A 42,753-nucleotide genomic window follows, 5' to 3' on the forward strand; every position below is an offset into this window, starting at 1 on the left:
ACGAGTTTCAAAAGCTCTTGGATTCTTAAGGCTGCTGGCCTTAGAACTTACAAAATTTGAATCTGGCGAATGAGTACTCAAAATAACATAAGCTCATATTACGAATTGAGGAATATCTTATATATTAGATTGCTTCTGTAAAGATAAAAAAATAAAATATTATAATATTCCTGAATGGTTTAAAGAAGGATTAACAGAATACAGCAGATTTTTAGTAACAAAGGAAAAAACAAATATAAAATCGCCGAAAAAAATAGATAGATGATTGCATTTACCTGCTTTTTCTGTACTCCGCTATGATGAGGTCGACCATCCTTCCATAACTGTATACTCCGTCGTTTTGCATGTTGCTTTTTAAATAAGCATCGTTTATCCTGTCAGATATTTTTTGCAGGCTGCCCTCATGCTTTTCCCAGTATAAATTGTTTTGCTTCAGGTCCCTTATCAATCCGGAACTATATTTTTTCGTAAGTTCCAAATAGGCTTTTTTATCATGCGTGTAGAGGGCATTCATGGAATTTATAAGCGCCAGCAAAACTCCTGAATATTGAAAGTCCGCATCGGGATTTTGCATGCAGACGAAATATGATATGTAATTAGCTTCATCTTCCCTGGCAAATCCCCTCTGATGAGCCATCTCGTGGCAGGCTGTCGACAGTATCATGGAGTCAGGCTGGTCGATATTCACATTTGCCTCGCCGGTGTAGGGAAAATATACGCCCGTTATTCCGGTATATGACATAAGCTTTGAGAGGAGCACTGGCTTTGGAAAGCCGTAAAGGCTAAAAAGCTTTGGATTTGTTTTTGAAGCATTATCAAATCCTGTATGAGCACGCTTGAATGCGCTTTTGTATCCGCCGTAAATGTACATGCATCCTTTCCCATCCTGATGTACTTTTTCCCTCAAAGTATTTGCCCTGTCGATTAAACTGCCGCACACCTGCCTGAGCTCGTTAACCGATGCCGGCCTTACGTCGAGTCCTGCAATTTTGGAATAAGGAAGTCTGTAATAATTAAGCCCCCAGAGGATGATGAACAGAAAATATATGACACTTATGGCAGAAAGGATATTAAGCAGAAGATCCCCAAACAGCCGAAAACTTTTTCTTTTTATGATACATACTAACTTTAAGGCGATATAAAATATCGCAGCTAAAGAAAAAACAATCAAAACCGTCTCCGCAAAAGAGAATGGAAGGCGGCCTAAAACAGCATTCATAGCCGCTATTATCGATCTGTATATCCTGCCTGTATATATTTTTTCGACAATATCCTGATGCATTGATGAAATATATACAAGCCCTATCGAAAAAGGCAAGAGCAAAATAAGTATAAACCTTATTGTATTTTTCTTACTGTTCACGATAATCAAATTCCCTTTCAATCTTTAGTATGCGATATTATTATAACATTAACGCAGGCAAAATATATATCCGCATAAAAATTATATGAAGAATATAAAATATGCCCCAAATATAAAATATATACAGAAACGGCTTATCCCCTTGAATTATTCGGGATTAATTGATAATATTAATGGCAATATAGACTATTGACAGGGACGGGATAAAAGTGAAGGATATAATTGTAGCAAAATTCGGAGGTACATCTCTTGCAGATGCCGGCAGGTTTAAAAGAGTCAAATCGATAGTGCAATCTGACGGGAGGCGCAGGTTTATAGTGCCGTCTGCGCCGGGCAAAAGGAGTAAGGATGATTTTAAGATAACGGATATGCTCTATGAATGCCGTGAGAAAGCAAAACTTGATATGCCTTTTGATGATATATTCGATATTATATCGAAAAGGTATACGGATATAATAAATGAACTTGGATTGAATCTGGACATAAATAAAAATCTTAAAGATATCAAAAACAATATAAAGCGCGGCGCATCAAGGGATTATACGGCCAGCAGGGGAGAATATTTAAATGCATTCATACTGTCTTGCTATCTTGGCATGGATTTTGTAGATGCGTCTGAAGTTATTTTATTTGATGAATGCGGAAATTTCGATGCGGATAGGACCAATGATGTTTTATCCGAATGCCTATCAAAAAAAGATTATGCCGTAATACCCGGCTTTTACGGCAGCATGCCTGATGGAAGAATCAAAACATTTACAAGAGGGGGCTCGGATGTGACCGGAGCCATTGTTGCGAGAGGGATTGATGCATGCCTGTATGAGAACTGGACGGATGTATCCGGATTTTTGGTGGCGGATCCGAGGATCGTGCCGGGTGCCCGGATAATTGAAAATGTCACATACCGTGAACTTCGGGAGCTTTCTTATATGGGTGCCACAGTATTGCATGAGGATGCCATATTCCCGGTAAGAAAGGCTAAAATACCTATTAATATTAAAAATACAAACCATCCTGAAGAAAAGGGAACCATTATAGCAGATGAATGCAGCTTCGGGGATAATGCGCCGGCTATTACCGGAATCGCAGGCAAGAAAGATTTCACCGCAATTACCATAGAAAAAACAATGATGAATGCTGAAATAGGTTTTGGAAGCAAACTCCTCTCCATAATTGAAAAACATAATGTATCCTTTGAACATCTGCCATCCGGGATAGATACTGTTTCCCTTGTTGTCGAAAGCTCTCAACTGCGGGGGAAAACGGGTATTATAATCGACGAGATAAAAAAGGAATGCAGGCCCGATTCGATATCTGTAAATCCTGATATGGCCTTGATTGCAATCGTAGGGCGCGGCATGGCAAATTCAAAGACGGCGGCAGCAAAGATATTTACAGCTCTTGCCGAAAACATGATCAGTATATTGATGATAGATCAGGGGTCAAGCGGTATAAATATTATCGTAGGGGTTAAAGACGGCGACTTCGAAAGGGCTATAAGGGCCATATACCATGCATTTCAGAATTGATGTCTTCAAAGGAGACCCAGGGAATCTGGCGAATGAGTGTTCAAAATAACATAAGCTCATATTACGAATTGAAGGTATATTTATGATGACAGTATATTATGCGGCATGATATAATAAAAATGCAGATTATGTATATGAAGGTGATGATATGGTTGTTGAGACGAAAGGACTCACGGTAAAATATAAGGACTTTGTCGCCGTTGACAATATCTCTTTCGATGTAGCCCCGGGTGAAATTTTTGGCATTGTCGGGCCAAACGGTGCCGGAAAAACTTCTACCATGGAATGCCTGGAAGGTCTGAAAAAACCATATAGTGGCAGGATCAATATTTTGGGTATCGATCCTGCAAACCGTAAAGAGCTCTACAATCATATCGGCGTGCAGCTCCAGGAAGCATCTTTTCCGGATCTCATTAAAGTAGAGGAACTCTGCCAATTGTTTTCGAGTTTTTATAAAAATCCGGCGGATTATCATATGCTTCTTGAACGCTTTGAGCTTACTGATAAAAAGAAATCATACGTGAAGAAATTGTCCGGAGGGCAGAAGCAAAAGATATCGATTATTGCGGCTTTGATTGCCAATCCGCAGGTCATTTTTTTAGATGAGCTCACCACCGGGCTTGACCCTCAGGCGCGTCTTGATATGTGGGAACTTATTAAATCCTTGCGCAGTGAAGGCAGAACAATTCTCATGACCACTCACTATATGGAAGAGGCGGAATATCTTTGCGACCGCGTCTGTATTATGATGAAAGGTAAAATCGTAGCGATAGGCACGGTCAAAGAGCTGATTGAGCAGACCGGCATCAGCCAAAAAATCACGTTTTCGTCTTCGAATGCGAAAAAGCAGGATCTATTGGCGATCGATCATGTGACGGATGTGAATATGCGAGATGGCATAGTCGAGATTTATGGTACCGGAAAAAATCTATTGCGTGACGTAACGATCTATCTGATCGAACATAATATTGCTTTTGAAGATTTATCGAGCAAGAATCCCGGACTGGAAGAGGTATTTTTGAAACTGACGGGATTCGGATTGGAGAAATTCTCATGAAGGCCTTTTTAGTTATGACGCTTACCGAATTGAAATTGTCCATGCGCACATACGTATATGTATTTTTTGCCTTTGTCTTTCCCCCCATGATGCTTTTATTGTTTGGAGGCATATACGGGAATACTCCCAGCGATTTCTATCACGGCTATGGAGCCGTCGATGTATTGACGCCTGCTTATATCGGAATGATTTTGGCTGTTTCCGGTATTATGGGGCTTCCCCTTGGCCTTGCCGAGTACCGTCAACGCAAAGTTCTTAAGAGATACAAGGCGACGCCTATTGGTACGGGAACCATCATGGTTCCTCAACTTCTGGTCAATGGATTCATGAGTATTGTCGGCCTTTTGATATTGATTATTATAGGGAAGATCGTGTTCAACCTGCATTTTTTGGGAAATGTATTTTATTTTATCGTTGCATTCTTATTATCCATGGCCAGCGTTTTTTCCGTTGGATTTTTAATCGCCGCCGTAGCGCCCAATAATCGGGCAGCCATGGGCATTGCCTATCTGGTCTATTTTCCAATGCTGTTTCTTTCGGGGGCGACGATTCCGCTTCAGATTATGCCAAAAGCCGTGCAGGTAATATCAAAGTTCCTCCCTTTGACCTATTGTGTTGAAATTCTGCAGGGCACATGGATGGGAAACCCCCTTGGTGATTTTTCAAGGCAAATCATCATTCTGCTGGCAATAGCTGCGGTTTGTACTGGATTATCGGTTAAATTTTTCCGGTGGGAGTAAATATCCTCTATAACGGCTGCTATGGGCGGTAGAGCCAGGATGTGCCTGCTGGAAGGCGAACAAAAGTAAAGGCAGGCAGCGATATTTGCTGCCTGCCTTTACTTAAACAACCGCGGCTTCAGTTTGCCAAAGTGAATGCGCTTGTTTTTTAATGTATATCGATTCTTCTTTTCGGCATGCCTTTTTTAAGTTTTGGAAGGGTTATTTTCAGTACTCCGTCTTTAAAGGAAGCATCGATTTTATTTTCATCTATATTGTCTACATAGAAACTTCTGCTGAATTGGCCAAAGTGCCTTTCCTGCCTTACATAGTTGTCGGTTTTGCTCTCGGTGGAATCGTTGCGCTTTGCAGATACGGTAAGGTAATTGTCCTCGTAATTCAATTCTATGTCTTCCTTTTTAACACCAGGTACATCTGCTTCAATTATATAGTCGTTATCAGTTTCTTTCATATCGACATTGAACGAATTGCCAAAGAAATCCATCGGTGACATATAGTTGTCATTGAAAAAGTTGTCTATAAATCGATTAAAACGATCGCCTTTCTTGAAAACACCTCTGTTGCCTCTCCAAAAAGGAACCATTTCAAACATTTAAATCAACCTCCATACAATTTATATTTCCAACCGGTGATACAAAATTTTATATTGCCGGTCGAAGCATTTATATATTTTATTATTTATTAAATGATGTAATTTATTCTTACAGTATTATAATAATATAAAGGTCAAAGAAAGTCAAGGTCAAATTAAAAAATTTCAATTCGTAATTTGAAATTATGATAAATAAGATTATGTTATTTTGAGCACTCATTCGCCGGATTCAAGTTTTGTAAGTTCTAAGGCCGGCAGCCTTGATAATCCAAGAGCTTTTGAAACTCGTTTCACTCAGACAATCAAAAGCTCTAAGGATTCTTTTGCGGCAGCAAAGCCAAGAACTTATCAAAACTTTCATAATGCTCATTCGTTGCTCAAAATAACACAATCTTATATTACGAATCGAAGCAGAAAAAAATTTAAAAATATCCGGCATGAATCGAAAAGCTTGAATCCAGAGGAAGAGTGCGTTTTTTTATTTGAATAATTCTATTTCAATCGCCAAGATCGGAGTTTTAAGAGTCTGTAAACTTGTTTAAGCATGATGAAAATGCGTGTATAATATAAATATGGAGTGAGTAATTGTTTGGGGGTGTTATTTTGAAAGGCTATGGTGTCGTGCTCGGCGGAGGAGGCGCACGGGGAGGCTATGAGATAGGCGTATGGAAAGCGTTAAGAGAACTCCAGATACCGATTGCGGCGGTAACCGGCACTTCCGTAGGGGCATTGAACGGCGCAATGATGGTGCAGGGTGATTATGATATTGCCGAAAAAATATGGATGAGCGTTACGGCAGACAGCATAATCAATATGGAAAATGAAATAGCCAGCGCAGTGCAGGATAAAAAGAAGTCTATGTCTTTTATAAATACCATAAAATTCATGATAACGTCAAAAGGGCTTGATATTACGCCCCTAAAAGAACTTCTTTTGAAAGTGATAGACGAGGGAAAAATAAGAAGATCGGAAACAGACCTGGGGATCGTAACATTTTCGCTTACGGATTTCAAGCCGGTGCAGCTTTTTAAAAGGAACATACCCGAGGGCAAACTGGTGGATTATTTGCTTGCAAGCGCATGTTTTCCGGCATTCAAGATACAGGAAATAGACAACAAAAAGTTTATTGACGGCGGAGTTTACGACAATATGCCGGTTTCACTTATAATTCGGAAAAATATAAAAAACATAATCGCGGTGGATATATCGACTATAGAATTAATAAGGAAAATAGATTCCAAGGGGTTAAATATAATAAATATAAAAAATTCCCAGGATTTAGGCGGAATATTAAGCTTTGACAGCGAAAGATCAAAGAGAAATATGGAAATCGGCTATTATGATGCCTTGAAAGCATTTCATAAATATGACGGTAAAAAATATTTTATAATACCATCGAAAGATTACGGCTTATACAGGCGGGTATATATAAACAGCATAAATTTGGAAGATTTAAAGAAAATGTACAGCTTTTTAGGGCTTAGTTTGTATAGAAAGCATTCTTCTGCGAACAAGCTTATAGTATATAAAATAATAAAGACCATAGAGGAGTATACCTGCGGAAAGTTAAACGGGACCACGATTGTTCCGGCGATGGCCGAAATAACTGCAGAGCAGATGGGCATCCCGAGGCTTAAGGCATATACGTTGAATGAGCTAATAGAGAAAATACTCGAGGGCTACAACAGCATCAAAAGCAGCGGTGATTTTGCGGCATATGTGAAAAACGTGAAGGAAATCGTTTTAAATAGAAATCAAAGGTACTATGAAAGCCAGCTTAAAAATATAATACTCGAGGGCAAGTTCTTGATTTTTTATAATCCGGATATAGATGAGAGGGATGTCAAGATAAAAAGGTTCAGAAGGCTTATAGCTTTAACATTCCCTAAGGTGTGCGTTGCGAACTTGTTTATATCGCTGATGCTTTCAAAGCGCTGCACGGGGGACGGCACTGCGCAAAATTGAATACAGCGCCGCACCGCCCTGTGCCGGATACATATATTTTATATTTGAAGAATATTATTCCAATCGCTAAGCTCACAGCCTTAAGAGTCTGTAAACTCGTTCAGGGCAGAATCAAAACTCACTTAAGTTCAAACATTGATTCTGCTAATCCTGAAGCTTCGTCAACAGACTCTAAAGACTTTCCGCTAATTGCGCTTTCCATAATATTCTTCAAATGATCTTTATACACCGCCCTGTGCCTGCTTAGTACAGTTTTGAAACTACGTACTCCAAGAGGCGGTCCGGCACGAAGCGCTTTGCAAAAACGATAAGTTTGTATGACCATCCCGCAGTAATGCGCACAGGTGGATTTTTGCTTTTTATGATCCTGTATATTTCCTTTACAACCGCTCGGGGTCCGGGCCCGTTTTGTTCAGATTTTGCCATCGCGTCGATGGACTTTATAAATCTTTCTTTGTATACCGAGCTTTCCGATGCGGAAACGAATTTCCTTTTGCCCGTAAAGCCTGTTTTGGTATCCCCAGGCTCAACCATCGATACCTTTATTCCGTATGGTTTTAATTCGATGCGCATGGCCTGAGTCACTGCTTCTACCGAGAATTTGCTGGCGCTGTACATCGATTGAAACGGTATGGAAATAATGCCTGCAACAGAGCTTATGTTTATTATAAGGCCTTTTCCCTGTTTTCTCATATGAGGGAGTACCGCCCTTGACATTCTCAGCATGCCGAAAAAATTGGTATCAAACTGGCTGTATGCCTCCTCTATCGATGTATCTTCCACGGATCCTGCTATGCCAAAGCCTGCATTGTTTATAAGTATGTCTATGTGACCCTCTTTCTTTATTACATAATCTACTGCTTTCTTTATGGACTCTTCCGAGCAGACGTCAAGCTGAACCATGTTGATATCGGTATCAGTGCCTGAAGGCTTCCTTGACGTTCCGTATACCGTAAAGCCATTGCTATTTAAGAATTCGGCCGTTTCTTTTCCGATGCCCGATGATGCGCCTGTTATCAAAACGACATTGCCATAATAATTATCCATTATGATTCCTCCACAATATTTTTAAATGATTATGTCCTATATGCATAAATATTTCGCCAAAAAATGGCATATCTCTTTATATTATACAGTAAAAAAAATGTACTTTACAGCCAAAAATATGGTAATATAGTACTATATCGCATTTATACTTTATTAATTGATGGTATGCCTTATAATCATAGGTGTGGATCAGGCAAATCGGTATCATTTTTTAATTCAGTCTGGTCGGATATTCCTCCTTAAAATAAAGGCATGCTAATTTTATTAAAATCGAAGGGAGAAAAAAAGTTATGACTGATATTTTTGAAAAATGCTATAAATTTACGGCTGCAAAGGAAGTAATGAAAAAGGGTGTATATCCGTATTTTCATGCTTTGGATTCGGGGCAGGACTCTGAAGTTGTTATGAGCGGCAAAAGGACTATTATGATAGGCTCAAACAATTATCTCGGTTTAACTTCCGATGAAAGAGTAAAAAATGCGGCTGAAAAGGCTGTAAGAGAGTTTGGATCCGGGTGCTCGGGCTCGAGGTTTTTGAACGGCACCCTTAATCTTCATTTGAAACTTGAAAAGGAGCTTGCTTCGTTTTTGCACAAGGAAGCGGCATTGACATGGAGCACAGGCTTTCAGACCAATTTAGGGATACTTTCCTCCATAGCCGGCCGAAACGATTACATATTAGGCGACAGGCAAAACCATGCCAGTATTGTAGACGGCTGCAGGCTCAGCTTTGCAAAATATTTAAAATATAAGCACAGCGACATGGATGATCTTGAGAGGCTCCTCAAAAATATACCAGACGAGCACGGAAAGCTCATCGTGACAGACGGCGTATTCAGCATGGAAGGGGACATATGCAAGCTTCCGGAAATCGTAGACCTTGCAAGGAAATATGGCGCAAGGGTCATGGTTGATGATGCCCATTCTCTCGGTGTGCTCGGTGAAAGAGGAAGAGGTACTGCCGAATATTTCCACCTTGAAAATGATGTGGATATAATAATGGGAACATTCAGCAAATCCCTGGCAAGTTTGGGCGGATTTATTGCATCCAAGGAAATCGTCATACATTATGTAAAGCATACATCAAGGCCGTTTATATTCAGCGCATCGATACCGCCTGCGAATGCCGCTGCCGCTCTTGAGTCTTTAAAAATATTGGAATCCGAGCCCCAGAGGATAAAGAGGCTGTGGGACAATGCAAATTACATGAAAGAGCATCTCCTTGAGTTGAATATTCCGGTAGGACCGACGCAAACGCCTATTATACCTATTATGACTTATGAAGACTACAGGACGTTTTTGATCGCGAGAAAGCTCCTGGACGAAGGTGTGTATGTAAATCCTGTCGTAACGCCTGCGGTAAATCCGGGTGAAGCGCTTTTAAGGACGAGTTACACGGCAACTCATACTCATGAGCAGCTGGATTATGCCTTGGAGGCATTTAAGAAGGTATTCAGCGAGTTCTAATTGATGTGAAATTGCTTACCATAAAGATTATGCTGATTTGAAGAATATTATTTCATGAATAAAAGAGCTGCTGAAATTATTGGCAGCTCTTTCCTCTTTTTTGTTTTGCCGGTGTAGAAAATCCATGCTACGTTAAAACAGCTTCGATGTGAGGGAAACTATGGTATCCAATCCGAATAGTACAAGCTCAACTGCGATAAGTACGATCACGGCAAGCTCAAGCTTTGTGCCCCTGCGTGAATGGGTAAGCCCCGTAAAAACCTCGGTAATGTCAAGCAGAACCTCTGTCTTGCCTTTTATGTTTTCGTATCTGTCTTTAAGCTCAAAGAGCACCGAAAGCTGTTCGAACAGGTCTTCAGCCTGTTCGTTCTGCCAGGTTACTGTAGGTTTGTCAAAAAGCATTATATAGGATAGGGTATTGTATTTAAACCTTAATATCTTTCCAGACATTTTGGCGAGCTGTTTGTCGTTGAGGTCAAATCGTCCCTTATCAAGAAACTCTATTAATTTTTCCACTTCATCCATGAGCGTATCTATATCGTGTTCTATTTTTTCAAGGGCTACCGATTTCGCGATAACCGTCGATATGATATCCGGTATATAATCATAAACCCTGTTGATAGTTACGGAGTTATAATTAATTTCGTAGGCAAGTTCTTTATCATCCTCGGGTTTAAGCTGATCGTCGATTTCAAGCTTGAAATTTTCCTGATATGTAAAGGGTACGGTATTTGAAATATTTTTATCGATTCTCTTTATATAATCCACTACATCCTGCATTTCATGGAACGTAAGGTTGACGAATACAATGCTCCCAAAGTGAAAGAGGTATACATACTTTTTCTCAGGCTGCAGGATGACGCCTTTTAAATTTTTTTCGTTCAAGAGAAGCGGCTCTTCCCATTTAAACTTTTTATTTATGCCAAAATGGGCGGCAATCTGGTTTAAATTTATCTCGTTCGAAACAACAGTGGATTTTAAATCAAGCAATTGCATTAAATCACTTCCAAAAACTAATTATACATTTATTATACCATATGAAAGCTCCTAAAACACTAACCTATATTAAACAGTTTCAATTCGCAATTTGAACTTACGTTATTTTGAACACTCATTCGGCGGATTCAAGTTTTGTAAGTTCTAAGGCCAGCAGCCGCAAAGCCAAGAGCTTTTGAAACTCGCCTTGCTCAGACATTCAAAAGTTCTAAGGATTCTTTCACGGCGGCAAAGCCAAGAACTTATCAAAACTCTTATAATGCGAATTTCGTTGCTCAAAATAACATAATCCTATTTATGCCTGATTTCATATTGCGAATCGAAGATTAAACAAGGTGCATATTTTATGCACTTCTAACTAAGTTAATATTGCGGGAAAATTTTGCATAATTTCGAGTTAATATTTTTTTGCAAAATTTTATGCAGGATTGAATAAAATAATGTAGAATAGATATGGGCATGACCCCGGAAACTGTTTAGGGGGTCATATCTTAGCATGCCAAAATAAAATCACGTACCCATGCTGTTATGGAGGGTTTTAAATGACGTTTAAGTTTATACATATGGCTGATGTACATATCGACACGGCTTTTAAGAGCAAGGATAAAAGGCTTCGCAGGATCCTCAGAGATGCTGTGTATGAATCGTTTAAAAGAGCGGCTGATGAGGCGATTGCAAGGAAAGCGGACGCTGTTTTGATAGCAGGAGATCTTTTTGACAGCGATACTTTGAGCTTCACTGCGGAAAAGATGATGATAAATGAAATGGAACGGCTTTGCAGAGCTGAAATAGATGTATATTATGCTCCCGGGAACCATGATCCCTGCGGGGGCGATTTTGCTTTAAGGGACATAAAGTGGCCCTCAAACGTCCATATATTCAATTCGCATAAAAGCACAAGCTATGAGATAAGGGATGACAAAGGGGAAATAAAGGCAGTAGTCGTTGGAGCAGGACATGAAAGCAAAAAGGAAGTCAGGGATATCGTAAAGAATTTTCCATATGCCAAAGGCGATGTACCATATGTGGGTCTTGTTCATACATATGTGGCAGGTGAAAAAAATTATTCCGGGCATGAGAAATACGCCCCATGTTCACTGGAGGATTTAAAGTCCAGGGGGTATACATACTGGGCCATAGGGCATATACATGCAAGGGAGAAATTATGTGAGGAACCATTGATCGTTTACCCGGGAAATATTGCAGGCAGAAACATAAAGGAAACCGGTTTGAAGGGGGTATATTATGTTGAAATAAGGAGCAGGCATGATGTAAAATGTGAATTTTTACCCGTCGCGCCGCTTCTTTGGGAAGAATTAGATATAAATAACCTCGATTTGTATAACAGCCTGTCTGATATTGAAAATAAGATATACATATCGATAAGGCAGTATATGGACAGCCTGGATTATTCGGGAAAGCTATTGCTTAGGGTGAACCTTGCAGGTCAGTGCAAACTGTATGGAGAGCTTCAGGATGAAGACAATGTTTCGGAGATGGAAGAGAGCCTGAAGGAGAGCCTCGGCATGGAATATATAGATATAAGCACGGGAAAACTTACAAAATACGTGGACATAAAGAGCTACTATAATGAGCCCCATGTTTTAGGAGAGACACTCCGCCTTATCGAGGGGCTGAAAAATGATGATAGCCTGCTTCTTCACATTTCGCCTGATCTTTCGCTGCCTGCGCCCGATGCGTCAAAAGATAAAAAAATAGAATATTTGAGGGAACTTTTATGCAATATGGAGTATGATGCGGCATCCCGCCTTATAAAGGAGGATGGAAAATGAGGATCAAGAAGATAATGGCCAAAAAATTCGGCTGCCTCAAGGATTTTGAAAGCCCTGATATAGAAAGCAATATGGTTGTAGTTTTTGGAAGTAATGAGGCAGGAAAGTCAACGTTTTTCAATCTGATATCCACCCTTTTTTATGGATGGTCCCCGGTATCGGACAATCCATATATACCATGGGAAGATGATTCCGCAGACTGTGAAGGAGTACTCGAGGGCGATGACGGAAACATGATAAAAGTATACAGAAGGCTTAGAAGCAGGGGAGACGGATACTACATACAAGATGAGAAGAGATATAATTTGGCGAACAGGCCAATACCCCAGGCGGAAAACCTTCCATATCAGATATTCAAGGAGGTCTATGCTGTAAACATCGACAACATGTGTTTCCCGTCTGATAACGTATGGCAGAAAATATTAAGCCAGCTTCTGGGGGGGCAATATGTATCATTCCTAAATCCCGTAAGGGAAGTTGCTGCATCCTTGGAGAAGGAAGCCCAAAGTCTGTGGCGCAGAGATAACTTAGGGAAGCCCGAGGATAAGCTTTTAAGGCAGAAATCAATAAATATCAAACAAAAAATAGAAACTGCACGTGAAAATGAAGAATACATGCATGGAGAAGAAAAAGAGATAGATTCCATACAGGAAAAAATCGATGCGCTTAATGAGAGAAAAATCGAACTCATAAAATATTTCGATCGCATGGACAGGCTCTATCCCGTTTTCCTTAAAATAAAGAGGATAGATAAACTTAATCGCGATGCAGGAAATATTGAAAGTATTAAAAAGCTGCCGGCCGATGCATGTGAAGTTTTATCCGGTATTAAAGATAATATGAGCGCCTTGGAAGAGCAGATAGAAGATTGCAGCAATCAAAGAAAAGCCCTGGAGGATAGAATAAACTCATTTACCGTAATTGACAAAAAGGTTTTGGGATTCAAGAATGAAATAGAAATGCTGCTATCGAGAGGCGCCGGGGAGATACAGGCTGATATAAGCTCCATAGATGAAATAAAAGACGATATATTGAGGTTTAAGGACAGGATAACAAATAAGTGCAGGGAATTTTTGCAGGGCGGATGGGATGAAAGATTGGCTTCTAAATTAGAAAAAATCGACGAGGCCGAGCTTAGATACAGCATACAGAACTTTAAAGCGCTGGATGAGAAGTGCAAGGAGCAGGAACTAAAATTCAGCGCCCTTAAATACAAGGCAGGCGGCATGCAGAATATAAAACATATGCCATATTTTTCATTGGTTTTATGGGCTGCCGGAATAATCGGCCTTTTGCTTAAGGGAAACGCACCGGTCAAGTTTATTTCATTGCTGCTTTTGGTGTCAGGGGCGTTTACATTGTTTTTATATTTTTATCTTAAGAGAGGACAAGATACGGTGGCCGAGCTTAAGGAGGGGGAAAAGGGGCTGAATGCTGCGAAAATCAACAGGGACGAAGCCTTGGAAAAAGTGAAGGCATCGCTTCTTGACCTGCCCGTGGCATCTTCCATATTGGAGAGACCTGATGAGAGCATCATACTCAACGTGATGAACATCAAGGAGCTCTTGTACAACATAAGGTGCGGAAGGGATAAAATAGATAAGAAAAATAAGGCTCTCGATGACAATGCTGATATAATAAAAAAAATAGCCGAGGGCACGGGAATGAAGATAAGCAAAGATATATTGAACGATATATCAGCTATAAGGAGGATATATAAACAGGCGGCAGGCCATATGGAAGATGCCACCGGGGCTCAAAAGGGCATGGAAGAGATATCAAAGAAGGCGACAGAGCTAAAATACAGGATGGATCTGGAGCAAAAAAAAGCGGAAACGATTGAGAAGGGATTAAACAGTTTTGAAGGCGATTCAATGGATGAAAAAACAGAGGATTACGCCAAGCGCCGGAAATGCATGGAGACGGCTGAAGCCCTTAAAAATGAACTGCTAAACGAGCATCCTGATATAGATGAAATAAAAAACGAAATACAAAAAACAGACGACTGGAACTTCGAGGAGGATTATACCGCGAGGGCAAAGGATGAAAGGGAGAACATAGAAAAAGAATTAAACGGATTAAATGAAAGGCTCGGGGCGCTCAAAAAGGATATAGACAACAGAAAACAGATGGAGAGGTTGGATGATTTAAAAGGCCAGGAGGCATATATAGAGGATGAAAGGCGAGAGTGCAGAAGGAAGAGGGATTATCTTATGCTCCTTAGAAATGTTTTGCTTGAAGCCGAAAGGAAATACAGGGATGAAAACCAGCCTGACGTACTGGCCAGGGCCGGGGAATATCTATCTATAATCACAGGGGGGCGGTATTTTAAATTATCTGCGGAAGAAGACGGCAGATCACTTGTCGTCAAAGGAAACTGCAGGGAGGAATATATGAATATCGAGAACATGCACCTTAGCAGGGGGACAAAGGAGCAGATATACCTTTCCCTTCGCCTTGCTCTTTCCGAGCACCTTAATTCGGGGAGTGCAAGCCTTCCTATCTTTCTGGACGAGGTTTTGGTGGACTGGGATGATATGAGGCTTGATAACGGGTTGAAGCTTTTAGCTGAAATAGCAAAGAGCCGTCAGGTATTTTTATTCACCTGTCGCAGACAGGTTTGCGATACAATATGTAAATCGGGCAGTATACAGCTGATTGAACTTTGCTGAAGGAAGGTTTATATATGCATATGACACGCACAATGCTTTTGATTTGTCCTTTGATTTTTGCGGCCGGACTCGTGGATTCCATTGCAGGAGGCGGAGGGCTTATATCATTACCTGCGTATGTATTCGCCGGGTTGCCCATGCATTTTGCATACGGCACCAATAAATTTTCTTCCATGTTTGGGACGCTGTTTTCGACGTTGAGATTTGTGAAAAGCAGGAAAGTTTATCTCAAGTCCGCAATAATATCCGCCATAGGTGCCCTTGCAGGATCGGCTCTCGGCGCAAAGGCTGCGTTATCGCTGAGCGATATTTACCTGAGGTATACCCTGATTATAATGCTTCCAGTTATCGCTGTATTTATACTGGCAAAGAGGAACTTTGGCGAAAACAACAGAGTCAAACATTTGTCCGGAAGGAAAATAATATTTCTATCAGCCATAACGGGAGTAGTAATAGGCGCCTATGACGGCTTTTTCGGGCCGGGGACCGGAACATTCCTCATACTTGTTTATACAGGAGCAATAGGGTTTGATATGACGACAGCCTCTGGAAATTCAAAGATAGTCAACCTTTCATCGAACATAGCCGCCCTTGTGACATTTTTGCTGAGTGGGAAGGTACTGTTCGGGATAGGAATACCTGCGGCATTGTTCGGAATAGCCGGAAACTGGATAGGTTCGGGTCTTGCCATAAAAAATGGTTCAAAAGTTATTAAACCTGTGTTTATAGGCGTATTTGCACTTTTATTTTTAAAAATAGTAACTGAATTCATATAGTATAGGGGACGGTTAATCAAATTTCCTGTTCTCATCGAAGCTGATTTGCCAGCTGGTTTAGGGACGGTTAATCAATGGTGCCAGTTTGTTGGGTACGGTTAATCAAATTTCCTGTTATTCTAAAAATTAGGAGGATATTTAAGATGATCGATAGCGAATATATGAAGCTTCAAAATGGCAGCGATGTAAGAGGAGTGGCATCGGAGGGAATTCCGGGGCAGCATGTGAATCTGACATCACAAAGAGTGGAAAGTATAGCGAAGGCATTTGCCGCATGGCTTAGCGACAAGACAAAAGGCAAAGACAAGCTCAAGATTTCAGTCGGCATGGATTCGAGGATATCCGGTCCGGCTTTGAAGGCTGCTGCAATAGACGGACTGTTATCGGCAGGCTGCAGCGTTTTGGACTGCGGTATGGCTTCGACTCCTGCTATGTTTATGTCCACTGTAATGGATGGGTTTGAATGTGACGGAGCCATAATGATAACAGCAAGCCATCTTCCATTTAACAGAAACGGAATGAAATTTTTTACCCGCGGCGGCGGCCTTGAAAAAGAAGAAATAACGGATATATTGAATAAAGCATCGCAAAATAAATTCAATGAGCCAAAGACGGCGGGCAGTGTAAAAACAGCCGAACTTATAAGAGCATATGCAAAGAGGCTGAGGGATAAGATAATGCAAGAAACAGGCGCGGAGAAGCCTCTTGATGGCTTTAAGATAATAGTCGATGCCGGAAACGGAGCGGGAGGATTTTTCAAAAACGAAGTTTTAGAACCCCTCGGAGCGGATACTTGCGGAAGTCAGTTTACAGAGCCTGACGGGCACTTCCCGAACCATATACCCAATCCTGAAAATAAGGATGCGATGGACTCCATATCAAGTGCTGTAGTCAAAAACGGCGCAGACCTTGGAATAATATTCGATGCCGATGTCGATAGAGCCGGCGCCGTTTTGAAGGGCGGGAAGGAAATAAACAGAAATGCATTGATTGCGCTTATGTCCGCCATAGTTTTGGATGAGCATCCACGGAGCATAATCGTTACGGACTCTGTAACATCGACGGGACTGAAAAAATTTATCGAGGCTCTGGGCGGCATACATCACAGATTTAAAAGGGGTTATAAAAATGTAATAGACGAAGCTATAAGGCTTAACAAGGAAGGAAAGGGATGTTACCTCGCTATGGAGACATCGGGCCATGGCGCCCTTTATGAAAATTATTTCCTGGACGACGGTGCATACCTTATGACGAAAATAATAATAAAGATGGCAAACCTGAAAAAAACGGGCAAAAGCATAGAAAGCCTTATAAGTATGCTACCGGAACCAAAAGAAGCCAAAGAATTCCGGATGAATCTAAACTGTGAGGATTTCAAGGAATACGGGATGAAAATTATCGATGATCTGCATGAATATGCAAAGAGAATGGATTGGGACATAGCACCTGACAATTACGAGGGGATACGGGTGTCGTTTGATAAGGAAAACGGTGACGGATGGTTCCTTCTAAGGATGTCGCTGCATGAGCCGCTTATGCCTTTAAACATAGAATCCGACTCAAAAGGCGGGGTGAATATAATCGCATCCAAAGTTTATGAATTTTTAAGAAGATACAGATATCTCGATACGAAAATACTGGCAGGGGACAGCTCCGCGTCAAGTCATGCTTAATACAGAGCCGTCCCGCCGGCTCAAAGTTTATGAATAGAAGGTAATGAATTTAATGGAGTAGATATCGCAGAGCATCTTGTCGTCGGTACCCTCGGGCCTTATGATTATATAGCTTATACCTACATCCGTAAGTACGCCCAGCCTATCCGTCAAAATGTTGGTGCCTATCAAAAATTCGATCCTGACGTTTTTGCCTATTTGTGTCTTAAGATACGCCTGCGTAAAACCGATGTCTGTTATAACACTCGGCGTCTGCCCTATTACACTATCCGGCGCCTGCGCTGTTGAAGGCGGTGGGGCGGCGGGAGTGACAGGCTGTCCTGATGTCGTTCCGGGAACAGGAAAGTCTTCATCTGAAAAATCATCCATCCGTTTGGTATCATCCGCATTTGGAATTTTAAAGCAATTTGGATAACAATAAGGATACATTAACCAACCTCCTTGAAAATTACTTATAAACTATAAAATCATGTTTCATAGTAAACGCTTGTAGGTATATAGAAGCAGTGCTGCCCGATCCTGTTTATAATCGAACCTGCGCCATTTTTGGGGAATATTAAAGGACAGGTCGGAATAAAAGGATTGAAATACCAGAGTGCAGTTCCTATTTCCCATAGTCTGTGGCCCGAAAGAGCCCAATCGGCGATATCATAATGTATCTGGTCGGGAGGGTTTGACCAGATAGTTTGGGTGTTAATCTGCCCGCCGATAATTGAACGGGCGCAATCAAACTGACCCGGCTGAAAAATTATTTTCCGCAAATCGCCCTGACCCATTCTTAAGTATTCGCCGGCAGATACGTTGACTCTGTTCATGATCACACATGCGACGGCTTTCATACCTGTGTCCCCTTCTCCTCCGGCTTCACATTTAATTATCCTGGCAAAAAGTTCCCGCACTGAAAAGGCCATGTGCATATCCTCCCTAAAAATATCGATAATACAGTATATTCAACAAAACTTGTTATGTTACTTCTAATTTTTTATGAACCTAAAATTAACAGATTCTAAAGACTTTCAGCCGATGCCCTTTCAATAATATCTTTCAAATAATCTGCGCGCATCATGAATCTGTTTCCAATTTGAAATTTAATATGGATAAAATTATGCTATAATGATATTTATATTAAGCTTGAATTTTATCCGGTCATAAAAAGAATATTAATAAATAATTATAGCAAAGGTGAAATCATGGATAAGAAAAAAAGATGGACAGTGATAGCGGGTTCTGTTGTCTGTGCACTAATCCTGGCATTTTTGATAGCTTACGGTTTGCTTGCATGGAACAGGGATATAGCCGTTGTAAAAATATCCGATGCATCGGCACTTACGGCGAAGCTCAAGACAGCCGTAACTGGAAATGGAAATATTGAGCTTGGCGAGCCGGACATGAACGCGGTCATAAGTGAATATTTCAAAGGCAGCAAATATAAAAATAAGATAAAGGATCCTTTTATAAAGCTTTCAGGGAACGACGCCATATTAAGCGCCGTTGTGCCATTCTGGAATAAGGACTTCTTCGTGCAGTGCCGGATGAATATCGCCGTTGCAGGCGGCAGCATCCGCCTGAAGATACAGAAGCTTTCAATAGGGAAAATAATGATACCTAAGGGTATCGCATTGAATCTCATCAAGAAAAATCTGGGCAAAAATGTAAAGATACTGGACGATGGTTCCATAGATATCGGCAGCCGCATACTGATGTTTGACATAAAGGATATAAGATTGGCGTCAGGCAGCATAAACCTTACGCTGGCAACGCAGCTCGCATCAAAGGAAGGCGCGCAGCAAAATAAAGGCGGCAATGTTCAAAATGGCTCGCAGCCTGCATCAGGCGGAGAGGCAAAACCTGCCGTTGACCCAAAGATTGCAGCGCTTAAAACTACAAACAAGGAGCTTCGCTTGGTACTTGGCGATGTGACAAACAGTCAGGCCAAAAGCTGGGTATTATCCGTTATAGCGATCAATTCAAAGATGATCAGTAATCCGTCTGAAAACTTTTCAGGAGAGATAAGCAATGCGAAAGGGGCTTTCGGACGCTTTTCTTCAGATGCAAAAGACGAGATAAGAAGCGCTGCAATGAATAATATGGATATGGCAACTATAAGGTATCTTGCCAAAACATACGGGCTTTAAAAAAAGAGGCATTCCATTATCTGCGAAGGAATGTATGATAGTCCGCATAGCGATTGTTATTAGGGCGATTAAAATGAAAACTTTATTGCATTTGCTGTTTTCTGATATAATAAATGGTAACAATTATAATATGAATGTTGATATTTAATAATAGTGTATCCTGACGGATGAACGGACGTATATTTTAAGATAATGAGGTATAATGATGTCGAAGAAGCAGATGGCGAAAAACACCGCCATAATAGTCGTTTTGATGATCATAAGCAAAATACTCGGCTTTGGAAGGGAGAGCCTGATTGCGGCAAAATATGGCGCATCCTTTGCAAGCGATATATATGTATTTGGAATGGGCATGACGAATATCCTCTTTACAAGCATAGGAAGTTCGCTCAGTACTACATTTATTCCGATGCTCTGTGATTTTATCGAAAACAAAACATATGAAAAGAGAAATTATTTTGTAAACAATATAATGAACATAACATTATTGATTTCTGTAATTCTTGTTCTGTTCGGCATAGCTTTCGGCAAATACATAGTTTTGATTTTTGCGCCGGGGTTTGCTACAAAATACAGTGCGGCCAACTATGCACAGGCAATAGAGCTTACAAAGATCATGTTCGTATCTTTGGTATTCGTAGGGCTTCAGAATGTGCTTACAGGTGTGCTGCAGGCCCATGGTGAATTTACAGTGCCTGCCTCCACACCTATATTTTACAATATAGTAGTAGTTCTTTATCTTGCATTTTTGGGTTTGAAATACGGTGCAAAAGGCCTCATCATATCGCTGATAATCGCAAGTTTTGTGCAGGCAGTCATACAGATACCGAAATACAAAAGCATGGGCTACAGATATAAGCTGATAATCGATTTCAAAGACGAGAGCATTAAAAAAATGTTTCATCTCATAATACCAGTGCTCATAGGGGCATCCGTGGCCCAGATCAATTTTCTTATAGACAGGTTTTTTGCATCCAATGCCGGTGAAGGCGCCATGGCAATGTTGAATTTCGGCAATAAACTTACGATTTTTGTATACAGCATCTTTGGGTTTGCACTTTCCACAGTCGTGTATGCCAATCTTTCAAAGCTTTCGGCACAGGACAACCGGGATGAATACAAATCGACACTTGCAAGCGCAATAAATATGATTGCTTTAATAATAGTTCCCGCCACAGTCGGGATGATGATTTTAAGGAGGCCTCTTGTAAGGGTGGCATTCGAGAGGGGAGCCTTTGACAGCAAGGCGGCCGTGGTAACTGCAGCAGTGCTTCTATTTTATTCCCCGGGGATGGTCTTTTATGGGATAAGGGATATACTGGGAAGAGCGTTTTATTCGATAAAGGATACCAAAACTCCGACGATAAACGGCGTGATAGGAATCGTCTTAAACATAATATTGAACTATTTGCTTTACATGGCCATGGGCATAGAAGGATTAGCACTTGCGACTTCACTGTCGGCGATAATTACAACTATTTTGCTGTTCTACACTTTAAACAGAAAGATCGCTCTGGATATGGAAAGGATATTGAAAACATTTTTGAAAGTCATAGTGGCCGCGGCAATAATGGGTATATTCGTATTCTTTATAAATAAATATTTGTCGGCCGCTCTGGGAGCTTCCCTGATCAAACAATTTGCAGGCCTTATCGTGTCGACTGTCCTTGGCATGATAATATACGCTGCGGTCATAAAGCGCATGAATATATATGAATACAACTACTTCATGGGATATTTCATGAGAAAATTAAAAATATCAAAATGGTGAAAATAATGAGGAAAATGAGACATTTCACTGCCTGCGCGGTTTCTATATCAAGGATGAAGAATAAAATAATCAAAAAAAGTTAAAAAATGTTTAATTTTTTGCAGGAATTAAAGTGGAAATTGTAGAATATATAGACCCACAATGGCGACAAGAAATTTGAGAAATGATGTTTTGAACTGATAATATTGCAATATTTTTAAAGCCATTAAAAATATTATTAAAGTTAAAATCTGATAATTCAGGATAATCAAGATTATGGATGAAGGGCAATTTTATAAAAAAAATATGGATAAATGGTATGCAGCTTTTGTAGAGACTGGTAATGAAGATAATGTTAAGGCCAGACTTGAATACCGCTTTCAGGATCGCCTTATTTTTTATATCCCTAAGCGTAAGTTGCGTGAGAGAAAAGGCTGCCATTCCTGGGCGAAGAGCCAATTCATGATTTCAAAGGCTTAAAAAATCCTGATTTGAGGTGCGGTGTTTCGGTCCGCAAGGACATGAGGGAGGTTAAAGATATTAAATATTTGCAGTAGAAATTTGCTGCAAACGGCACTTTATTGCTTCAAACGAATTTATAATTATATATTAAATTTAACGCTTGGAGGGATTTACATTGGATGTAAACAATGCTCTTAAACTCGAGGCTGTAGAAGAAACTGTCGCCAGTAAAGGCAGTATATACTTGTTTTTCAAAAGGTTGTTTGATATAGTCTGTTCGCTTTTTGCAATTATAATTTTATCGCCTTTATTCATCGTAACAGCAATTCTGATAAAACTTGACTCCAATGGTCCGGTTTTTTTTATACAGAAAAGATGCGGAAAAGGCGCGAAAGAATTCAACATGCTGAAATTCCGATCCATGGTATGCAATGCCGAGGAACTGCTGGATAATTTAAAAGAAAAAAATGAACAGACAGGACCGGCATTTAAAATAAAAGACGATCCCAGGATTACGAGAGTTGGAAAATTCATAAGGAAGACAAGCATCGATGAGCTTCCCCAGCTTTTCAACATATTAAAGGGAGACATGAGTATAGTAGGGCCGAGGCCGCCTCTTCCAAGGGAAGTAAAACAGTATGGCCCTTATGAAAAGTTAAGGCTTGCCGTAAAGCCGGGCCTTACATGCTATTGGCAGGTGATGGGACGGGACAGCATAGGGTTCGATGAATGGGTAAAGCTGGATATAAAATACATACAGGATAGAAACTTCTGGTTGGATTTGAAACTTATCTTCAAGACATTCAAGGTATTTTTCGGAGACGAAAATGCAGCATAGGAAGGATATAAATAATTCAGATTGATTGATTTTATCGTTGACTTAAGTTGACTTAAAATGGGAGAAAGGAATAGCCCTACAATCTTTGCTATTCATGAATAAACTTATAGACCGTGATATTAATGTATCAAGGATCAAAGAATTAATCTTTGGATAATTAATATATAGAATTACTCTTATCAGGAATACTCTATTCTTAGATAAGGATGAATAAGTCATGCGAGGCTGCATCTTATTATAAATTTTATATTTATGATAACAAGATATCTGATAAAAAATACTCAAGCGACGCGTATATCAATCATCCTGCATACAATAGGGAAAGCCTGAGGCCGATTATCCTTTTGGTTTGCAATGAAGGGACTTTTGATTATCCTCAGGAAATAGAGGCTAAACTTGATAGTAATGTAAAGTTATCTCATTATATTCCTAGATTTAAAAAGATGAAATACATATACGACTTTGGGGACGAATGGCAGCATTACATAGTGGTTGAAAAGATTGTGGAAGGCTATGATAAAAACTATCCTGTTTGCATCGGCGGAGCCGGTGATACACCGCCAGAGGATGTTGGTGGAGAGCCTGGGTATGAGAAATTTCTTGAGGCTATAGCCGATGATGAGAACCCCGAGCATGAGAATATGGTCAATTGGGGAAAAGCCAAGGGCACCGAAATTTCGATATTGAGTTTGTGAATAGCATGCTTAAAGAAGAATATTCCCTTTAGATGATGCACCTTTTCCCATAGTAATTTCCACTCTTGATATTTTTCAGGGTAACTTCCACTTTAAGAGGATAAGGGGTGGAACTTACTTTGATAATTGAGTCTTCAAATTATGAATTGAAGAAAGAAGCATGAGTGTTCTTGCTATAATTAAGATAAAAGAATATAATCATAGTATACGTATAATATTACGTACGATATTACGCATAAAATAAATTTATGTTAATATAATATAAAGGGGGATTAAGATATGGATGTGAGTGCTATGGAAAAACCAAATATAACTAAAGATCAGATAGTTAAATCATCAGTAGCCTCAAAAAAGTTCGGCAAATTCAGAAAACTTGCAAAAGAAAGGCCAATATATATATCTGATAATGGGAATATTGATACAGTATTGATAAGTTATGATTATTTTGAAAAAATGTATCAGAGACTTTATGAGTTGGAAGAAAAAGAGGAAGAAATGATACTCTCTCACAGAATTGAAGAACTTAAAAATAATCCGGAAGCTGCTGTTTCATGGAAAGATATACGCAGAGATGGCAAATAATTTTGAGCGAAATAAAACGATTTGATGTAAGATTTCATCCTGACGCTGAGAAAGAATACAAAGGACTTGATAATTCTGTTGTAGGCATTGTTAATAAATCTATAGATGATTTAGAAATAAGAGCGGATGAAGTTGGTAAACCATTAAAGAATAATACAAATTCAAAATTAGCTGGTTGTAGAGAGAAAAAATTAAGGGATGCAGGTGTAAGAATTATTTTTAAGGTTACTAAAGAGAGGGTAGACGTTCTTCGTATAGTTTATATTCTAACGATTGAAAAAAGAAGTAATGATTTTGCTTTTAAAGTTGCTCATAAGAGAAATCAAGTAATCAAAAGATTACCAAAGAATGAATTTAATAAGCATCTTCGCATATGTACCGATTGGAGAAAAATTAATAAAAATAAAAAACAGTAGCAGAAGTGTTATGACATGCTATTGTTTTAAAAAGCTTGTGTCAATGAATATTCCATTTAGATAGTGCAGATTTTCCGGTAATCCAGAGCAAATATTCCGATATTTCAAAGCGTCATTTTCCGAAGCAGTGCAACTGTCTTATAATTGTTTTATGCACAAGCATTTGTGCAAATACGATTATAGAGATAGATAATCATTGTGAGTTGTCAAGAAATAATCCGGGTAAAAAGCCAGGGTTACAGTAACACAAGCGTTGCTTCCAGCTTGGGAAGCTCACGTAATACAGTCGCCGAAGTATGGCATTTGGCACAGAAAAAAGGATCGTATGACCCATTCCTGACACATTTATGGATAAGGATATTCAGGGCATTCTGTATTCTGGTCGTTCTTGTGATGATGGAAGAAAATTTCCTGATTTCGAGTATATTTTTTCTTAAGAATATATCTCTCAGAGGTTCCTTTCGGAGCCATAAGGGAATCCAACTTTATGTCCGCACCCCGTAGAGATCAAATTTTTTCGAACTTACACAGCCTATTTTGTATTCTGTTATAAAAAAGATAGAACTACTATAGGTTTTTTAATTTATACTCAATAAGTTTCTTTTCGACACCTAAAAGACTGGCTACATAATTAATAGAATATCTCTTCAGGTTTTTCAAATCTGAATCGCTTATGATAAGTTCAGCGGCAAAAGTATTTGCTTCCATTTCTATTTTATTGGTAATGGACTATGTATATGTATCTAAAAAGATTGTATTAGTCTTTTTATGTAGTATAGCATGTCCGAGTTCATGGGCACATACTTGGCGCGATAGGGTTGAATGTAGATTGCAATTTAAATAGATTATTTGTTTTCGATTTTTATACTGATAGATTCCTCGAATACTGCCAAGATCTATTTTTATAATCAAAATGTTTAGTGCTTTACAAAGCGCAAAAGGATCACTTGTTCGATATAAATTTATTAATTTTCTGACTTTACTCTTTATGTTTTGCATATTAATCCCCCCATCATTTTCTATATTTTTTGGGAGTATACTTTTTCTTTGCTTCCTTTTTTGCTAAAGTCATCCCTTCTTCAAGAGCTGTCATAACTTTTTCTAAAGTGTCCTTATCGCCAATTTGACCATCAAAGGCGAAACCAATTGATGACATCATAAGATTTTTAAGTCTCAGAGATTCCTCCTTGATTTTCTTCATGTCTTTTTTTGAAAGAGTAACTTTATATTCTTTGTTTTTGGATTCATAAGTTGGATACTTTTTTTCACGTCCCAGAAGAAAATCAACACTAACTTGAAAGAAATCAGCAAGCTTTTTTACAATTTCAAAGGATGGTTCTCGCTTACCTAATTCATATTTACCATATGTTGTCTGATCAATATTTATTTGCTCTGCAACGGCCTTTCTTGTAAGACCTTTTGATTCTCTTAATTCCTTTAATTTTTTTCCAATCATGATTATCACTCCTTTTCCAATTCTACATTAGACTTTTTGTCTATACAATATTTTATATTCTCCATAGACAAAAAGTCTATTCATTAAATAAATGTTATTGACTTATAGACGAAATGTCTATATAATAAAAGATAGACATTTCGTCTATACTAGGGGGCATGTAAATATGCGTACTTGGTTGAAAAATTTGAGATTAAGTAAGAACCTTACTCAAGAGAAATTGGCCGAAATGGTAGGTGTTCATACCTCAATGATCAATAAAATTGAATTGGGAAATCGCACCCCATCAGTAAAGACTGCGAAATATATTGCTGATGTACTAGGATTTGACTGGATATTATTCTTCGAGAAAAGTAGACATACAGCTTAAAAGGAGCAAAAGCATGAGTAGCAGAGAGCATATGCAGATCTGACTGGAAGTTTAGTTAGAACATTTTGAAATTGAAGAGATTTTTTTCTACTGCTATGTGGGTTATTTATGCAAGATAAGGATAATGAAAAAGATGCTTTTTATCAGAATGTTGTGTATGATTTTAAAGCTTAGATGCCGAAACAAGTTCATTATGTCTGCCGGATACGGCTTACCGGCACCGATGAGGCAAGCCAAAGTAAATAAATGGTAAGGAGATGGTTTTATGAGAGCCTATGTTTTACATACAAGTAGTTAGAAATAGTATTGTCTTTCATAGAATTGTTGAAAATGAAGAATGACACAGCAAAGAAGTTTAACAAAAAATCAAAATGGTCTGAAATCAAAAAAGGGGGACTTTAGCGATGAGGAAAAGAGTTTTAAAAAGTATTGCATTGGTTCTGATGATAATATTCATTTCATCAGGAGTATCTTGTAGTAAAAAGGCTGATAATAATTCGACCAAGAGCGGTAATACAAAGGATGAGTATGATAAGATTCCAATGGAGATAAGTGCCGAGATATTCGATAGAGGCCAAGTGTTACCTGAGGAAGGGAGTTATGAGGAAAACAGATGGACAAAATATATTAATGAAAATTCAGGGGTTAAAGTGACTTGGGTACCTGTTTTGAGGACTCAAACAGAGCAAAAACTCAATTCTCTAATTGCAGTAGGGCAGGCTCCCGATCTTATGTGGGACTATGGTACGAATTTTTTGCTGACAAGGATCAATCAGAACGTTATTCAACCGATTGATGAGTATATTGAAAAATACAGTACTTCATATAAAGCATATATAAAAGCGCATCCTGAATTATTGCCCTATGTAACTAAAAATGGGAAAATGTATGCTGTTACGAGCAAGAGAGGTATAGATGTAATAGCAAACCATGGCATGGTAATCAGAAAGGATTGGCTTGATGAATTGGGATTAAAGATGCCGACAACCGATGAAGAACTTTTAAAGGTTGCAGAAGCATTTAAAAATAATGATCCAGATGGAAATGGCAAAAACGACACATATGGTTTTGCATATAACTATAACTTAGATGGTATAATACAGGCCTTTTATAATTGTATAAATTATCAATGGTATATCGAAAACGGAAAAGTCAAGTATGGAACAACTTTAGACAGATACAAGGAAGTGCTTGCATTCCGGAAAAAGCTGTTTGAAGAAGGCTTGATTGAAAAAGATCCGGGAAAGAGCTATGAAAATGAAAAACAGTTGTGGATCAATGGAAAAGCCGGTATATACATGGGTGGATATGCGCCACCTTATTACAGAGATTTCAAGAAGAATAATCCTAATGCTGTGGTGGAGCCGTTAGAATCAGTTTCTACGAAGTATGGCAGAAATGGTTTATATCAGGAGCCGCCTGCAAACAGGCTGATAGTTTTTAACAAGAACATGAAGAATCCCAAGGCTGCTGTAAAATTGCTGGACTGGATGATAGATAAAGGCTGGTTTACAATAATGTTCGGTGTTGCAGGCCAAAACTATAAAATGGTTGACGGATTACCGAAAGCCATAGATGCCGACAAAAACCAGAAGGAGTTGCAGTACAGCACGGAGTATGCATTAATAAATAACTGGGATCCGAAGCCGGAAGCATTCAAAATAATGTCCGCGGATGACCCGATTGCTAAAGAGGAAGCGGATTTAAAGGGAAGAGGCATTCAGGTGGCAATGAAGAATGTTTTCAGAAGGGATATACCGTATGCTCCGACATTTGACGATTTATTAAAAGGCACAAATGAAAAGTTCCAATTCAGCACAAGCGGTATCATAAACAAAGTCATTACAGGAGGAAGCCAGTATACTCCCGAGTGGGGAATGGAACAGATACAGGCAACATGGAAGAAGCAGGGCGGAGAAAAAATGGAGCAATTGATGCAGGCATGGTATGAAAAGAATTTTAAAAAATAGATAATTCATGAAAGATTATTTATTGTCTATTGTTTAACAAGGCTTTTCAGGTTATACAGAATTGATTATCTTGTGGGGATGAAAGACAATGCATCAGATAATGCCTTTTATCCTCACATAAAAAAATAAAATGCCTATATATAATTGCCGGCATTTTGTTTTTTAAAAGATGGGAGAGGGAGAGCTGATTATGATAGAAATGAGCGATATAGAGCATAAATTATTTTTTGAGGAATTAAAAAGACACAATAAGGAGTATGATCCTGAAGTCATGATGATAAAGAGACCTTTTTCATCTCCAGGATATCATACTACGCTAAAAGGTGGCTATGTCCATCCGACGCGGGATTCACTAACTTATGCTGTCGCGCTATTTGACAGCGGAATCGACGATAACGAGAAAATTGCCATGGATATTGTAAAGAAAGTCATATCACTTCAGGATACTAATCGGTCAAATAAAACATATGGGATATGGTCATGGTTTTATGAAGAACCGCTAAGTAAGATGTCTCCTCCTGACTGGAACTGGGCAAACTTTTGTGGAAAAGAATTGCTGCAGATACTCTTAGACTATTCAAACGATCTTCCTGATGATTTAGAAAAAAGTATAAAAAATTCGATAATACATGCATGCAATTCGATAATAAAACGAAATGTGAGCATAGGTTATACGAATATTGCGATTATGAGTGCATATGTAACGATTTTAGCCGGTGAATTATTAGGTGAGAAAAAAATATTTGACTTTGGCAGGAATTATTTAAAAAGGTTCTACGATTATACAATAAGTATCGGGGCATTTACAGAATATAACAGCCCTACATATACGATGATTGCGTTGGAGGATCTATCAAGAATGCTCAATCAGATAAAAGATGAAGATTGTCTTAAAATGGTCGGCGAGTTAAGCAATATGGGATGGAAATGTGTGGCTGAACACTTCCACGCCCACACAAATCAATGGGCTGGTCCTCATACGAGGTGTTATAAAACTCTGCAGGATGATTTATTCCTGTCAAAAATACAGCTTGCAACTGGGGGAGCCGTAAAATTCCTGGATGATGAAAAACTGAGAATCACCATAGATTTTCCGCGCATAAAGTTAAAGTGTCCTGAAGAATACGTTCATTATTTCAGGGAAGATAAAGAACGTCTAATAGTCCAAACATTTAATAAGGGGAAAAAGCTTCACTTGGCAACAAGCTATTTAGCAAAAAATTTTGCACTGGGTTCATTTAATGTTTCTGATTTATGGAACCAGCGAAGAGCGCTCGTAGCATATTTAGGAGATAGCGATAACCCTGTTTATTTTTATCTGAGATGTTTGCACGATGGATATGATTATTCTTCCGCCGTACTCCACTCGGTGCAATATAAGGGGGATTTATTGGGTATAATTGATTTTGCAACGAATGGCGGAGATACCCATTGCAATCTGGACATGATCAAGGATGCGACGATAAAAGCCAGGGATTTCAGGATAAGGTTTGAATTCGGCGGGGCAATAGACGGCATACAATTGGATAAATCCGAGAATACGTTTATATGCAAATCAAATAACGTGAATATAAAAATTCATATGCTTTACTGCTGCTTCGGAAATTTCAGGATCGATTATAAAATTGGAGAAAGAAAAGATATTAAATATGCGGATATCATTTTATACAGCGGAGATCCCATAAGTATTAGGTTTAAAGAATTGCCGCAAGCAGTTTGCGCATTTTGTTTGAACATAAACTCGGATAATGGTGGCATGCCTGAAATTATTAAAGATAAAAACAATGAGATGATAAGAGTTGAATATAACATTCATGACAGAAAATTGATGCTTGAGGCCGATATGAAAGCCAAGGGAATGTCAGAACTGTTCTTGAACAGCAAAGACAATATTACTACTCTTAAGTTGATTTAGTGGGCATGCAGCCTAAGGGTTTTTATTGTAACCAATAAGTCATAGTAAAAAGGGAGAAATATAGATGTCTAAAGGACAGAAGCATAAAAATTCACTTATAAAATATACTGATGAATTTACTGGAAAGAGAGTTACAAAATTAACACCAGAAAGATGTGTAAACCATCATCAATATTTTTATAATAAAATGTTCACTTCCGATAGCAATTACCTTATATATGGTAGCGATAGAGATGGAAATAGAAACTTGTATAAGATGAATATTATAAATGGCGATGCAGTCCAGCTTACAGAAGGAAATGGTATAAATGATTTTGGAAGCATATTATCGAATGATGACAAATACCTTTTTTTCACACGCAATAATACTATATATAAAATGAATCTTGATACGCTTGATGAAGTGCCCATATATCAAGAACCTAAGGAGTGGTCGAGTAGAACCTTTGATATAAGCGATGACAATAGGTTTATAGCTATGACTCAAATATATAAAAAAGACATAATAGAAGGGAAAGGTGACTGGTCTTCATTCGAACCACAGTGGCGTAAAAAACCTTTATGCCGAATCGTATATTTTGATATAGAGAATAATAAAGGAAATGTTATCCTTGAACAAAATTGCTGGTTCGGGCATCCACAGATAAGGCCTGGGAATAATGATACAATATTGTTCTGTCATGAAGGCCCCGGAAATCTCATTGATGCAAGACTGTGGCTTATAAATTCGGATGGATCAAATCGCAGATGCGCAAGAGAAAAGTCTGAAAATGAACTGGTTACAACTCATGAATTCTGGTTAAGAGATGGTTCGAAATTTGGATTCATGTATCGGGAGAAAGATCAAAAAACATTTTTAAAGTTTATTAATCCTGATACCCTTGAAGAAAATACTTTGATGGAGTGTTCTCATTATTTGCATTTTATTTCCAATAGAGAAGGTAGCATGATAACAGGTGATGGCGATTCATTTATATATATAATTGATGTGGCAAATAAAAAAGAGGAAAAGCTTTGCTTTCATGGTTCTCACTGGAAATCATACGGCAATACCCAGGACAGCCATCCTCATCCGTGTTTTACTCCAGATAGCATGTCGGTATTGTTCACCTCCGATAAAGACGGACTGCCTTCAATATATAAAGTCGATTTATGATTTAATGTTTTGTTGGTTTTCGAATAAATGAATGCGTCAAAAAGCATATATCGATATTGTTTTTGTTTATATAAATTGCTTAACACAATTTGCCAATGGTTTTATGGAAGGTGGAGAATTATGAATAACAAAATGAAAAAGATTTTCGCCTTGATGCTGTGTGTTGGTGTTTTATGGTCGATGCAGGTACATGTTAAAGCAGTATCTGACGTACCCCTTAAGGCTAAATTTACATATGGTTCTGGGCAGGAAGTACCTCCGGAATATTACAATTCTATGAAATATCAATATTATACTTATGTCCTCAAAAGCTATGAGGAAAAAGGTTATAAGGTGGCAAATTCACAGACTATCACAATCGATGAAAAAAGTATTAAAGTCCCAAAGGGCAAAAATATAAGACTGGAAGCAGGTATCAATGGTAGAAAAGATCCTGCATTTATATGGGATAAAGAAATGCCATGGGCTGAATGGAATTTTGACGTAAGTTCGGAAGGTTTATATGAAATTGAATTAGAATATTATATGCCTCCAGGGTCCGGCAATTCGGCAGTAAGATCAATTTACATCGATGGGCAAGTGCCTTTCTATGAATCCAATAATATAAAGTTCAATCGTATGTGGCATGATAAAGCGGAACCTGTGGTAAATAGCATTGGAGATGAAGTAAGGCCAAGCCAGGTTGAAATTTCCGGTTGGAGAAGCACTAAATTATACGACAGCTCGGGTTTTTATTCCGAACCTTTCAAGTTCTATTTTAAACCCGGTAAACATGTAGTAAGGCTTGGATATGTCGATCAGACAATTATAGTAGGTAAATTTTATATAAAACCAGCCGAGACTTTACCTGCATATGACGAGATAAAAAAGCAATATAAGGCCAATGGGTATAAGGAAGGTACTAAAACAGTTAAAATTCAAGCTGAAAAGGCGGTTATAGAAAAAAGCGATCCGACAATCAGAAGGGAGAGCAACGGAGATCCCTCCTGTGAACCTGCTTCATCAATAAATAGAAAACTGAATGTCATAGGTGATTGGAGATGGAGGCGTGGGAACCAGTCAATAACGTGGAAAATAACTGTACCGGAAGATGGATTATACAAAATCGCTTTAAGAGCAGGACAGTGGTGGAAAGACGGGCTTTCTTCATTCAGGCAAATAGCGATTGATGGCAAAGTTCCCTTTAAGGAGATGGAGGAATACGAGTTTGTATATAACAAAAATTGGCGTACCGAGGTTCTAAAAGATTCATCAGACAACCCATATCTGTTTTATTTAACAAAGGGCGACCATGCTATTACAATGACTGCAAAAATGAGTTATCTTGCTCAGATTGCACAATCTATCAATGATGATTCGCTATTGCTCTCAAATATTATAAGGGACATTATAAAAATAACAGGCGATACGCCTGACCCTAACTACGATTATGAGTTTATGGAGAAGATACCTAATCTACGGAAAGACATGGAGACTTTAACAAAGAACCTGCAGTGGAAATATGATTTTCTCAAGGAGAAGTCCCAAAAACTTCCGGCAATGGCAAATAACTTTACTACGATTATAAGCCAGATTAAAGATATGCTTAAGGACCCTTTTACAATAGCAAAAAGGATGAATGATTTAAACAGCGCTCAAACTAGCCTGAGTTCGTGGTATTTGAGCCTTCAGGATCAACCTTTGGTAATTGATTACTTTATTATCGGCGCACCTGAAGAGAAAATAACAAATTCCGGTTCAAATATATTTCAAAAGTTAAGAGCCACTTTTGATACATTTCTGGTATCTTTTAAGAAAGATTACGATAATGTAGGCAGTATATTGGACAAAAAGACAAAGGTCAATTCCGTAATAGACATATGGATTGCAAGAGGCACTGAATGGGCAGAGCTTATTAAAGAGATGACGGATGAGGATTTTACACCTGAGACAGGAATTGCCATTAATGTAAATGTTCTGCCGTCCTCGCAGCTTAATGCGGGCAGTGTAAATGCGCTTATGCTTTCTATTATGTCCGGGAAGGCTCCTGATGTTGCCCTTGGGAGTGCAAGCAACTCTCCAGTGGAATTTGCAATAAGGGATACTGTATATGATTTATCGAAATTCAAGGATTTCAAAGAGGTCTCAAAGAGATTCCTGCCAAATATTTTTATACCCTATGAATATAATGGAGGAATTTACGCATTACCGGAGACGATGGATTTTACTGTAATGTTTTACAGGAAAGATATAGTAAGCGATCTTGGGATAAAGCTTCCCAATACAAGAGAAGAATTATATGATCATGTTCTTCCGGTTTTATATCAAAACGGGCTCGAATTTTATTATCCTGTAGATTTTTCTCAGTTTATATTCCAGCATGGCGGTAGTTTTTATACGATGGATAAGAAAAAAACCGGATTGGATACTCCAGAGGCTTATATGGCATTTAAGGAATGCTCTGAATTGTATACTAATTATGCTATACCTATAGTCGCAAATTTTTATAATCGTTTCAGGACGGGAGAAATGCCAATGGGCATAGGTAACTACGGTCTTTATCTGCAGCTTTCCGTTGCAGCGCCGGAGCTCGCCGGACGCTGGGGTATCGCACTGCTACCAGGCATTAAAAAGGCAGATGGAACAATCGATAGGTCAAATGGCGGGCTTGCAGGCCAGTGCGATATGATTATGAAGCAATCAAAGCATCCTGAAGAATCGTGGAAATTTCTGGACTGGTGGACAAGCAATACTGTGCAGACAAGGTTCGCAAGAGAAATAGAAGCCACGATAGGTACAGAAGCAAGATGGAATACTGCCAATATGGAAGCCTTTGAAAATCTATCCTGGAATAAAGAGGACATTGAGGTTATCGAGGAACAATTGAAATGGGCAAAAGAGACTCCAAATGTGCTTGGTGGATATTTTACAGGCCGTCACATAAATAACGCATGGAACAGGATCGTAATAAATGGGGAGCCTGTAAGGGATTCAATCGAACAAGCTGTTGAAGATATAAACAGAGAGATGAAGATGAAGCAGGAAGAATACGGAGTTTCAGATAATGCAAAATAAGGGGGCTGCGGGGGATGAAATCGAAATTTAAAAAATGGTGGAAAAAATATTATGTTGGTTATTTATTCCTACTTCCTTTTGTAGTACTATTTGTAATTTTTGTAATAATACCTGTGCTTGTAGCACTGGGCACCAGTTTTACGAATTATAATATGCTTCAGCGTCCAAAATGGATAGGGCTTACCAATTATAAGCTGCTTTTTCTGGATGATGACGTATTTTTAATCGCACTTAAAAATACATTTGTTTTTGCATGCATCACGGGGCCTATAGGATACTTTATGTCGCTTTTTGCAGCATGGGTTATAAACCAGCTCAGGTTTCGTAAGGGCTTTGCCCTTGCATTCTATGCACCGTCCATTACAAGCGGTGTCGCGATGTCTGTCGTCTGGCTGTATTTTTTTTCAGGCGACCGCTATGGGCTCATAAATAATATATTGATAAATTTTGGGATTATTAAGGAGCCGATACTCTGGACAATGGATGCAAAATACATTATGCCTGTAATAATAGTTATATCCATCTGGATGAGCATGGGTACCGGTTTTTTGGTTTTTCTGGCGGGCCTTCAAAATATACCGAAGGAGCTTTATGAGGCAGGAGCTATTGACGGAATAAAAAACAAGTTCCAGGAACTTGTTTATATTACTCTTCCCATGATGAAACCCCAGCTGTTGTTTGGAGCAATCAATTCTGTAGTAGGTTCCTTTGGTGTATTCGATATTGCAGTATCTGTTGCGGGGATGCCAAGTCCCAATTATGCCGCCCACACGATAGTTGCCCACCTGTATGACTACGCATTTATAAGATTTGAAATGGGATATGCATCGGCAATTTCAATGGTCTTATTCTGTATAACATTTGTATTCGGACGTTTGCTAATGAAATTATTGTCTTCGAAGGATATGTAAAGAAGGAGGATATACGAATGCTCGAGAAAAATTTAAGCGCGGAGTTAAAAACATTTGAAAAGCAGCCTGAACTAAGAGTAAGAAGGATAAGTTTCAGAAAGATTACTTTTGGAAAGATAATAGTATATATATTAATGTTGCTTTTAGTATTATTTACCGCGCTTCCGCTTATATACGTGATAAATACAGCTTTTAAGCCGTTAGATGAATTGTTCTTATTTCCACCAAGGTATTTTGTAAGAAAGCCTACTACACAGAATTTCCATGATCTTCTGTTATCCCTCAGCAGTTCAACCGTTCCTTTTTCAAGATATGCATTCAACAGTTTGTTTATAACAGTTACAGTTGTATTTTGCACGGTAATAGTTTCTTCAATGGGTGCATATGGCCTGGTAAAGCATAATCCACCAGGTTCGAAGGTTTTGTTTACGTTTATAGTAGGTGCGCTTATGTTTTCAAACCATGTTACACAGATACCAAGGTATATGGTGGTAAATTATTTAGGACTTATAAACAAATATGGGGCCTTGATAATTCCGAATATAGCAGTAGCTTATAATTTTTTTCTTATGAAGCAATTTATTGAACAATTTCCAAATGAACTATTGGAGTCGGCAAGAATCGACGGGGCCAACGAATGGGCTGTATTCTGGAAAATAGCCATGCCATCTCTAACTCCGGCATGGTCGACTTTAGTGGTTTTTTCATTTGTATCAAATTGGAACGATTATTTTTCACCATTGATATTTATAACGAGCCAGGCGATGAAAACGCTTCCTCTTGCCCTTCAGACTATTGCCGGAGGACCTGCCGCCATGTCCATAGGGAGAGCAGGAGCCGTATCTGCTGCGACATTTTTAATGACAATACCTACAATAATAATTTTTACATTTATGCAGTCGAAAGTTATGGAAACTATGATGTATTCCGGAATAAAAGCATAAGGGGGAAGTCCATCATGATAATGTCTAAATGGCATAAAAAAGGCAATAGGATACTGGCGGCATTGCTTATAGCGGTTATCTTCATATTATCTGCAGCAATATCTGAAAAGCAGGCATTTGCGGCAGAAAGCGAGGATTATATTCTGGACGGTACGGTTAGAGTACCGATACCCAAGACATATGTTCTGAAAAAGGTTATAAATAATATCGGAAGCGCAGGAAAAGAAACGGGATATTTAAAAAAACCGGGTGATATTTTTATAAACAGTCAGGGATATATTTTTATAACTGATACCGGAAATAACAGGATTATTAAGATGACAAAAGAAGGTACGACTTTAAATATATTCAAAGGACCAAAGCAGAAGCCATTGAATTCGCCAGGCGGCGTATTTGCGGATGATGACGGCAATATGTATATCGCAGATACGGGGAATGGAAGGATAGTACATCTGTCGGCAGGTGGGGAGTTTGTCGAAGAATTTGTCAAACCTGATTCCAATTTGTTTGAAAGCACATTCACTTTTCAGCCGACAAAAGTTTGTATAAGCCCTACGGGCTATATTTATTCCATAGGGAACCAGTCGGTAATGCTGATGGACGCATATAATAGATTCAGAGGTTTTTGGGGACAGACCAATGTAGGTTTTAACATCGTAGAAGCGCTTGTTAGAAAATTTGCATCGAATCAGCAGAAAAAATACATAGTTAAAAGGAATCCGGCTGCATTTATTAATATCGCAATGGATGAACAAGGTATGACTTATGTGACAACCGCTGATGCTACTGAGGGAGAGATCAAAAAATTAAATTCGGTTGGTGAGAACATATATAGAAAATATGGTTCCGTTAGTAATAGCTTGAACTTATTTAATCTTGATTTTCTGACAAAAATGAATATGACTGATAAAACTTTTGTATACGGAGAACGCTTTGACGATGATGGAAAGCCGATAAAACCATATTTCGTGGATCTTGCCGTAGATAAAGCTGGTAACGTAAGTGCTATAGAAAGAAATACATGCAAGATATATCAATACGATCAGGAAGGTAACCTACTTACAGTATTTGGGGGCAAAGGTGACCAGAAAGGATCATTCGATCTGCCGTCTTCGATAGCCGTAGATAATGATGGAAATATTTACGAACTTGACATGTCCAAAAATAATATACAGATATTCGAACCGACAGATTTTATAAAACTGGTTCATCAGGCTGTAAAGATGTATTCTGAGGGCAATTATGACGCAGCATATAATGTTTGGAACAAGGTTTTGAAAATCGATGAAAATTATGACATGGCGCATACAGGTATTGCAAAGACATTTTACAAACAGAAGCGTTACAAAGAATCGATGCAGGAATATGTTTATGCAAATGACAGGAACGGATATTCCATGGCATATACCAAATACCGGCACGATATCTTCAGGCAATATTTTGGGCTGATAGTTCTGGGGATTATTTCAGTAATAATTTTTTTCAGCCTGGCAATAAAATTTTTGAAGAAAATGGCACGTAATGCTTTGACGGAATTCAGAATGCTCAATCCAAACCGTATGAGACTTGCCAATTTATTCAAATTATCAATAGCAACTTTATTTCATCCGATTGAGGCATTTGATTATGTAAAAAGCAGCAGGCATAAATTGAATTATATGCCGAGCATTATCATATTGCTGTTGGTCGTTGCAGTAAGGATTTTCTATATTTATACGGTGCATTACCCTCTTGCGGATATAGACATAAAAGATGCAAACATTGTACTCGAAGTGGTTAAACTCATTCTGCCAATAATCACCTGGGTGGTAGCAAGCTTTGCAATAACGGCAATTTTGGACGGGGAATCGACATTTGGTGAAATTTTTGTAGTTACATCCTTTTGCATGATACCTTATTTATTGATCAATATTCCCCTTCCTGTTTTATCAAATGTTTTTGCGAGAAGTGAATCCACGCTTTATGGTTTTATTTTGAATGCAACAAATATCTGGATTTTAATATTGATATTTTTGAGCGTAAAGAATATGAACAACTTTAGCATAGGTAAAACAATAGGTGTATGCATTCTGAGCGTAGCGACAATGGCTCTTTTATGGGCTATTACATTACTTATTTTTGTACTGGTGGGAGAACTGTATTTGTTTATTTTAGGATTGGTACGTGAAGTCCAGATGATACTGCTTTAAAGGAGGGAGATAGACATGAGGAAGTTTATTGTATTTTTAGTTATTTCATCAATATTGGTCTTTAGTTTTAAAACTGGATTCTGCGCTGCAAAAAGTGTTCCCGATGCATATACAAAAATAGCTGGGAATGCTAATCTTTCACTTTATTTCAATCCAAAATCTTATACGCTGGAAATAGAAGATATGCGCAATGGATATGTATGGAAGTCAGTAGTAGATGATAAGGTTTATGATATGAAAAATATCAACAGGACATGGCAAAATAGAATGAATTCATTATTTATTGTTAACTATGTATCCTTCAATGAAAAAAATTTAGCAATAAAAAAGGCTTATTCAGCAGGTAATCAGGCTGCGATAAGTTATAATAATATAGGCAATGGCATCCGCCTTAATTATGAATTTAAAAACATAAAAATCAAAATATCTCTTGAAATAAGACTTGATAAAGATTTCCTGGTAGTCAATATCCCAATGGACGGAATAGAGGAAAGCGATATAAATGGAATCGTAAGCGTTGAATTGATGCCATTTTTAGGAGCCGCAGACAGCAAGGTCGATGGGTATATATTGTGTCCTGATGGCAGCGGTTCATTGATGAAATATAAAAATGTTTATGAAAGGCCTGAAAAACTAAATGAATATAAATGGTATATATACAGTCCTGAAGATGTAAGTATCAATGATAAAAATACTGCTGATGCGGAGAATGAAAATACGAAGAGGGCAATGCTACCTGTATATGGGGTAAAAAATGGAGATAATGCTTTTCTGGCTATAGCGGACAAGGGAGAGGAGAATACCTGCATAAATGTTTCACCGGAAGGTTATACGGTAAACTTAAATAGAGCTTCCTTTGAATTTACATACAGACATTTCTTTGAAGTTATGCTTTCGAATATAACTATAAACGGCACAAATATGGCCAAGGTACCTGAAGCCACAAAAGTGGATAAAAAGATAATAAACCAGACCCATGAAGTGCGATACGCTTTTTTGGAGGGAAACGATGCGAACTACAGCGGTATGGCTAATGCATACAGAGATTATCTTATCGGTAATAATGCGTTAAAAAAAGCGATATCCGATAAAAAAATACCTGTTGCGATCGATTTCCTTATGGGTATAAAAGAAAAAAGGCTGATATTCAATAAATACGTAGTGATGACGAGCTTCAAGCAGGCAAAAGAAATATTGGAAAAGTTAAGCAATAAGGGTATAAAAAACATACAGGTAAAACTGGATGGATGGGCGAAAGGAGGATATGGATATTATCCCGTAAATTGGCCACCTGAACGCTCGCTCGGTGGCAAAAAAGGTTTCGATTTGCTTTCTGAATATGTTAAGAACAATGATATGAAAATCTTTTTATCAGCTAATTTTGAAGATGCCTTAAGCAAAAGCAGAGGATTTTCAAAAAGGAAAGATGTAATATTCGACGGAGCTAAGATGCCTGTTACCAATGAGTCAAAGGATTCTTTCCTGCTCAGTCCGCAGGTTGCATATAATAAATTTAAAAATTTCATAGGCAATATGGCAGATCAAAATAGCAATGGCATTGCGCTGGATAGGATCGGGGAACTTATTTATCACGATTACAATACTAAAAATCCGTCAACCAGGTCTGATACGGAGGAGAAATGGAAGGCGATGATGGAACTGGCTTCAAAACAAAACGGTGGAGTGGCCTTGAATGGAGGAAATCTGTATACGTTAAAATATGCAGACAGGCTTTATGACATTCCTGTAGAATCATCTCATAGTTACATATCAGATGAGGATGTGCCTTTCTACCAGATGGTTGTACATGGCATGATACCTTATTCTTCAGAACCTGGTAATCTGTTTTATGATTCCACTGAGCAAAAGCTGAAATGGATAGAGTATGGGTGCATGCCATATTTCCAGTTCACGTATAAGAAATCAAGGGAGCTAAAATATACAGATTATAATAAATTATTTACTTCATATTATAATGACTGGATAAATACAGCTGCAGATATATACGATGAATTTAACGGTAAACTCAGCAGCATCTGGGATGAATATATGATCGGCCATGATAAAGTCGATGATAATTTATACAGGGTCAGATATGGCAATGGAACAACTGTATATATAAATTATAATGAAAGCGATAAAACTTTCGATGGTTACAAAATAAAGGCGAAGGATTATCTGGTTATAGAAAAAGGAGGCATCGTGAAATGAAAAAAATGCAGATTAGCATGGGGAAAAAGAAGATAATTGAAGCGTATATATTTATGCTGCCATTCATAATAGGAATCGTTGCATTTTTCGCATTTCCACTGTTTGTTTCTATAAAACTAAGTTTTGGGAAAGTTATAGATATGAGCGGATTTAAAATAAAATGGATAGGATTTGACAATTATATCAGAGCTTTCGTGACAGATGTCCAGTTTATCCCGATGTTTTTGCGTATAGTCAGGGAATCTTTATTGAAGTTGCCGCTTATTTTGGTATTTTCGCTAATGCTTGCGATGTTTATAAGCAATGATATAAAGTTTAAAGCTTTTTTCAGGATAGCATTTTTTCTTCCTTTCTTACTTGGGACTGGGTACGTAATGCAGCAGATTATCGGACAGGGGATAAATGAACAGGTACTTATGCAAGCCAAAAACATTTTTATTCCGGAAAAAATATTAGCATACCTCGGTCCCAATGTCGATGAAGCAGTAAATAGTTTTTTCGGAGTGATAGTAACCGTTCTGTGGAGCTGCGGGGTGCAGATTTTGCTGTTCTTATCGAGTTTGCAAGGCATATCTAAATCATTATATGAATCCGCAAAAGTTGACGGTGCAACGCAATGGGAGATGTTCTGGAAGATAACTTTGCCCATGATATCGCCTGTCATGCTTCTTAACATTATATATACTCTCCTTGATTCATTTACGGATATATCCAATCCTATTTTGAGCTATATACAGGATTACGCATTTACAAGGACGGATTTTGCATATGCTGCAGCAATCGGCTGGATATATTTCATATTTATAATGATCTTGATTCTGGTGATATTTATGATAATGAAAAATCATTTATACAGCTTTGATATGAAGGGGGAAACAAAAAATGGTAAAAGTCGTTAATATGATATATGGGAACCTGAAAAATGGTTTTTTAAGCAGTTCGTTGAGAATCAAGCATAACAGGCTTGAAAGCATATCAAGAGTGTTCAATCATATACCCCATAAGTTATACAGAATCGCATTATATATTCTTTTGTTTAGCATAGCTTTTGTATTTTTGTATCCATTCTTATATGTATTTATTACTTCATTAAAAACATACAGGGATATCAACGACTTCACAGTAAACTGGATACCGAGGAGCATCAAATATCAAAATTATATTTTCGCGATCAGAATTCTGGGTTATTTTAAGTATATAACGAATTCCGTTCTGCTAACTGTAATCGGTACATTAGGACATTTGATTTCATGTTCATTTATAGGTTATGGATTCGCAAGATATAAATTTCCAGGAAAAAATATATTGTTTTTCATTGTTATATTATCGATAATAGTACCAATACAAACATTAATCGTCCCTCTTTACATGGCATTTTCAAATTATGGATGGGTGAATACGTATCTCCCGATACTTGTCCCAACATTTTTTGGATTTGGATTAAGAGGAGGACTGTTTATATTTATATTCAGGCAGTTTTATACAGGCTTTCCAAAGGAACTTGAAGATGCGGCTAAAATAGACGGATGTGGGTTTCTAAGGACATACTGGAGTATAGTGCTTCCGGTTGCAAGGTCGGTGTTCTGGGTAGTAATAGTCCTTTCAATGGTATGGCACTGGAACGACTTCTATGAACCATCCATATATATAAATAAAATGGCTCTTACAGTTCTGCCTGCAAGACTTCAGACCCTTGTCAATTATGTCAATAATCCACAGGGCGATATATTCTTCGGCATGTTGCTTGAAGAAGGGGAAGATACAATAAATAATGCTGTACTGATGGCAGGAACGTTCCTAATTATATTTCCCATACTTATGGCTTTTGGCTTCATACAAAAGAAATTCATGCAAGGCATAGAACGGACAGGTCTGGTAGAATAAAAATAAATGCCCAAAAATTGGTTGAATTGCGCAGACAGTTTTTGGGCAACATGAATTAATCATAAGTGCCGACACTATTGGCCAAAGATGCAGGTTATAAAAGTGTGCTGCTGCACAATGAACTATTTATTCATTGTGCAGCAGCA

At 38.4% G+C, this 42,753-nt stretch carries 34 protein-coding genes; 27 read left to right on the top strand and 7 right to left on the bottom strand.

Going from position 1 to position 42,753, the window contains the following annotated elements; genetic code table 11:
* Positions 1–271: 271 nt before the first annotated feature.
* Positions 272–1,363: a DUF3810 domain-containing protein gene (locus QME45_07690; protein MDI6618544.1), complete on the bottom strand. Its 1,092-nt coding sequence runs from the start codon at positions 1,361–1,363 to the stop codon at positions 272–274.
* Between the two features lie 209 nt (positions 1,364–1,572).
* On the opposite strand from QME45_07690, the gene QME45_07695 reads away from it, so the two are divergent.
* The 3 genes from QME45_07695 (at position 1,573) to QME45_07705 (ending at position 4,689) form a co-directional block, all read left to right on the top strand.
* A complete protein-coding gene (locus QME45_07695; protein ID MDI6618545.1) occupies positions 1,573–2,892 on the top strand; it encodes an aspartate kinase in 1,320 nt (439 codons plus the stop codon).
* A 148-nt stretch (positions 2,893–3,040) separates the two neighbouring features.
* Positions 3,041–3,949: an ABC transporter ATP-binding protein gene (locus tag QME45_07700; protein ID MDI6618546.1), complete on the top strand. Its 909-nt coding sequence runs from the start codon at positions 3,041–3,043 to the stop codon at positions 3,947–3,949.
* On the top strand, positions 3,946–4,689 hold the full coding sequence (locus QME45_07705) for an ABC transporter permease (protein ID MDI6618547.1): 744 nt from the start codon (positions 3,946–3,948) through the stop codon (positions 4,687–4,689). Before QME45_07700 ends, QME45_07705 begins: the two co-directional genes overlap by 4 nt.
* Positions 4,690–4,837: 148 nt before the next feature.
* Here QME45_07705 and QME45_07710 read toward each other — a convergent pair whose 3' ends face one another.
* Positions 4,838–5,281 (bottom strand): Hsp20/alpha crystallin family protein, encoded by a 444-nt coding sequence (locus QME45_07710; protein ID MDI6618548.1) that lies wholly within the window; start codon positions 5,279–5,281, stop codon positions 4,838–4,840.
* 603 nt (positions 5,282–5,884) lie between these two features.
* On the opposite strand from QME45_07710, the gene QME45_07715 reads away from it, so the two are divergent.
* Positions 5,885–7,246 carry a patatin-like phospholipase family protein gene (locus tag QME45_07715; protein MDI6618549.1) on the top strand — a complete coding sequence of 454 codons (1,362 nt, stop codon included), beginning with the start codon at positions 5,885–5,887 and terminating at the stop codon, positions 7,244–7,246.
* Positions 7,247–7,489: 243 nt separating this feature from the next.
* Here the strand turns inward: QME45_07715 and QME45_07720 are convergent, their stop codons facing one another.
* Positions 7,490–8,293: an SDR family oxidoreductase gene (locus tag QME45_07720; protein ID MDI6618550.1), complete on the bottom strand. Its 804-nt coding sequence runs from the start codon at positions 8,291–8,293 to the stop codon at positions 7,490–7,492.
* Between the two features lie 290 nt (positions 8,294–8,583).
* Between QME45_07720 and QME45_07725 the strand changes: the two genes are divergently transcribed.
* Entirely contained in the window at positions 8,584–9,759 is a 1,176-nt protein-coding gene (locus QME45_07725) for an aminotransferase class I/II-fold pyridoxal phosphate-dependent enzyme (GenBank protein ID MDI6618551.1), read from the top strand.
* 132 nt (positions 9,760–9,891) lie between these two features.
* Here QME45_07725 and QME45_07730 read toward each other — a convergent pair whose 3' ends face one another.
* Positions 9,892–10,755: an RMD1 family protein gene (locus tag QME45_07730; GenBank protein MDI6618552.1), complete on the bottom strand. Its 864-nt coding sequence runs from the start codon at positions 10,753–10,755 to the stop codon at positions 9,892–9,894.
* A 542-nt stretch (positions 10,756–11,297) separates the two neighbouring features.
* Between QME45_07730 and QME45_07735 the strand changes: the two genes are divergently transcribed.
* The 4 genes from QME45_07735 (at position 11,298) to QME45_07750 (ending at position 17,669) form a co-directional block, all read left to right on the top strand.
* Positions 11,298–12,548, top strand: a complete 1,251-nt coding sequence (locus tag QME45_07735; GenBank protein ID MDI6618553.1) for a DNA repair exonuclease — start codon at positions 11,298–11,300, stop codon at positions 12,546–12,548.
* Entirely contained in the window at positions 12,545–15,220 is a 2,676-nt protein-coding gene (locus QME45_07740; GenBank protein MDI6618554.1) for an AAA family ATPase, read from the top strand. Before QME45_07735 ends, QME45_07740 begins: the two co-directional genes overlap by 4 nt.
* A gap of 14 nt (positions 15,221–15,234) precedes the next feature.
* Positions 15,235–15,996 (top strand): TSUP family transporter, encoded by a 762-nt coding sequence (locus QME45_07745; GenBank protein ID MDI6618555.1) that lies wholly within the window; start codon positions 15,235–15,237, stop codon positions 15,994–15,996.
* A gap of 143 nt (positions 15,997–16,139) precedes the next feature.
* Complete coding sequence (locus QME45_07750; protein MDI6618556.1) at positions 16,140–17,669, top strand: phosphomannomutase/phosphoglucomutase; 1,530 nt, start codon at positions 16,140–16,142, stop codon at positions 17,667–17,669.
* A 27-nt stretch (positions 17,670–17,696) separates the two neighbouring features.
* Here QME45_07750 and QME45_07755 read toward each other — a convergent pair whose 3' ends face one another.
* Positions 17,697–18,098 carry a hypothetical protein gene (locus QME45_07755; protein ID MDI6618557.1) on the bottom strand — a complete coding sequence of 134 codons (402 nt, stop codon included), beginning with the start codon at positions 18,096–18,098 and terminating at the stop codon, positions 17,697–17,699.
* Between the two features lie 38 nt (positions 18,099–18,136).
* On the bottom strand, positions 18,137–18,580 hold the full coding sequence (locus QME45_07760) for a cell wall hydrolase (protein MDI6618558.1): 444 nt from the start codon (positions 18,578–18,580) through the stop codon (positions 18,137–18,139).
* A 279-nt stretch (positions 18,581–18,859) separates the two neighbouring features.
* Between QME45_07760 and QME45_07765 the strand changes: the two genes are divergently transcribed.
* The 7 genes from QME45_07765 to QME45_07795 all read left to right on the top strand — a co-directional run bounded on the left by QME45_07765 (position 18,860) and on the right by QME45_07795 (position 24,547).
* Positions 18,860–19,804 (top strand): hypothetical protein, encoded by a 945-nt coding sequence (locus QME45_07765; GenBank protein MDI6618559.1) that lies wholly within the window; start codon positions 18,860–18,862, stop codon positions 19,802–19,804.
* 202 nt (positions 19,805–20,006) lie between these two features.
* Positions 20,007–21,575, top strand: a complete 1,569-nt coding sequence (gene murJ / locus QME45_07770) for a murein biosynthesis integral membrane protein MurJ (GenBank protein MDI6618560.1) — start codon at positions 20,007–20,009, stop codon at positions 21,573–21,575.
* A gap of 255 nt (positions 21,576–21,830) precedes the next feature.
* The gene (locus QME45_07775; GenBank protein ID MDI6618561.1) at positions 21,831–22,034 is read left to right on the top strand and encodes a hypothetical protein; all 204 of its coding nucleotides are present in this window, start codon (positions 21,831–21,833) and stop codon (positions 22,032–22,034) included.
* Between the two features lie 157 nt (positions 22,035–22,191).
* The gene (locus QME45_07780) at positions 22,192–22,854 is read left to right on the top strand and encodes a sugar transferase (GenBank protein ID MDI6618562.1); all 663 of its coding nucleotides are present in this window, start codon (positions 22,192–22,194) and stop codon (positions 22,852–22,854) included.
* A 206-nt stretch (positions 22,855–23,060) separates the two neighbouring features.
* Positions 23,061–23,549 carry a plasmid pRiA4b ORF-3 family protein gene (locus QME45_07785; GenBank protein ID MDI6618563.1) on the top strand — a complete coding sequence of 163 codons (489 nt, stop codon included), beginning with the start codon at positions 23,061–23,063 and terminating at the stop codon, positions 23,547–23,549.
* Positions 23,550–23,828: 279 nt separating this feature from the next.
* The gene (locus QME45_07790) at positions 23,829–24,131 is read left to right on the top strand and encodes a type II toxin-antitoxin system Phd/YefM family antitoxin (GenBank protein MDI6618564.1); all 303 of its coding nucleotides are present in this window, start codon (positions 23,829–23,831) and stop codon (positions 24,129–24,131) included.
* Positions 24,101–24,547, top strand: a complete 447-nt coding sequence (locus tag QME45_07795) for a hypothetical protein (GenBank protein MDI6618565.1) — start codon at positions 24,101–24,103, stop codon at positions 24,545–24,547. Before QME45_07790 ends, QME45_07795 begins: the two co-directional genes overlap by 31 nt.
* 1,012 nt (positions 24,548–25,559) lie before the next feature.
* Here QME45_07795 and QME45_07800 read toward each other — a convergent pair.
* Positions 25,560–26,003, bottom strand: a complete 444-nt coding sequence (locus QME45_07800) for a helix-turn-helix domain-containing protein (protein MDI6618566.1) — start codon at positions 26,001–26,003, stop codon at positions 25,560–25,562.
* 166 nt (positions 26,004–26,169) lie between these two features.
* On the opposite strand from QME45_07800, the gene QME45_07805 reads away from it, so the two are divergent.
* From QME45_07805 to QME45_07855, 11 genes are all read left to right on the top strand, one after another.
* Positions 26,170–26,373 (top strand): helix-turn-helix transcriptional regulator, encoded by a 204-nt coding sequence (locus QME45_07805; protein MDI6618567.1) that lies wholly within the window; start codon positions 26,170–26,172, stop codon positions 26,371–26,373.
* Between the two features lie 404 nt (positions 26,374–26,777).
* Positions 26,778–28,343: an extracellular solute-binding protein gene (locus tag QME45_07810; protein MDI6618568.1), complete on the top strand. Its 1,566-nt coding sequence runs from the start codon at positions 26,778–26,780 to the stop codon at positions 28,341–28,343.
* 190 nt (positions 28,344–28,533) lie between these two features.
* Entirely contained in the window at positions 28,534–30,258 is a 1,725-nt protein-coding gene (locus QME45_07815) for a hypothetical protein (GenBank protein ID MDI6618569.1), read from the top strand.
* Between the two features lie 64 nt (positions 30,259–30,322).
* Positions 30,323–31,414: an oligogalacturonate lyase family protein gene (locus QME45_07820; GenBank protein ID MDI6618570.1), complete on the top strand. Its 1,092-nt coding sequence runs from the start codon at positions 30,323–30,325 to the stop codon at positions 31,412–31,414.
* A 120-nt stretch (positions 31,415–31,534) separates the two neighbouring features.
* Positions 31,535–34,468 carry an extracellular solute-binding protein gene (locus QME45_07825; GenBank protein ID MDI6618571.1) on the top strand — a complete coding sequence of 978 codons (2,934 nt, stop codon included), beginning with the start codon at positions 31,535–31,537 and terminating at the stop codon, positions 34,466–34,468.
* 14 nt (positions 34,469–34,482) lie between these two features.
* The gene (locus QME45_07830) at positions 34,483–35,379 is read left to right on the top strand and encodes a sugar ABC transporter permease (GenBank protein MDI6618572.1); all 897 of its coding nucleotides are present in this window, start codon (positions 34,483–34,485) and stop codon (positions 35,377–35,379) included.
* A 17-nt stretch (positions 35,380–35,396) separates the two neighbouring features.
* Positions 35,397–36,323: a carbohydrate ABC transporter permease gene (locus QME45_07835; GenBank protein ID MDI6618573.1), complete on the top strand. Its 927-nt coding sequence runs from the start codon at positions 35,397–35,399 to the stop codon at positions 36,321–36,323.
* A gap of 14 nt (positions 36,324–36,337) precedes the next feature.
* Positions 36,338–38,512 carry a YIP1 family protein gene (locus QME45_07840; protein ID MDI6618574.1) on the top strand — a complete coding sequence of 725 codons (2,175 nt, stop codon included), beginning with the start codon at positions 36,338–36,340 and terminating at the stop codon, positions 38,510–38,512.
* Positions 38,513–38,527: 15 nt separating this feature from the next.
* The gene (locus tag QME45_07845) at positions 38,528–40,723 is read left to right on the top strand and encodes a DUF5696 domain-containing protein (GenBank protein ID MDI6618575.1); all 2,196 of its coding nucleotides are present in this window, start codon (positions 38,528–38,530) and stop codon (positions 40,721–40,723) included.
* Positions 40,720–41,622 (top strand): sugar ABC transporter permease, encoded by a 903-nt coding sequence (locus QME45_07850; GenBank protein ID MDI6618576.1) that lies wholly within the window; start codon positions 40,720–40,722, stop codon positions 41,620–41,622. The genes QME45_07845 and QME45_07850 overlap by 4 nt, the downstream gene beginning before the upstream one ends.
* Complete coding sequence (locus QME45_07855; GenBank protein ID MDI6618577.1) at positions 41,606–42,607, top strand: carbohydrate ABC transporter permease; 1,002 nt, start codon at positions 41,606–41,608, stop codon at positions 42,605–42,607. Before QME45_07850 ends, QME45_07855 begins: the two co-directional genes overlap by 17 nt.
* Positions 42,608–42,753 lie beyond the last annotated feature (146 nt).

This window comes from Clostridiales bacterium (genome assembly GCA_030016385.1).
Taxonomy (GTDB): domain Bacteria; phylum Bacillota; class Clostridia; order Clostridiales; family Oxobacteraceae; genus JASEJN01.

Excerpts from the sequence above, each read along its gene's own strand:
- QME45_07700 (MDI6618546.1), top strand. The coding sequence starts at position 3,041 with ATGGTTGTTGAGACGAAAGGACTCACGGTAAAATATAAGGACTTTGTC.
- QME45_07705 (MDI6618547.1), top strand. The coding sequence starts at position 3,946 with ATGAAGGCCTTTTTAGTTATGACGCTTACCGAATTGAAATTGTCCATG.
- QME45_07710 (MDI6618548.1), bottom strand. The coding sequence starts at position 5,281 with ATGTTTGAAATGGTTCCTTTTTGGAGAGGCAACAGAGGTGTTTTCAAG.
- QME45_07720 (MDI6618550.1), bottom strand. The coding sequence starts at position 8,293 with ATGGATAATTATTATGGCAATGTCGTTTTGATAACAGGCGCATCATCG.
- QME45_07725 (MDI6618551.1), top strand. The coding sequence starts at position 8,584 with ATGACTGATATTTTTGAAAAATGCTATAAATTTACGGCTGCAAAGGAA.
- QME45_07730 (MDI6618552.1), bottom strand. The coding sequence starts at position 10,755 with ATGCAATTGCTTGATTTAAAATCCACTGTTGTTTCGAACGAGATAAAT.
- QME45_07735 (MDI6618553.1), top strand. The coding sequence starts at position 11,298 with ATGACGTTTAAGTTTATACATATGGCTGATGTACATATCGACACGGCT.
- QME45_07740 (MDI6618554.1), top strand. The coding sequence starts at position 12,545 with ATGAGGATCAAGAAGATAATGGCCAAAAAATTCGGCTGCCTCAAGGAT.
- QME45_07745 (MDI6618555.1), top strand. The coding sequence starts at position 15,235 with ATGCATATGACACGCACAATGCTTTTGATTTGTCCTTTGATTTTTGCG.
- QME45_07750 (MDI6618556.1), top strand. The coding sequence starts at position 16,140 with ATGATCGATAGCGAATATATGAAGCTTCAAAATGGCAGCGATGTAAGA.
- QME45_07755 (MDI6618557.1), bottom strand. The coding sequence starts at position 18,098 with ATGTATCCTTATTGTTATCCAAATTGCTTTAAAATTCCAAATGCGGAT.
- QME45_07760 (MDI6618558.1), bottom strand. The coding sequence starts at position 18,580 with ATGGCCTTTTCAGTGCGGGAACTTTTTGCCAGGATAATTAAATGTGAA.
- QME45_07765 (MDI6618559.1), top strand. The coding sequence starts at position 18,860 with ATGGATAAGAAAAAAAGATGGACAGTGATAGCGGGTTCTGTTGTCTGT.
- murJ (MDI6618560.1), top strand. The coding sequence starts at position 20,007 with ATGATGTCGAAGAAGCAGATGGCGAAAAACACCGCCATAATAGTCGTT.
- QME45_07775 (MDI6618561.1), top strand. The coding sequence starts at position 21,831 with ATGGATGAAGGGCAATTTTATAAAAAAAATATGGATAAATGGTATGCA.
- QME45_07785 (MDI6618563.1), top strand. The coding sequence starts at position 23,061 with ATGAATAAGTCATGCGAGGCTGCATCTTATTATAAATTTTATATTTAT.
- QME45_07790 (MDI6618564.1), top strand. The coding sequence starts at position 23,829 with ATGGATGTGAGTGCTATGGAAAAACCAAATATAACTAAAGATCAGATA.
- QME45_07795 (MDI6618565.1), top strand. The coding sequence starts at position 24,101 with ATGGAAAGATATACGCAGAGATGGCAAATAATTTTGAGCGAAATAAAA.
- QME45_07800 (MDI6618566.1), bottom strand. The coding sequence starts at position 26,003 with ATGATTGGAAAAAAATTAAAGGAATTAAGAGAATCAAAAGGTCTTACA.
- QME45_07805 (MDI6618567.1), top strand. The coding sequence starts at position 26,170 with ATGCGTACTTGGTTGAAAAATTTGAGATTAAGTAAGAACCTTACTCAA.
- QME45_07810 (MDI6618568.1), top strand. The coding sequence starts at position 26,778 with ATGAGGAAAAGAGTTTTAAAAAGTATTGCATTGGTTCTGATGATAATA.
- QME45_07815 (MDI6618569.1), top strand. The coding sequence starts at position 28,534 with ATGATAGAAATGAGCGATATAGAGCATAAATTATTTTTTGAGGAATTA.
- QME45_07820 (MDI6618570.1), top strand. The coding sequence starts at position 30,323 with ATGTCTAAAGGACAGAAGCATAAAAATTCACTTATAAAATATACTGAT.
- QME45_07825 (MDI6618571.1), top strand. The coding sequence starts at position 31,535 with ATGAATAACAAAATGAAAAAGATTTTCGCCTTGATGCTGTGTGTTGGT.
- QME45_07830 (MDI6618572.1), top strand. The coding sequence starts at position 34,483 with ATGAAATCGAAATTTAAAAAATGGTGGAAAAAATATTATGTTGGTTAT.
- QME45_07835 (MDI6618573.1), top strand. The coding sequence starts at position 35,397 with ATGCTCGAGAAAAATTTAAGCGCGGAGTTAAAAACATTTGAAAAGCAG.
- QME45_07840 (MDI6618574.1), top strand. The coding sequence starts at position 36,338 with ATGATAATGTCTAAATGGCATAAAAAAGGCAATAGGATACTGGCGGCA.
- QME45_07845 (MDI6618575.1), top strand. The coding sequence starts at position 38,528 with ATGAGGAAGTTTATTGTATTTTTAGTTATTTCATCAATATTGGTCTTT.
- QME45_07850 (MDI6618576.1), top strand. The coding sequence starts at position 40,720 with ATGAAAAAAATGCAGATTAGCATGGGGAAAAAGAAGATAATTGAAGCG.
- QME45_07855 (MDI6618577.1), top strand. The coding sequence starts at position 41,606 with ATGGTAAAAGTCGTTAATATGATATATGGGAACCTGAAAAATGGTTTT.